Origin of the sequence: Vibrio sp. CB1-14 (assembly GCF_040412085.2) — a bacterium.
GTDB classification, from domain to species: Bacteria; Pseudomonadota; Gammaproteobacteria; order Enterobacterales; family Vibrionaceae; genus Vibrio; species Vibrio chaetopteri.
This window is the reverse complement of sequence record NZ_CP115921.1, coordinates 346,029-403,268: the sequence shown is the minus strand read 5'-3', so window position 1 is coordinate 403,268 and position 57,240 is coordinate 346,029. Positions and strand designations below refer to the sequence as shown.

General features: G+C 46.1%; 54 protein-coding genes, 1 tRNA gene and 1 pseudogene (1 of these 56 cut by a window edge). 28 read left to right on the top strand and 28 right to left on the bottom strand.

Features of this window, described 5'->3' with window-relative positions; genetic code table 11:
* Both PG915_RS17985 and PG915_RS17980 read right to left on the bottom strand, forming a co-directional pair.
* On the bottom strand, positions 1-1,556 hold the 5' portion of the coding sequence (locus tag PG915_RS17985) for a choice-of-anchor I family protein (RefSeq protein ID WP_353499790.1). The gene continues 241 nt to the left of window position 1, outside the view; 1,556 of the gene's 1,797 nt are visible here — the first part of the coding sequence; the start codon lies at positions 1,554-1,556; its stop codon lies beyond the left edge, outside the window.
* Positions 1,557-1,706: 150 nt separating this feature from the next.
* Positions 1,707-3,518 (bottom strand): PLP-dependent transferase, encoded by a 1,812-nt coding sequence (locus PG915_RS17980; RefSeq protein WP_353499789.1) that lies wholly within the window; start codon positions 3,516-3,518, stop codon positions 1,707-1,709.
* Between the two features lie 132 nt (positions 3,519-3,650).
* On the opposite strand from PG915_RS17980, the gene PG915_RS17975 reads away from it, so the two are divergent.
* Both PG915_RS17975 and PG915_RS17970 read left to right on the top strand, forming a co-directional pair.
* The gene (locus tag PG915_RS17975) at positions 3,651-4,106 is read left to right on the top strand and encodes an Lrp/AsnC family transcriptional regulator (protein WP_353499788.1); all 456 of its coding nucleotides are present in this window, start codon (positions 3,651-3,653) and stop codon (positions 4,104-4,106) included.
* 109 nt (positions 4,107-4,215) lie between these two features.
* Entirely contained in the window at positions 4,216-4,740 is a 525-nt protein-coding gene (locus PG915_RS17970; protein WP_353499786.1) for a cytochrome b, read from the top strand.
* Between the two features lie 186 nt (positions 4,741-4,926).
* Here PG915_RS17970 and manA read toward each other — a convergent pair whose 3' ends face one another.
* The 3 genes from manA to mngA all read right to left on the bottom strand — a co-directional run bounded on the left by manA (position 4,927) and on the right by mngA (position 10,870).
* Positions 4,927-6,114 (bottom strand): mannose-6-phosphate isomerase, class I, encoded by a 1,188-nt coding sequence (gene manA / locus PG915_RS17965; protein ID WP_353499785.1) that lies wholly within the window; start codon positions 6,112-6,114, stop codon positions 4,927-4,929.
* A 57-nt stretch (positions 6,115-6,171) separates the two neighbouring features.
* Complete coding sequence (gene mngB / locus PG915_RS17960) at positions 6,172-8,811, bottom strand: mannosylglycerate hydrolase (RefSeq protein ID WP_353499784.1); 2,640 nt, start codon at positions 8,809-8,811, stop codon at positions 6,172-6,174.
* A gap of 124 nt (positions 8,812-8,935) precedes the next feature.
* Positions 8,936-10,870, bottom strand: coding sequence for a PTS 2-O-a-mannosyl-D-glycerate transporter subunit IIABC (gene mngA, locus PG915_RS17955; protein ID WP_353499783.1), 1,935 nt, complete (start codon positions 10,868-10,870; stop codon positions 8,936-8,938).
* A gap of 253 nt (positions 10,871-11,123) precedes the next feature.
* Here mngA and PG915_RS17950 point away from each other — a divergent pair, with 253 nt between their 5' ends.
* Both PG915_RS17950 and PG915_RS17945 read left to right on the top strand, forming a co-directional pair.
* The gene (locus PG915_RS17950) at positions 11,124-11,837 is read left to right on the top strand and encodes a GntR family transcriptional regulator (RefSeq protein WP_353500156.1); all 714 of its coding nucleotides are present in this window, start codon (positions 11,124-11,126) and stop codon (positions 11,835-11,837) included.
* Between the two features lie 203 nt (positions 11,838-12,040).
* On the top strand, positions 12,041-12,610 hold the full coding sequence (locus PG915_RS17945) for a DUF2959 domain-containing protein (protein WP_418643028.1): 570 nt from the start codon (positions 12,041-12,043) through the stop codon (positions 12,608-12,610).
* 43 nt (positions 12,611-12,653) lie between these two features.
* On the opposite strand, the gene PG915_RS17940 is transcribed toward PG915_RS17945, so the two are convergent.
* Positions 12,654-13,082, bottom strand: coding sequence for a MarR family winged helix-turn-helix transcriptional regulator (locus tag PG915_RS17940; protein ID WP_353500155.1), 429 nt, complete (start codon positions 13,080-13,082; stop codon positions 12,654-12,656).
* A gap of 79 nt (positions 13,083-13,161) precedes the next feature.
* Positions 13,162-13,791 (bottom strand): cytochrome b/b6 domain-containing protein, encoded by a 630-nt coding sequence (locus PG915_RS17935; protein WP_353500154.1) that lies wholly within the window; start codon positions 13,789-13,791, stop codon positions 13,162-13,164.
* A 73-nt stretch (positions 13,792-13,864) separates the two neighbouring features.
* Here PG915_RS17935 and PG915_RS17930 point away from each other — a divergent pair, with 73 nt between their 5' ends.
* The 4 genes from PG915_RS17930 to PG915_RS17915 all read left to right on the top strand — a co-directional run bounded on the left by PG915_RS17930 (position 13,865) and on the right by PG915_RS17915 (position 17,646).
* Positions 13,865-14,329, top strand: coding sequence for a c-type cytochrome (locus PG915_RS17930; protein WP_353499781.1), 465 nt, complete (start codon positions 13,865-13,867; stop codon positions 14,327-14,329).
* 119 nt (positions 14,330-14,448) lie between these two features.
* Positions 14,449-15,783, top strand: a complete 1,335-nt coding sequence (locus PG915_RS17925; protein ID WP_353499780.1) for an aspartate aminotransferase family protein — start codon at positions 14,449-14,451, stop codon at positions 15,781-15,783.
* Position 15,784: 1 nt separating this feature from the next.
* Complete coding sequence (locus tag PG915_RS17920) at positions 15,785-16,627, top strand: 3-keto-5-aminohexanoate cleavage protein (protein WP_353499779.1); 843 nt, start codon at positions 15,785-15,787, stop codon at positions 16,625-16,627.
* A gap of 62 nt (positions 16,628-16,689) precedes the next feature.
* Positions 16,690-17,646, top strand: coding sequence for a TAXI family TRAP transporter solute-binding subunit (locus PG915_RS17915; protein ID WP_420884633.1), 957 nt, complete (start codon positions 16,690-16,692; stop codon positions 17,644-17,646).
* Between the two features lie 241 nt (positions 17,647-17,887).
* Here the strand turns inward: PG915_RS17915 and PG915_RS17910 are convergent, their stop codons facing one another.
* Complete coding sequence (locus tag PG915_RS17910) at positions 17,888-18,355, bottom strand: DM13 domain-containing protein (RefSeq protein ID WP_353499777.1); 468 nt, start codon at positions 18,353-18,355, stop codon at positions 17,888-17,890.
* 175 nt (positions 18,356-18,530) lie between these two features.
* On the opposite strand from PG915_RS17910, the gene PG915_RS17905 reads away from it, so the two are divergent.
* Together PG915_RS17905 and PG915_RS17900 are read left to right on the top strand one after the other, a co-directional pair.
* On the top strand, positions 18,531-20,567 hold the full coding sequence (locus PG915_RS17905; RefSeq protein ID WP_353499776.1) for a hypothetical protein: 2,037 nt from the start codon (positions 18,531-18,533) through the stop codon (positions 20,565-20,567).
* Between the two features lie 304 nt (positions 20,568-20,871).
* Positions 20,872-21,813 carry a LysR family transcriptional regulator gene (locus PG915_RS17900; RefSeq protein WP_353499775.1) on the top strand — a complete coding sequence of 314 codons (942 nt, stop codon included), beginning with the start codon at positions 20,872-20,874 and terminating at the stop codon, positions 21,811-21,813.
* 24 nt (positions 21,814-21,837) lie between these two features.
* Here PG915_RS17900 and PG915_RS17895 read toward each other — a convergent pair whose 3' ends face one another.
* The 4 genes from PG915_RS17895 to PG915_RS17880 form a co-directional block, all read right to left on the bottom strand.
* Complete coding sequence (locus PG915_RS17895) at positions 21,838-22,836, bottom strand: zinc-dependent alcohol dehydrogenase family protein (protein WP_353499774.1); 999 nt, start codon at positions 22,834-22,836, stop codon at positions 21,838-21,840.
* Between the two features lie 91 nt (positions 22,837-22,927).
* A complete protein-coding gene (locus PG915_RS17890; protein ID WP_353499773.1) occupies positions 22,928-23,707 on the bottom strand; it encodes a glycine betaine ABC transporter substrate-binding protein in 780 nt (259 codons plus the stop codon).
* Positions 23,708-23,758: 51 nt separating this feature from the next.
* Positions 23,759-24,844, bottom strand: a complete 1,086-nt coding sequence (locus tag PG915_RS17885) for an L-dopachrome tautomerase-related protein (protein WP_353499772.1) — start codon at positions 24,842-24,844, stop codon at positions 23,759-23,761.
* A 91-nt stretch (positions 24,845-24,935) separates the two neighbouring features.
* Complete coding sequence (locus PG915_RS17880; protein ID WP_353499771.1) at positions 24,936-25,226, bottom strand: putative quinol monooxygenase; 291 nt, start codon at positions 25,224-25,226, stop codon at positions 24,936-24,938.
* 280 nt (positions 25,227-25,506) lie between these two features.
* Here PG915_RS17880 and PG915_RS17875 point away from each other — a divergent pair, with 280 nt between their 5' ends.
* Both PG915_RS17875 and PG915_RS17870 read left to right on the top strand, forming a co-directional pair.
* Complete coding sequence (locus tag PG915_RS17875; protein WP_353499770.1) at positions 25,507-25,707, top strand: hypothetical protein; 201 nt, start codon at positions 25,507-25,509, stop codon at positions 25,705-25,707.
* Between the two features lie 45 nt (positions 25,708-25,752).
* Entirely contained in the window at positions 25,753-26,406 is a 654-nt protein-coding gene (locus PG915_RS17870; protein WP_420884632.1) for an endonuclease III domain-containing protein, read from the top strand.
* Between the two features lie 176 nt (positions 26,407-26,582).
* Here PG915_RS17870 and PG915_RS17865 read toward each other — a convergent pair whose 3' ends face one another.
* On the bottom strand, positions 26,583-26,864 hold the full coding sequence (locus PG915_RS17865; RefSeq protein ID WP_353499768.1) for a hypothetical protein: 282 nt from the start codon (positions 26,862-26,864) through the stop codon (positions 26,583-26,585).
* Positions 26,865-27,173: 309 nt separating this feature from the next.
* Here PG915_RS17865 and PG915_RS17860 point away from each other — a divergent pair, with 309 nt between their 5' ends.
* Positions 27,174-27,572, top strand: coding sequence for a hypothetical protein (locus tag PG915_RS17860; RefSeq protein WP_353499767.1), 399 nt, complete (start codon positions 27,174-27,176; stop codon positions 27,570-27,572).
* Positions 27,573-27,769: 197 nt separating this feature from the next.
* On the opposite strand, the gene PG915_RS17855 is transcribed toward PG915_RS17860, so the two are convergent.
* Positions 27,770-28,615: a LysR family transcriptional regulator gene (locus PG915_RS17855; RefSeq protein WP_353499766.1), complete on the bottom strand. Its 846-nt coding sequence runs from the start codon at positions 28,613-28,615 to the stop codon at positions 27,770-27,772.
* Positions 28,616-28,840: 225 nt separating this feature from the next.
* Between PG915_RS17855 and PG915_RS17850 the strand changes: the two genes are divergently transcribed.
* From PG915_RS17850 to PG915_RS17830, 5 genes are all read left to right on the top strand, one after another.
* Entirely contained in the window at positions 28,841-29,356 is a 516-nt protein-coding gene (locus tag PG915_RS17850) for an outer membrane beta-barrel protein (RefSeq protein ID WP_353499765.1), read from the top strand.
* A 92-nt stretch (positions 29,357-29,448) separates the two neighbouring features.
* The gene (gene gntH / locus PG915_RS17845; RefSeq protein WP_353499764.1) at positions 29,449-31,071 is read left to right on the top strand and encodes a guanitoxin biosynthesis MBL fold metallo-hydrolase GntH; all 1,623 of its coding nucleotides are present in this window, start codon (positions 29,449-29,451) and stop codon (positions 31,069-31,071) included.
* A 63-nt stretch (positions 31,072-31,134) separates the two neighbouring features.
* Positions 31,135-31,512, top strand: a complete 378-nt coding sequence (locus tag PG915_RS17840) for a hypothetical protein (RefSeq protein ID WP_353499763.1) — start codon at positions 31,135-31,137, stop codon at positions 31,510-31,512.
* Positions 31,509-31,958 (top strand): hypothetical protein, encoded by a 450-nt coding sequence (locus tag PG915_RS17835; protein WP_353499762.1) that lies wholly within the window; start codon positions 31,509-31,511, stop codon positions 31,956-31,958. The genes PG915_RS17840 and PG915_RS17835 overlap by 4 nt, the downstream gene beginning before the upstream one ends.
* A gap of 459 nt (positions 31,959-32,417) precedes the next feature.
* Entirely contained in the window at positions 32,418-33,302 is an 885-nt protein-coding gene (locus tag PG915_RS17830; protein WP_353499761.1) for a DMT family transporter, read from the top strand.
* A 57-nt stretch (positions 33,303-33,359) separates the two neighbouring features.
* On the opposite strand, the gene PG915_RS17825 is transcribed toward PG915_RS17830, so the two are convergent.
* Positions 33,360-36,419: an efflux RND transporter permease subunit gene (locus tag PG915_RS17825; RefSeq protein ID WP_353499760.1), complete on the bottom strand. Its 3,060-nt coding sequence runs from the start codon at positions 36,417-36,419 to the stop codon at positions 33,360-33,362.
* 252 nt (positions 36,420-36,671) lie between these two features.
* Here PG915_RS17825 and PG915_RS17820 point away from each other — a divergent pair, with 252 nt between their 5' ends.
* On the top strand, positions 36,672-36,992 hold the full coding sequence (locus PG915_RS17820; protein WP_353499759.1) for a hypothetical protein: 321 nt from the start codon (positions 36,672-36,674) through the stop codon (positions 36,990-36,992).
* A gap of 181 nt (positions 36,993-37,173) precedes the next feature.
* Positions 37,174-37,992 carry a hypothetical protein gene (locus PG915_RS17815; protein ID WP_353499758.1) on the top strand — a complete coding sequence of 273 codons (819 nt, stop codon included), beginning with the start codon at positions 37,174-37,176 and terminating at the stop codon, positions 37,990-37,992.
* Between the two features lie 104 nt (positions 37,993-38,096).
* Here PG915_RS17815 and PG915_RS17810 read toward each other — a convergent pair whose 3' ends face one another.
* On the bottom strand, positions 38,097-38,777 hold the full coding sequence (locus tag PG915_RS17810) for a hypothetical protein (RefSeq protein WP_353499757.1): 681 nt from the start codon (positions 38,775-38,777) through the stop codon (positions 38,097-38,099).
* 257 nt (positions 38,778-39,034) lie between these two features.
* A pseudogene (locus PG915_RS17805) lies at positions 39,035-40,194 on the bottom strand (IS3 family transposase).
* A gap of 241 nt (positions 40,195-40,435) precedes the next feature.
* On the opposite strand from PG915_RS17805, the gene PG915_RS17800 reads away from it, so the two are divergent.
* Positions 40,436-40,729 carry a hypothetical protein gene (locus tag PG915_RS17800; RefSeq protein WP_353499756.1) on the top strand — a complete coding sequence of 98 codons (294 nt, stop codon included), beginning with the start codon at positions 40,436-40,438 and terminating at the stop codon, positions 40,727-40,729.
* A 117-nt stretch (positions 40,730-40,846) separates the two neighbouring features.
* On the opposite strand, the gene PG915_RS17795 is transcribed toward PG915_RS17800, so the two are convergent.
* Both PG915_RS17795 and PG915_RS17790 read right to left on the bottom strand, forming a co-directional pair.
* Positions 40,847-41,878: an HlyD family secretion protein gene (locus PG915_RS17795; RefSeq protein ID WP_353499755.1), complete on the bottom strand. Its 1,032-nt coding sequence runs from the start codon at positions 41,876-41,878 to the stop codon at positions 40,847-40,849.
* Entirely contained in the window at positions 41,878-42,336 is a 459-nt protein-coding gene (locus PG915_RS17790; protein ID WP_353499754.1) for a magnesium transporter, read from the bottom strand. Before PG915_RS17790 ends, PG915_RS17795 begins: the two co-directional genes overlap by 1 nt.
* 420 nt (positions 42,337-42,756) lie before the next feature.
* Between PG915_RS17790 and PG915_RS17785 the strand changes: the two genes are divergently transcribed.
* Together PG915_RS17785 and PG915_RS17780 are read left to right on the top strand one after the other, a co-directional pair.
* Positions 42,757-42,840: transfer RNA gene (locus tag PG915_RS17785), tRNA-Leu, on the top strand.
* A gap of 63 nt (positions 42,841-42,903) precedes the next feature.
* Entirely contained in the window at positions 42,904-43,503 is a 600-nt protein-coding gene (locus PG915_RS17780) for a DUF2913 family protein (RefSeq protein WP_353499753.1), read from the top strand.
* 132 nt (positions 43,504-43,635) lie between these two features.
* On the opposite strand, the gene PG915_RS17775 is transcribed toward PG915_RS17780, so the two are convergent.
* Positions 43,636-44,061: a universal stress protein gene (locus tag PG915_RS17775; protein ID WP_353499752.1), complete on the bottom strand. Its 426-nt coding sequence runs from the start codon at positions 44,059-44,061 to the stop codon at positions 43,636-43,638.
* Between the two features lie 328 nt (positions 44,062-44,389).
* Here PG915_RS17775 and PG915_RS17770 point away from each other — a divergent pair, with 328 nt between their 5' ends.
* Positions 44,390-45,049, top strand: coding sequence for a nitroreductase family protein (locus PG915_RS17770; RefSeq protein ID WP_353499751.1), 660 nt, complete (start codon positions 44,390-44,392; stop codon positions 45,047-45,049).
* A 46-nt stretch (positions 45,050-45,095) separates the two neighbouring features.
* On the opposite strand, the gene PG915_RS17765 is transcribed toward PG915_RS17770, so the two are convergent.
* From PG915_RS17765 to yghU, 4 genes are all read right to left on the bottom strand, one after another.
* Complete coding sequence (locus PG915_RS17765) at positions 45,096-45,686, bottom strand: LysE family translocator (protein ID WP_353499750.1); 591 nt, start codon at positions 45,684-45,686, stop codon at positions 45,096-45,098.
* Between the two features lies 1 nt (position 45,687).
* Positions 45,688-46,461 carry a class I SAM-dependent methyltransferase gene (locus PG915_RS17760; protein ID WP_353499749.1) on the bottom strand — a complete coding sequence of 258 codons (774 nt, stop codon included), beginning with the start codon at positions 46,459-46,461 and terminating at the stop codon, positions 45,688-45,690.
* A gap of 86 nt (positions 46,462-46,547) precedes the next feature.
* Complete coding sequence (locus tag PG915_RS17755) at positions 46,548-47,375, bottom strand: AraC family transcriptional regulator (RefSeq protein ID WP_353499748.1); 828 nt, start codon at positions 47,373-47,375, stop codon at positions 46,548-46,550.
* 151 nt (positions 47,376-47,526) lie between these two features.
* The gene (gene yghU, locus PG915_RS17750; RefSeq protein ID WP_353499747.1) at positions 47,527-48,387 is read right to left on the bottom strand and encodes a glutathione-dependent disulfide-bond oxidoreductase; all 861 of its coding nucleotides are present in this window, start codon (positions 48,385-48,387) and stop codon (positions 47,527-47,529) included.
* 515 nt (positions 48,388-48,902) lie between these two features.
* On the opposite strand from yghU, the gene PG915_RS17745 reads away from it, so the two are divergent.
* Positions 48,903-49,370 carry a hypothetical protein gene (locus tag PG915_RS17745; protein WP_353499746.1) on the top strand — a complete coding sequence of 156 codons (468 nt, stop codon included), beginning with the start codon at positions 48,903-48,905 and terminating at the stop codon, positions 49,368-49,370.
* Between the two features lie 110 nt (positions 49,371-49,480).
* Here PG915_RS17745 and glgC read toward each other — a convergent pair whose 3' ends face one another.
* Positions 49,481-50,788 carry a glucose-1-phosphate adenylyltransferase gene (glgC, locus tag PG915_RS17740; protein ID WP_353499745.1) on the bottom strand — a complete coding sequence of 436 codons (1,308 nt, stop codon included), beginning with the start codon at positions 50,786-50,788 and terminating at the stop codon, positions 49,481-49,483.
* 586 nt (positions 50,789-51,374) lie between these two features.
* On the opposite strand from glgC, the gene PG915_RS17735 reads away from it, so the two are divergent.
* Both PG915_RS17735 and PG915_RS17730 read left to right on the top strand, forming a co-directional pair.
* Positions 51,375-52,298 (top strand): DnaJ C-terminal domain-containing protein, encoded by a 924-nt coding sequence (locus PG915_RS17735; RefSeq protein ID WP_353499744.1) that lies wholly within the window; start codon positions 51,375-51,377, stop codon positions 52,296-52,298.
* Positions 52,299-52,478: 180 nt separating this feature from the next.
* Positions 52,479-53,021, top strand: a complete 543-nt coding sequence (locus PG915_RS17730; protein ID WP_353500153.1) for a glutathione peroxidase — start codon at positions 52,479-52,481, stop codon at positions 53,019-53,021.
* Positions 53,022-53,079: 58 nt separating this feature from the next.
* Here the strand turns inward: PG915_RS17730 and PG915_RS17725 are convergent, their stop codons facing one another.
* Complete coding sequence (locus tag PG915_RS17725; protein ID WP_353499742.1) at positions 53,080-54,210, bottom strand: HlyD family secretion protein; 1,131 nt, start codon at positions 54,208-54,210, stop codon at positions 53,080-53,082.
* 3 nt (positions 54,211-54,213) lie between these two features.
* Positions 54,214-54,597 (bottom strand): DUF3302 domain-containing protein, encoded by a 384-nt coding sequence (locus PG915_RS17720; RefSeq protein ID WP_353499741.1) that lies wholly within the window; start codon positions 54,595-54,597, stop codon positions 54,214-54,216.
* 110 nt (positions 54,598-54,707) lie between these two features.
* Here PG915_RS17720 and PG915_RS17715 point away from each other — a divergent pair, with 110 nt between their 5' ends.
* On the top strand, positions 54,708-55,598 hold the full coding sequence (locus tag PG915_RS17715) for a DMT family transporter (RefSeq protein WP_353499740.1): 891 nt from the start codon (positions 54,708-54,710) through the stop codon (positions 55,596-55,598).
* A 34-nt stretch (positions 55,599-55,632) separates the two neighbouring features.
* Here PG915_RS17715 and PG915_RS17710 read toward each other — a convergent pair whose 3' ends face one another.
* Entirely contained in the window at positions 55,633-57,099 is a 1,467-nt protein-coding gene (locus tag PG915_RS17710; protein ID WP_353500152.1) for a lactate dehydrogenase, read from the bottom strand.
* Positions 57,100-57,240 lie beyond the last annotated feature (141 nt).

Below are 57,240 nucleotides of genomic sequence, written 5' to 3'. Positions count from 1 at the left end.
ATAATACCGCCTTGTCGCTCTAGCCCAATAAAGGCGTAATGACGGCCATTGATAGAGGAGACTTCAATGGCTTCTGGCTCAACACCTTTGTCATCACTACGATCATCGGCTGATGTGTTGTTGTCGTTAGTACTGTTGAAGTTGGCTTTGTCGCTCATCAGTGCAATATTTGCGAACTCATCACCGCTGTCGTAAACAGCTTCTCCTTGGTCATTCCAAATCGTGAAAGAACGAGCGCCAAAGGCTTGTACCTTTTCGTCAGCCTGCAGTGGACTCTTTGGATTGATGACTTTAAGACGTGCAAGCTGTTTGTTGTCTTTGAGCGCCTCGGCAAGAGGGTGGTCGTCAGCAACCTTGAGCTTTTTACCGCGCACTTCATCCGCATAAGCGATACAGAAGTCCTGGTTGGCCGCGTAATCCGTTGCTGATTGGTCTTCTTCGCCATCCCATTTATAGCCTAGTTGGTCACACTGCTCCTGAGTGGTATCAAACCCATATTCACGGCCGTCGCCTTCGTTTGCTGTCACTATGTAGGTTTTACCGTCTACTTGGTAACTGGTAATGCTGTCGGGCATATAAAGCCCTTCTAGCATTGGGTAGCTTTGTAAGTTGCCAACAATCTTGTCTTTGTTCGATGCATCTAGCTGAGCGGTTTCCCAGGATTTGCCACCAAGTCCGTAGATGCCGACTACGCGTTTTTGTTCAACGTCGATGGCAGCCAGCGCATTGTTTTCTTGAAGTGCGACATACACTTGACCGTTGTCTGCAAAGGTTAAGTATTCTGGTTCCAGATCTTGCGCAACGCTGGCTTTCGGATGTGAGATTCGAACCTTGTCATTCAGTTCAGCATGTCTAGACTCAGCTTGATTGAAGTCTCTAAAGTCAATTTGCGTCACCTCGGCATTGAGTGGGCCTTTGCTTAAATCGACAAGCGTTACTGAGCCTTCTGGATCGATGGAGTAGTCTGAATTTGGTTCACCCTCGTTGGCCGATGCGATGTATCGTCCATCTTTGGAAAAGCTCACCATATCCGGCAGTGGGCCTGCTGGGTAAGTAGTAATGAGCTCTAAAGTATCTGAACGGTACAATGCGATAAGACCCGCTTTCTGTTTATTCGCGTTTTCAATGGCGACTGCGACCAATCCTTGATGCACAGAGACGCTGTTTGCTGCACCAATGGCAATACCTGACAGTGCTGCAGCCGAGTTAAGATCAATTTGTCCGGACAGAGTTGGTGCGCTCGCTTCGTCAAGTGACATGACGTCAACCGTTTTGCCTTGAGCATTGACGACATAAAGCTTGTCAGTGCAGCTATCGTAACTGACGATTTCAGCGGCAGAGCTAGCAAACGGCGCATCAGCGACAGAAGTTCCTACAAGAGTAAGACCGCTGACCGTCATCTCACTGGGCTGTGGCGCGGTTTGAGCTAGACATTGAATATTAAATTCTGTCACAGCCGAGAATGGCTGATTTGTGGATGTTGGTGTGCTTGAGGCGCAGCCCAGTAAACTGGCAGAAGCAATAGCCAGGGCAGATAGAGCGAGTGTGTGTTTCATGTTTCCTCCTTGAAAGTAGACTCGCCGACTTTAGAGAAGTGGTATGACGTTTTTATGTCGATAATGTAACTATCTGATTAAATAATATAATTGACAATAAAACAAAGCGAGAGCCAATGCTCTCGCTTATCTCATCTCTGACAGTCGGAACTATCGCCTTAGTGTATTGAAGCTGGGTTGATTGCGAATGATTTTGTCATGAACCTGCGTGTAGGTTTGCAGGTAGATGTCGTCTATCTGCTCAGCACTTGGAAAACTTTGTGAAAACTCGGGATGCTTATTATCAATAGATAGGCTTGCCGCCTCTATGATGTGGGCGATAAACATGCGCGGGTCTTCTAGGCCAATAGAAAGCCTCATGGTGGTAGGCTTTATCCCCGCCTCTGATAGCGCTGAATCACTAAGCTCTGAGTGCGTGGTGAGCGCCGGGCATAGAGCAACGGTATTGGTTTGCCCAAGGCTGACTTGCATACCAATTGCAGGCTCTAGCATGTCAAAGAACTGCTTAAACACCTCTCGATTGATAGGCGCTCGATTTCCATTTCCTTCCATGTCGATGGTAAATAGCGCTGCCGGTAACCCCAAGTACATATTCTTCTGGCAGTGTTGGTAGTTATCGCTATCAGGGAGAGCAGGGCAAGAGACATTGATATCTGGATGGGCATCGAAGATCTTCGCTAGCGTTAGCGTGTTAATGGTTTTTTGTACCACACGCATCTCATAGGTTTTCATGCCGTTTAGTACTTCAAACGCTTTGTCCGCATCGAGGAACGCGCCCTTAATATAGTAAACGTTCCAAAACAGTGAGTTATTCCACTCAATAGTCACTTCATCGCCATTGGGTTTAGTGAATGGAACACTCTCACCTTTAGGGATAAACATGGTTTCGTTGCGACCGATTACTACACCGGCAGTCGTTGTCCCTGAGCCAGCTAGCTCCTTGGTATACGAGTGAATGACGTAGTCGGGGCGCTCCATAACATCGTCACGTTTAAGAACAGGGTGTAGCATCGGCGTACCAACGGTTGAGTCGACAATCACATCCCAGCCGCGAGTGTGTGAGGCATGGCTAATGGCCGCAACGTCCAGCACGTATCCGTGGGGGTTACAAGGCGATTCTAGGTAGACGTAGATGCGTTTGCCGTTTGCTATTCGGTCTGCGTATTTCTCAGTCACTTCATCTAAGCGTTTGGCGAAGTCGTCACCAGAATAACCATCGACCCACTCAACTGCGACATTGAGATTCGACGGCTTAGCGAACCAATCTTCAAGCAATTGATATGAGCCGCCATAGATGTTTCGTGATGCCAGAACAATATCTTCATAGCCCAGCAAATGACTAAGTAATCCATCAATCGCTGCCATTCCGGAGTTGAAGTTCCAAGCAAGGTATTGGTTTGCTCTACCACCGGCTTCTAAGTCGACCATATGATTTGCAAGAGCAATTGACGTTGGGTTGAGCAGCCTTGAATAGATATCGTGCAACGGCTCTTTGCCGTTAAATGCATCTTCAATCCACTCCGTACATGCGAAAAGATAGGTCGCAGTGCGAGTGATAACTGGGCTTGCAGAGAAGATCGCCGCCACATTGTCAAAAATAGGGTATGCCCCTTTGGATGCGAAGTTGCCATTGTTGGTGGCGATTGATTGATAAGTGGCGCGCATCGGGTTTTGCAAGTTATCGAGGATCTTCGCGATTTGGAACGACAAAAATCGTTTGGTATTAAACCACGCGATGCGATCGCTTTTATCGAGATCAGATAGGCCTTCGACGGTGATTGCCCAAAGATCATGGGTCTTGGTGTTCGCTTTGTATAAGGTTGTTGCAAGCTCGACCAGCGACATTCCGTACTCACTGTTTGGATCGATTCCAAAGTGCTGGGCTTGCTCTATTGCCAATGCCTCTGCTTGTTCGTGTTTGGTTGTTTTTCTTAGAGGGCTCAGTTGAGTTGAGGTATTCATATTTCCATCCTTTATTTTACCTCTTAAAAGTTTAGTGTTATAAAAATGTTAATAATTGCGATGTGCCAACTAATCACGGGTTGTGACGCAATAATATTGCGTGAATATGGTCAAATTTGAAGGAATCCGCCAATGGATGAGATTGATAAGAAGATACTGAAAGAGCTTCAAAGCAACGCTCGATTAAGCAATCAAGAGCTTGCCGATCGCATCGCTCTTTCACCGTCTCCCTGCCTTCGCAGAGTAAGGGCATTGGAGAAACAGGGCATTATTCGTGGCTATCACGCGAGTGTCGATCAAGAGGCATGTGGTTTGCCAGTTAACGTCTTTGTGTTGGTTAAGCTAGAAAAGCCTACTGAGGATAATATGCATGACTTTGAGCAGCACATTGAAGCAATGGACGAGGTTCTAGAGTGCTTTTTGATGACAGGTAATCACGACTATCTACTGCATGTAGTAAGTGGGTCACTGAAAACCTATGAGCAGTTTATTCGTCGCCAACTTACTCCGCTTCCCAATATTGCTTCTATTGAATCAAGCTTTGCATTCGGGCAAGTAAAACGAAAGACCAAGCTTCCGATAAACTAGGTATCGGATCGTCGAACCGGACACTTTTACACAGCTTTACATTCCTAACTATCGCCTAACAATTGTAAATTCCTGATAATGTCCTTAGCTTTTTTAAGGAAAAATAATCATGTCAAAAAAATTATCAAAACCGACAATTGCTCTTCACTGGTTAACGGGACTGACTTTTATCGGGATCTTTGTACTTGGCAAAGTCTTTGAATCGATGGAACGTAGTCCAGAAAAATTCGAACTCCTCGGAATTCATAAATCGCTGGGTGTGATTTTACTTGTGATAGCCACGACGCGCCTGATTTGGCGATTCAAAGAGGGGCCTATCGAAAGCGCTGCACCTATGCCAAGGTTGCAGGAAATCGCCGCGAAATCTATCCATCACTTACTTCTGCTAGGCACATTGCTGATGCCGACCTCTGGCATCATGATGAGCATTGGTGGCGGACGAGGGATCGATGTGTTTGGCTGGGTTCTTTATAGCAAGGGCGATAAGATCGAATGGCTTGGCTCGCTGGGCAGCAATCTACATGGTATTGGTGCGACAATCTTGATGGTTGCTGTAGCATTGCATGTGCTTGGCGCTATTAAACACCAAGTCGTAGACAAAGACGGTACGTTAAGCCGAATGCTAGGTCGTTAATAAATCTATTGGCCTTCCGACTTTAGAGCGGAGAGAAACATCAGAAAAGACCCCGCCTAGCAGCGGGGTTGGTCAAAGCGGTTGTTACGATTTACGTAAAAAGACCATAAGTTACCAATAGTGAGCCTGTGAAGTCTCAATTAAACAGGCTCTAGGTGTTTTGATTGCGTTCACAGTAACCGGGGGTTAGTTAAACGCACGAGCAAGAACACCATTCCCTTGATATTGGTAATGAGCAGAATCATTGCTTATAAATACCGATTCGCCAGATTTTAATACAACTTGGTTGTCTGATGACGATACGATCACTTCGCCTTCTACACAAAACAGTATCTCTGCACTGCGCAAGTATTGATGTTGGATTTCGTGGTTAGACTGAATAATGTCAAACCCAAAATCGTCCACTGGGATAGGGTAGCTTAACCTGCCTGCCTTGTTTACAGGATTAAGCCTGATATCTTCTGGTTTGATAGACTGGAACCTAACGTTGTCGATAAGCTCCGGTACGTCGATGTACTTAGGCGTTAAGCCTGCACGCAGAACATTGTCTGAACTCGCCATAATTTCTAAACCAGTTCCCTCTACATAAGCATGAGGGGTTTCGGCATGCAAAAACATTGCTTCACCGGGCGCGAGTTCAACGGTGTTGAGCATCAGCGGTGCAAACAGACCAATGTCATCGGCATAGTGTTGATAGAAACTCTGGCTATAAGACAAAGCCTCCCTAACCATGACGCTTTTGGCAGGCCTCTCGTAAGCGGCGTAAAGCTCTTGCAGCGCTTGCTGCTTACTTTCTCCTTCAAGAGACATGATTTCTGTAAAAAAGCGCTTGAGACCGCCACTCGTTTGGTCGTTTGCTAGAGCTGTCACTTGAGGCTTAAGCGCTTCAATCCCAACTGCTGCGAACAAGCCTACGATGTCTTCGATTGGTCGAAAGCCATTCATTGCCTTGTAGAAAGTGAGCGCATAAACCAGTTCCGGTTTGTGGTTCGGATCTTTGTAATTACGGTTCGCGGCATCAAGCGGGATACCTTGGGTATTCTCGCGTTCGAAGCCTAGCTCGGACTTGCGCTTGTTCGGGTGCACTTGAATCGATAATGGCGTTTCTGCAGAAAGCACTTTAAACAAGTACGGAAGCTCTCCAAATCGATGGGTTGTATAGTCACCGAGGGCTTTTTGTTTGTCACTGGCAATATAGTCTGCGAGGGAAGAACCTGAGTCTTCAAGCACTGAACTACCATTGGCATGGGCGCCCATCCAGATTTCAGCCTGTGGTTCATTATTTGGGTTTTCAATGCCAAACAGCTCAGTGATGGAGGTTCTACTTCCCCACGCATAGTGCTTGATGTCATTGCTAAGTTTTACTAGAGACATGTGTTTTTCTACCAATCAGCGATGGACAGCTCCCTCAAGTGAGGGAGCTGGTGGATGTTAGAACTTGATTTGGAAGCTTCGAGCTTGGCAAGGCTTCAATTCACCGAACGATTGCATCGCTACATTCGTTTCGCGCACACGTTCATCTAGACTCACCTCTCTCCATGACGTTACTGGCTGAGTAAAGTCAATGTGGTCTTCGATGCTGCCAATCTCTGCTGGGTTGTAAACACGTAGAATCAGAGCATCGTCATCCTCAGATTTCTTGAGGACACTCAGAACCGCGCCTTTCTTGCCCTTGTTTAGTAGCGAATACGTCAGCGGTTTATCTTGCTCACCTACGTTAAGCTTCATCGCGTTATATGGGATCTTGTTGTAACACTGGATTGGCGTCACATTGTCACGAGCCTCGGCCATGAGGTTGGCATCTATGTGATTGCCCGCAAAACCAAATAGTGCGAACTCACATACAATCTTGCCGCGAGTTTGTGAGTCTGGTGTTGGGATCTTAATACCAGACGGTCGGCCAGGGCGAAGCAGCAGATTCTCTTTACCAAGTACGCCTACGCCGCGGAATAAAGTGAGTGCGAAGGTATCGCGTTCTTGATTGCCTTGGCTTGAAATTACTTCGAACTCACGCAGACCATTGGTCATAAGTGCCATGCCGCCCGTTTGGTTTTCTACCGCTGCAAAATTCATAAGTTGGTACACTGGCACCGGTGCTTCTTTCCAGCCTTCTTGCTCCCACACTTCCATTGCAGGGTCGTTAGTTGGACGAGTAATCAAACCAAATTGGTTGTCCGCTACCACGACCTCAGAAACAAACGGTGTCGGTACTAGCACGCGAACACGGTGATCGTCAGCTTGGTTGTCCATTTCTATGCGAACTTCGATGCGGCGTGAACCTTGTTTGAGCAACACTTGGCAGTTGATATCGACGAAGCCGTTTTGCCCTGAACGCGCCTCGCGTTCTTCAAGGTTTGCTGGGACGTTCATGCGTGTTTTGATTGTAGCAACAGACTGGAAACCTTCGTGTTTGATGTTGGTTTCCACATCAAACTCATCGGAATACAGTAGCCACTCTTTACGAGATGGTGAGTAGTCGTACTCATCACCATCGTCTGAGCCCTCTTCCACGCGCAGCACTTGGTCGAAAGTCATTTGCGTTTCTTTGTCCAGCACGGTTAGGGTGCCGTTGGCGTTCACTGAGATTTGGTAGAATTCATTCTCAAGATATTCTGAAGTCGACTTCACAGATTTTTGTGTGCCGTGTTGGCTACCTTGGATATGCAGCGTGGTAAAGCCCATCGCAGGCACTGTGTATTTAATCTGGATATCGTACTCAATGAATGGGTCGTAATTACCGTAGTGAACGATTTGACGGTCAATCTTACCTGGGTCAATGACACGCTGGTCTTGAATGAAGTACTCAACTGGGTTGCCTTCATCATCAAATAGGTTGAATTTATCAGCGCGGATAGTAATGGTGGTATTGATCACCTCTTCACGCTCATAAGGCGACAGGTTAAAGAACGCCAGTTTGTCACAGCCTTCGCGCGCTGGCATATGGTCAACGATCTTACGCTTGTAGAATGTGATCAAGTTGGTCGCCATATCGTCGGCAAGAATGTAGCGGTTCAGGATTTCAGCATGAACCTTGTCTGAGCAGCAGCAACCGATAGAGTCGTGGGCATGGTTCTTCATGCTCTCTTTCCACATTTTCTCGATAAGACCGTGGTGGTACTCAAAACCCAGTGTCCAAGCGATGGCCGCGAGCGGCTCTAGGGTATTAACGATCTTATTTTCTACCTCAGCGTGGATCAGTTTGATGTCCATACGAGTCGAAGAAATGGTGCGGTGAACACGCATGTATTTACCGTCGTTAAACTCACCTTTAATAGTGTCTAGGCTGTCACGCTCTTCACGGACACGGTCAAAGACCTCTTCAAAGCGGCTCATGACGAACTCACGATCTGGGTAGATCTCGCGTAGCTTGTCCATCACCTCAAAGATGTCTTTTTGGATTGGCATCTGGTCGTGACCGTTTGGCAATAGGATGTCTTTGGTCACAGAAGGTTTTTCAAGCACCGGGAAGTATTTATCCAGACGTGCACGCAGACCTTCTTCGTCTTGTGGCAGGTATTTACCAATCGCGTAGCCAAGAGGCAGCACCTGAGCCATGACTTCAGAGCCGTCGTTTGATTGCCACAAGAATTCTGTTTTGTCGGTACCGTGACGCTCAGAGCAGCCGCGCCAGAACATGGCTGTGTCGATATCAAAACCGTTGTAGATCATTGGTAGCTGTGAGCTCATTGAGAATGAGTCTGGCAGGTAGCCGATCTTCATAGGTTCGCCCAGCGCAAGGCAGTCACGCATTCCGTAAAGCATGTTGCGAACAATGGACTCGCCAGAGACTTGCATGGTGTCAGTTTGTGAGTACCAAGGACCAACAATCAGTTTGCCAGCCTCAACCAGTGCTTTTACTCGCTGTTTGTTCTCTGGTTTGATAGCAAAGTAATCTTCAAGAACCGCAGTCTGACCATCCAGTACGTAGTATTTGTACTCTGGGTCATTTTCCAGACGCTGCATGATTTCTTCCATATTGTTCACAAGCAGAATGCGAGATTCTTCTGTTGTGAAATACCATTCACGATCCCAGTGCATGTGAGGAGTGATATGAACGCGAGATGTAGTCATTGTGTTAACCTTTGGACTGCTTTGCAGTGAGTTTAAATTCTTTAATATCAAGGGATTGTTTATTAGTGCTGATTAAGGGCACAGAAATTTCCGTGCCCCTCAGCTTATTGATTAATAATATTGATTAGTTTTGCGTCGCTACCTGGGCTGCAAATTTACCCTTTTTTACGGCATGCGCTCTCCACGCAAGCAAGGTGACGGTTGAGATTGCTGTGCCGACTAGGGCTGCGCCAAACCAGATGGCTGCCGCCATGAAGCTACCGATACCTGCGTCGTGCAGTAGGAAGATTGAGAAGATGCCAGCACCCGGAGTCGATAGACCAATACCCGCAGCGCCAATCATTGCGCCCGTTACGATTGAACCTAGTAGGAACGAACCGATAACGCGGATAGGGTCTTCAATCGCCATTGGAATCGCACCTTCAGTGATACCCGCTAAGCCAAGCAACCAAGTTGATTTACCTGTCTCAATCTCAAAGTCTTTAAACAGTCGTGGAGCAAGCATGGTTGAAGCCGTTACTGTGAACGCCGATACCATTTTCACTGAGCCGAAGATTGCGTATGGACCATAAACACCGTTTGCCATTGCTCCCAGACAGAAGGCGTAAGCCGCTTTGTTTACTGGGCCGCCAAGGTCGAACGATACGAAGCAACCGATCACAGCACCGAGCAGAAGAGCGTTGGTACCAGACATACCGTTTAGCCAGTCTGTTAGACCTTGGTTTAGCCATGCTACTGGCTTACCAATAACGAACAGCATCAAAGAGCCCGCGACTAAGGTACCGATAACTGGGTAAAGGTAGAAGGTTAGGAAGCCGTTGAAAGCAGGGCTTAGGCGAACATTTTCTTTCACCCAGCGCATTAGGTAACCGGCGATCAAACCACCCACAACACCACCGAGGAAGCCCGAGCCGATAAGGTTTGCGGCAATACCGGCAGCAAAACCTGGACCTAATGCTGGTTTATCAGCAAGTGAATAAGCGGTATAAGCGGCAAGTACAGGAACCATTAAGGTACCTAGCAGACCACCACCAAGTTTGCGGTACATCCACAGCCAAGAACCATCGGTTGCGTAAAGCTCTTGCAAGTCAAAAATTTGTGCAATAAGAACGGCGACTGCTAGAACGGTGCCGCCAGCAACGATAAGCGGAACGGCATAAGAGATACCTGAAAGCAGCGCTTGTTTTAGCTCCGTTTTCAGCGGAAGTTTTTTCGGTTTATCGTCAGTCGCAATGGTGCGATCTGCGCCCGTACCATTTTTGCCAGCCTCGATGGCTTCGTTGAGAATTCGCTCTGAGTGTTTGATTGGCTCTGCGACAGGCACTTCAACACGTGGAATACCGTTAAAACGTTCGACTTCTTTGATTGCAACTTCTGCTGCAAACACGACGGCTGTGGCGTTATTTAATTGCTCGGCAGTCAAACGATCTTCGATACCGTTTGCACCTTGCTTCTCTACGTAAACCTTATATCCAAGCTTGTGGCCTGTTTTTTCAAGGTATTCAGCTGCCATATAAGTGTGAGCGATGCCAGCGGGGCAAGCAGTAACACAAACAATGGTTGGTGCATTTGTATCTAAGTTGTCTTGTTCTTGGTGTGTTTCTTCTTGGTTTGACAACAAAGTTAGAATTTGTTCTGAAGTTGTAGCATTAAGAACGGCTTGACGGACATCGTCGTCAACGAGCGTTGTCGTTAGCTCGGTAAGCAGGTGCATGTGCGTAGAGCCTGCTTCTGCATTGGGGATCGCAATCAGAAAGATGAGGTTAACGTCTTCTTCTTCGTCGATATCTTGCCATTTAAGATCGCTTGATAGTGTCGCAACCGCAAAGGCTGCTTCTTTTACGGCATCCGTTTTACCATGTGGTACCGCTAAGCCTTCGCCAAGTGCTGTTGGTCCTTGCGTCTCGCGTTCAAATACCGCTTTTAGGTATTCTTCTTTATTGTGAAGTTTGCCTTGTTGATATAGTTGTTCGGCAAGAGCTTCTATCGCTGCATCGCGACTTTCAAAAGTCGTTTGTAGGTTAATCAGCGATGGGTTGGTCAGAGATGTTAGGTTCATAACTTTTGTCCCATTGTTACATTCATCTATTGTTGTCCCGTCAACAATGGCTAAATAATACCTCTTTAATACAAATGATCCATGATGGAGATCTCATTTATTGATAAATATGTATTGTTGTTGTATTTAAATTTGGTCTTTTTGTAGTAACAATTGCTTGTCATTGCTCTATCAATTCGTATCATATGACTAAATATAGTTCTTGATGGGCTTAGATGCCCTATCGAACATCGTTATGTCAGTAGAGGTTTGTATGGCGAGATTGCCGATGTATCGAAGAATCGCTGATGCGATTCGGGAAAAGATCAGTTTAGGGGAGTATAAAGTGGGCGAAGCATTGCCAACTGAAGCTCAGCTCCGTGAAGAGTTCTCGGTAAGTCGTGTTACGGTGCGACAGGCAATTAAGTTACTAGTAGAAAACCAAGAGCTTGAGAGTATTCAAGGTAGCGGTACTTATGTGAAAGAGAATCGTGTTAATTACGATATCTACCAACAGACTAGCTTTGCAGAGAAGTGGGCGCACCTTAATGGTGTTACTCACAGCGACGTGCTGGCATTTGAGATCCAAGCGGCCTCTATAACGATGGCTGAACATCTAGAGATTCAAGAAGGTGAGCGGGTTTTCTATATCAAGCGTGTGCGCTTTCTTGATGATAACCCCATCACCGTGGAAGAGACTTGGATGCCGATCAGCATGTTCCCGGATCTCACCTATCAGGTGATGCAAGGCTCTAAGTATGAGTTTATCGAGAAGCAGAAAGGTCTCGTAATTGACCGCAGTGAGCAGGAGATCATTCCTGTACTGCCTCCTGAAGAAGTCGCGGAACTATTACACATAGACCCAGCTCAGCCTATCATCGAGAAACGGACCCGCGGATTATTGAGAGGGGACATTGTATTCGAATATAGCCGAAACTATTTTAAATCAAGCGAATACAAGTTTACCTTGGTGGCCAAGCGACATTGATAAGAGAGTTACCTGTATTAGGAATGTCACTTTTTTAAGCGACTACCGACAAGTCTACTATCTAAACTTGTCACCTCTGCGATTCGCCATTTATAGTTAATCTATCAAGCATACCGAAAGGAATGAAAACAATGCGTTGGATGTTAATTGGAGCCTTGTCAGTAGGTGGTTTAGTGGGTTGCCAATCAACTTATTACTCTGCAATGGAGCAAGTTGGTTATCACAAGCGCGATATTATGGTGACGCGTGTTGAGGATGCCAAAGAGTCTCAACAGGAAGCGCAAGAGGAGTTTACTAGCGCGCTGGAGGCAGTATCCGCTCTGAGTGGGTTTGATGGCGGTGATTTAGAAAAAGTCTACAACGACATCAACGACAAATACGAAGACAGCGAAAAGGCCGCGGAAGAGGTGCGCGACCGTATTTCGGCAGTAGAGGATGTCTCTGAAGCGTTGTTTGAAGAGTGGCAAGCTGAACTTGAGCAATACACAAGTGCTAAGCTCCGTCGCTCGAGTGAGCAGAAGCTAAAAGATACTCGAGCCTCGTATCAAACCATGTTGAAAGCAATGAAGCGAGCAGAGCAGAAGATGACGCCTGTACTCAATACTCTGCGCGACAACACGCTCTACCTCAAACACAATCTTAATGCGAGTGCGATTGGCTCATTACAAGGAGAGTTGATCAGTCTAGAGAATGACATTCAAGTAGCGATCAATCAGATGAATGCCGCGATTGAGGAGTCGGATAAGTTTATTGGCAAGCTTAATAACCAATAGATAGTATCAAACAGGTCGTGTTGTTTGATACCTTGGCTGGTGGCTAGATCTTACCGACTAACTTTTGTAATAGCTGAACCATAGTTGCCTGCTCTTGCTTTGTGAGAGGATTTAGAAGCTGTTGATTCACTTCGAGAGGCAAGTGGATCACCTCTTTCTTAAGCGCACGTCCTTCTTCGGTTAGGTAGATTTTAAATGAACGTCGACTGTCGGGATCCGGTTGACGTTCCACAAGACCTAGGGTCTCTAACTTGTCGATAGTGCGTGTTGTCGTCGAGCTTTCGACTTTGGACATCTGAGCGATCTCTCGTTGATTAATCCCTTCTTTTTCCCATAAACACATCAACGTTGGCCACAATGCTAATGTTAGTCCTTTTTCCTTGAGGCGCTGATCAAACTCTTTAGATGCGTGATTGGCGACTACGTTGAGCAGCCAGCCGAAACTGGATTCGCGTTCAAATTCATTGTTCATCATATTTCCGTTGTGCAAATCTTTTAATAAAAACCCGGCAATGAAAGCTCAGCTGTCACCGTGATTGGTAACCAATGAGTCATATCATTGATGGGGCAACTATTGCGATGGTAACTAAAATGGCGCCAATTAGCACTAAAAATGCGCGGCGCTGGCTTACGAGCGTTGGAGCAGCTCTCTGGTGTGTCATCCATTGCTTGCCAGTTATCATTGCAAGGAGTAGTGGCTTACCTATGAACTTGTATCCAACGATCGCCGCTACATGTGCAGCGATCAGCCAAGGTAGCAACTGCGCCAATAAAAGATGAACTTGCTCTCCAGCATCATAAAAGGTGTCTGGGATTGCGACGCCATATTGCTCTAACCCGTCAAATAGTCCGGCTAGTAACATCCCGCTTAAACACTGCATAATAAGAAGGCCTAGCATAGTCACTACCATAAGGGCACCTAATGGATTGTGCCCCGCAGTGGCAGGCTGTATACCTGTTAGGTAGTCAACTATCTGTTTCGGCTTTTTAACAAATTGTTTGAAGCGGCTGGTTTCACTGCCAACAATGCCCCAGCACATACGCCAAACCAGCAGAGTAAATAACACCATACCAAGCTGAAGATGTGGCCCTGTACCTTGAAGCCCAGTGTCCATTAACGCCACAAACAGTAACGCCTGTGCCCAGTGATAAATGCGAGTCGCGGCATCCCAGACTTTAATGTTTCTCATAAAATCTACTCGTTATCGAAAAAGTGAGATTAATTCAAGTTAACTCCAAAAATAAGGTGTATGTATGTTGCTAGTGAAAAAGGTTTGCTCTAAAGCTGCAGTATGTGGATTGGTGTTTGTGTCATTGGCTATGGTGCAAAACGCTCAAGCGATGAGCCATGCCGAGTCTATCGCTACACGTCAATCGGCGTTTGAGCGTATTGAGAGTCAGACCGAACGGGTTGCTGATCAAGTGAGCAAGTCACAAGTAGATTGGCAGGCACTTCAAGTGGCCAGTGAACAGCTTCTAGAAGACAGTTTGCTATTGTCTGCGGCCTTCCCTGTGGGTAGCCAACAAGGGAGTAAGGCGAAAGAGTCGGTTTGGAAGAAACCTGCGAAGTTTCAGCAGTTGCTTACCGACATGCAGCAAGGCTATCAACAGGTCGTGGACGGCGTTCAATCTCAATCTGTGGAGTCGGTAGAAGCTGGACTTGATGCCGCTAACTCTACTTGTCGCAGTTGTCACCGCAGTTACCGCTCGCGTTGGTGATCGATCTTGATGTGTTAGTTGTTTTGAATGAGCGAACAATTTTTAAACAATAAATTTGTAAATCCCGACAGCTGTTACAACTATTAGGAAATAGGCTGGTGTTTTTGAGGGATTAATCAATGAGCAGTGTATTCCACCGCAGTTGTCACGGCCAACTGCCAACAGTGAGTCATGGTGAAGGTGTCTATCTATTCGATACTCATGGTAAAGCGTACCTTGATGGCTGTGGCGGAGCGGCAGTATCGAATTTGGGGCACAATCACCCCCAAGTGAAACAAGCTATCCGCGATCAGCTTGATGCCGTGCCTTATGCGCATACTGGCTTTTTTACCACACAAAGCAGTGAGCTATTAGCAAAGCGTCTTGTGGACTTAGCTCCGGAGCCGTTAAAGCAGGTTTATTTTGTAAGTGGTGGTTCGGAGGCGGTGGAAGCCGCGCTTAAAATGGCTCGTCAGTATTTTGTTGAGAGAGGAAAACCTCAGAAAACAGAGTTCATTGCTCGGCGGCAAAGTTATCATGGCAACACACTAGGCGCGCTGGCGGTGGGGGGAAACGAATGGCGTCGTGAGCCGTTTCGTCCTTTGCTCACTACGAGTCACCATATCGCGCCTTGTTATGCATATCGCGAGCAAATGGCGTATGAGTCCGAAACGGATTACAGCATGTGGGCGGCCAACGAACTGGAACAACAAATCCTGGCACTCGGTGCGGACAATGTGATGGCGTTTGTCGCAGAGCCAGTTGTGGGGGCGACCGCTGGCGCTGTCCCGGCGACAAAGGACTATTTTAAACGGATTAGAGAGATCTGTGACCAGTACGAAGTCCTACTGATCTTGGATGAAGTGATGTGTGGTGTAGGAAGAACGGGGACTTTCTATGCTTTTGAACAAGAAGGTGTTGTACCCGATATGGTGACCATAGCGAAAGGGCTTGGAGCAGGTTATCAATCAATTGGTGCCGTGGTCGTGCAGGATAAGGTCTATCAGACCATCGCCAATGGGTCTGGCTTTTTTCAGCATGGGCACACGTTTATGGGGCATCCCATTGCATGCGCGGCGGCGCTTGCCACAGTGAATACGATTATCGACGATGATCTCCTCTCTGCTGTCACCAATCAGGGGATAGGGTTATCTAATAAGCTAGATAGCACACTCGGTGATTTGCCGTTTGTCGGCGATATTCGTGGGCGAGGTTTGTTTATTGGCATTGAGCTCGTGGCGGATAAAGTCACTAAAGCACCACTGCCCACGTCAACACAAGCGCATAAGTGGGTAAAATCCATTGCTATGGATCAAGGGTTAATGTGCTACCCCATGTCGGGCACTATCGATGGCAAACAAGGGCATCATATCTTACTCGCACCCCCGTTCATCATAGCTGACGCTGAGCTCGACGAGTTGGTCGTTAAACTGACTAGTTCACTTGAGCTGGCCGCTGCAAAGTGGGGGGCATAGCATGACTGCCCAACCATTTTCTGAGTCGGCGATCATCGTGGCACCCAACGGGGCTCGTAAAACCCAACGCGATCATCCTAATCTTCCCTTGGAGCTGCCAAGTATTATTGATGAAGCCATCGCGTGTCGAGATGCTGGAGCGGCGATGGTGCATTTGCATGCCCGCGACAAACAAGGTCGGCACTCGCTTGAGCTTGACGATAATCTCCCTCTCTACCGAGGGCTAAAGGAGCGGGTGGGTGACACGCTTCTAGTGCAACTGACCACGGAGGCTGTCGGTCTGTATCTTCCAGAGCAGCAGAAGGCCTTAATTAAAGCAATCAAACCGGAAGCCGCGTCTTTTGCGCTTCGAGAGCTGATTCCTGATGAGCAGCACTTAACATCGGCGAGTAGCTTCTTTCATTGGGTCGCAGACCAAGGCATCATCTCGCAATATATCCTCTATGACGAACAAGACTTACAGCACTATTTGCGATGGTTATCGCGCGGATTGTTGCCCAATTACCACCATCATTTGTTATTAGTATTAGGGCGCTATCGCGACGGGCAGTTGGCGCATCCGCAGGATCTCGCTCCTATGTTGAGATCACAATTATTTGAACTGGATCACCGTTGGGCGGTGTGTGCCTTTGGTCATTTTGAACATAACTGTTTGACGGCTGCTATGCTTATGGGGGCTGACGTACGAGTAGGGTTTGAAAATAATCATTATGACAATCAGGGTGCTATCGCGGAAAGCAATGCTGTTTTAGTGACTCAACTTGTCGATACGGCGACAGCACTCAACATCAAACCAATGACAACAGAAGAATTAAAAAACCATCTCACTTCGGCCGGTTGTTAAGGAGTACACCGGTCAGGATACCTACGACAGGAAAAGGAATAATTATGACCAAAATAAAGACCATGTTAACTGTATCTGCTGTTTGTATGGCAATGGGCGGCGCTACCCTCGCGCACGCCAAAGACCAATTTGTGACAATTGGTACTGGTGGTGTAACAGGCGTCTATTATCCTACTGGAGGGGCGATTTGCCGATTGGTAAATAAAGACCGTAAAGATCATTCGATCCGTTGTTCTGTGGAAAGCACTGGCGGTTCTATCTACAACATCAACACCATTAGAGCCGGTGAATTGGATTTAGGTATCGCTCAGTCAGACTGGCAATATCATGCCTACAATGGTACTAGCAAATTTGCTGACGCTGGCGCTTACAAAGACCTCCGTGCGGTATTCTCTATTCACCCAGAACCGTTTACCGTGGTCGCGCGTGCCGATTCTGGAATTGAGAAGTTTGAAGACTTAAAAGGCAAGCGAGTGAACATTGGTAACCCAGGCTCTGGCCAACGCGGTACGATGGAAGTACTTATGGACGGCTATGGCTGGGGTAAGGATGTATTTAAATTGACCTCTGAGCTGAAAGCCTCTGAGCAATCTAAAGCGCTTTGTGACAATAAAATCGATGCAATGATCTATACCGTTGGTCACCCTAGTGGCGCTATCAAAGAAGCAACAACTTCTTGTGACAGTAAGCTAGTAACCGTTGACGGCTCTGTGGTTGACAAGCTAGTGGCAGACAACAGTTTCTATCGCGTTGCAACAGTACCAGGCGGTATGTACAAAGGTAATCCTGAAGACACGATGACCTTTGGTGTCGGTGCGACATTTGTTTCATCTACCGCAGTACCAGAAGATGTGGTGTATAACATCGTTAAGTCTGTGTTTGAAAACTTTGATGATTTCAAGCGCCTGCACCCAGCATTCGCCAACTTGAAGAAAGAAGAGATGATCAAAGATGGCCTATCGGCGCCATTACATCCAGGTGCTGAGAAATACTACAAAGAAGTGGGTCTACTTAAATAGTCAAATGGCCTTATAAAAGTTCAAACCCAACGCTTATGCGTTGGGTTTGTTGCTTTGGGGGAAAGCAAAAAAAGAGGCAATACAAAACGGTATTGCCTCGAGTTACACACATAACACAAGTTCTAGGTGCTTAAGGCCAAATCATAATGCGCCTAGTTGCGTTTGGTTTTGTCAGTAAACAGTGAGCGAAATGTCAACGTCATTGGCAGTTGGAACCGCTCTCACAGTTATTTTTGGGACATCATTTTAGCTTGGCTGAGGTAATGAACTCGCCAAAACTTTCACACCACACAATAGCCGTATTGTATTGAGTTAAATCGGTTTGTTCTGGAAGTGTCAGCAAAAAACGATCGAAGGTTTTTACATCTCCCACTTGAAGCATGGCTGCTTTGTTGGCGACAAACTCTGCCTCTGTTTCAATGAAAGTAGGTGAGAGGTACAGTTTGTAATCGGCTCCCGGAGCGAGTTCGCCGATAAACATTGCACTCTCACCGGAAAAGCTGATTTTACCTTCGCCCCAATGTAGAAAGTCACTGTCTTCTCGTTCTTTGCTAAATTCTCCCTGATATATAATGGCTGAGGTTTGCGACTCAATTGCCTCAATCGATGGTGAGTCTGGCTGAGTGAGAATAGGTAGAACATAGATTCCCAACATAAAACCAGCAAACAATGCTGCTAAGTGAGTAAAAAGTAATAAGACACGTTTCACAAAGATTCCCTTCTAATCTAAAAACGGATAATACCTAGAGGTAACTCTAGTACAGCGGTGAACTGATTGATAGCCATCAATACAGAGGTTACTTAGCGGTCTCTCGTCACTTCTGCGATGGTATTTCCTGTGATAGTTAGCAGGCTATCCTATACTTGTTGCTAGGAGGATTGCTATGAAAATCAGATTGTTAATCAGTGGTATCGTCACAGGATTGGCCAGTTCCTTGATTGGGCACCAGGTCGAAGCTGCGCCATCCATGGGTTTGGTTTTACCTGGTGGTTGGCAAGCTTGGGGTAGTCGCGCAAAAGAGATCCAACAATGGGAATCACAGAATAGCGATATTGTATTTGGCAGCTTGGGTACGCCAGAGCTAAACAAGCAGACTACGGCTCTTGGCTACATGTACAGCCAGAAACTGGATTGCTTTGCTGGTGAACAAGAAGCGTGGCTTCATCGACAACTGTGGCAGCAAGGCGTTAACCCAGAGCACCTTTATCTGCATGCTTCTCAAGAGACGCACTTAGCCTATGAAAATCTATCTGAAAAGGCGCAGCAATTTCTCGACGGAAAGCCACTTCATATGATGGTGAAAAAGGGCACGGTGCTCAAGACTGCACGATTGCCGCTAAAGCTGTCTATAAATGAAGAGCTCATTGTCGTCACCTCCCTGCCTTTTATGGCTATCAATGTACCCTCTAGCGATACACTATCGATTAGCCTTGCTAGGCCAGAGCAAAATAGTGCGCCGATAAGTGAGTGGCAGCCTTTGAGTATTGGTGAGCCGACTGTTACAGGTTCTTTGTCACGTATTACCATCGAGCAGCAGATGCTAGCAGTTGCTCCTTGGCTTGGCGAATATCATTTCAATACCGGCCATCGTGCACTCGATTTAGATATGCCCGTGTATATGGTGCGGTTGAGTTGGTCAAAGCCGCAGAGTATAGATGCGTTGTCTGTTGACTATGGTTTGCGTCAGGAAGCGAAACACGTGGAGATACCGGGTTGGGATTGGCGTAATGATACCAATGGCGATGGGTATTTGGATGATAACGAGTATCGTCAAAGAGTAAATCTAGAAGCGCAAGCGCGATACGCTTCACAAGCTCGCCTTATCCCCGTAGGCAATATGTGGCTCGGGACCTGCTGGCAGCGCACTAACTTTTCTCACCCGTCAGCTAATCAGGCACATATGGATTGGTATAAGTATGATTGGCAGCGGCAGGGACTGAGCGGCGCCTACAACGATGATATGGCAAAGCTGCTTGGTAGTAATCAATATCAAGTGCTTAAAGGAGGTGCTATCACCGAGTTGCCAGGCAAGGTCGGCACTGATGAGGCTGCCTTGAATTATGCTGGGCAAATGGCGAGCTTCCTCTCACAGCTCAAAGACCATATACCTAACACGCAGCTGGCAGCGAATATCTCTGAGTTAAACTTGTGGCGCTACCCACAATGGACGCCCGAACTCAGAGGTGTCTTCGATGTTTGGCTTAGAGAGCATTACCTGTATGCGGCAATGGGAACGGATGCACTTCGCGAGCGTTGGGAGCACTTTGCTCTCTCTGCTATGGGAGACGAGAGTCTTGTCATGACCACGACCCGTTTTGGCCGCAGCGAGCTAGATACCCAAAATGAGCTGGCATGGCAGCAAGACATTGCCACGGGACTGGCACTCTATTACTTGTTCCATATACCCAAACAAACCCACTATCACAGCTGGAATCAAACTTTTTATTACAGCAGCAATCCAACCGATAACAATAACTGGTACCAAAGTGGCGCGGTTAAAAATCAGGTTTATCGTCCGACCGAAATGCTCAGCTACGATTTAGGTGAGCCTATTAACGAGACCGACTCCTCATTTGATTGGTTAACGCAAGATAGAGTTGAAGCTAAGCAAGTTGAGCAACTCCTTCAATCCAAACCATCAGGGTGGTTTTGGCTTGACAGGGGGAATTGGCTCTGGCGTTCAAAATACAAAGCTATTGGCCGTCGGTTTGAACATGGATTGGTGGTCTATTTCGCTGGTGAATCACGCGCAGAAACTAAGGTGTGGAGTGATGAGCCGATCTGGAATGGCGAAAGGCAAACCATTGCATTGCCAGCTCATTATCAACGCGTGAATTGGGATGGCAGCTTAGCTCCCAAGAGTGATCAAATTGAACTTCGTCCATATGAGGGAGCGGTGCTGATATTATCGGGTGAGTAACGCTTGAGTAGGGTAGTCTAGGGCATTAGGTTTTTAAAAGAAGTGGTTATGAAAGGAGTCCGTTAAGCCTCATTTTCGAGTGGTGACGTGTTGAGCTCATCGTTAGAAGGGAGTAGTTCACAGACTTGAGCTTGTACAAAGTTCGAAACTTTTTCAAACTGACTTTTAACCGGTGTTGTTGTTCTTGGTTTTGATAACTAACGTGTTGAATTAGGGTGAGCTTCCAGTTTTAGAATCACGACTATTCTTGAAGAACCTAGGTTAGAAACTATATTGAAAGGACAAATTTAAATGGAAGTGCACCATGCTCCTGAACGATCTTCTGGTAGTAGTGAAAGTAGCAGAGCTTCGTGGTATCACTGCGGCCGCTAACAGCCTTGATATGCAAATGGCCACCGCGAGTGCAGCCATCAAAAGGGTCGAAAAATATCTTGGTGCGGAGCTGTTTATTCGCTCAACTCGACAGCTTCGCCTATCTCCGGCAGGGGAGCGTTACCTACCACAATGTGAACAAGCGTTGCGGCTGCTCGATTCAGCTCATCTGAGTATTAAAGAGGATACCGATGCTCTATTTGGGGAGGTTCGCATCGCCATGTCGTCGGATCTTGGGCGCAACGTAGTGCTGCCTTGGTTAGATGAGTTTCTAAATGACCATCCTCGAGTTCAGCTGCGCTGCAATATCAGTGATAGCAATATTGATTTCTATCGCGACTCTGTGGATGTCGCTCTTCGATATGGTACTCCAAACGATTCTAACTTGTATGGTTTTAAAATCTGTGATGTGCCGAGAGTTATTTGTGCGGCTCCAAGTTACATTGAGAAGAATGGACTTCCAAATCATCCTGAAGACTTGCATCGCCACAATGGCCTGTTCTATCAACTTCAAGAAACTATTCAAGATGAGTGGGTTTTCAGCAAAGAGCATGATGCCCTAAAGGTTAAGCTGACGGGAAATCGGGCGTCGAATGATGGTGATCTCGTGCGTAAGTGGTGCGTTTCGGGGCATGGCTTCTCGATCAAGTCATGTTTAGACATGGCCGACGATCTACTAAACAATAGAGTCGTCAACCTTATGCCTGATTATACCCCTACCGGAACAGACCTTTGGCTCGTATGCCCAAGCCGTCAGTGTATTACGCCGACAGTGCGGGTGTTGCGAGATTACTTTCGTCAGCGGACACACAGTACGCTATCCGCCCTCATTGAGCGTGGCATATTAACCTCAAAGGCATTGCACAAATTGTAATCCCACCTCTCCCTTCGAGTGGTGTCAGGTAACCTTTATTACCACTTTACCCATGTGTTTACCCGATGCTTGATAATCGTAGGCGAACACAGCCGACTCAAATGTAAAGGTCGTATCTATAATAGGGTGGATGTTGTGTGCACTTAGTGCTTTGTGCAAGTTCGTCTGCATGGCTTTGCTACCCACATAAATCCCAAAAACCCTTAGGCTTTTGCCCATGATAGGGAGAGGGTTAACTTTTGCATCCAGCCCTGACAGCACGCCAATCAGGCTAATAACTCCGCCAACTTTGACTGCGGTCATCGACTTTTCCAACGTTCCGGCGCCCCCTACCTCAAGTACCATATCGACACCTTTGCCACCTGTGAGGCTATGTACTTCCTGCTCCCAGTCAGGTGTTTCTCGATAGTTGATGGTGTGTGTCGCGCCCAACGACCGAGCCTGCTCTAGTTTTTCATTAGAACTTGACGTGACAATGGTGCTGATCCCATGAGCTGCGGCCAACTGCAGTGCGAAAATTGACACACCGCCAGTGCCCTGGAGCAGTACTGTCTGGCATTTTTGTAATGGCTGCGCATGTTCAAACATGGCATGCCAAGCGGTCAGTGCGGCACAGGGCAGCGTTGCCGCTTCTTCATAATTAAGGTGATCGGGAAAAATGATAAAACTGTCTTCATGTCCCACAGTTTCATGAGCTAGCATGCCATCTGTGGTGCCGCCTCCGCGAGCGACCTGCTGGATTTCTTGGTTGATAGACCCGTCTATCCAATTAGGAAAGAACAAACCAACCACACGATCGCCAACCTTGAGGTTTTTGACCTCGTCTCCTATTTCGACCACTTCACCTGAACCATCTGAGAACGGGACAACCTCTTCATTGGCGTAACGCAGATTTAAAATATCGCGATAATTGAGGGAGACAGCTCTTACTTTGATCCTTACCTCATTGGCTTTGAGCGCTGCAGTTGTCATTGAGCTAGCTTTAAGCTTATTCTCACCCGGCTGAATCGTATATTTCTTCATAACTGGCTTCCCTTGGGCAATGTCACGCCATAATCAGCGGTCTCGGGATCGGCGACCGCCTAAATACCATTATTTGTTCAAAGCTGAGTAATCACGACTGTGAATTCAACCAGTCCTGTGTTACCTCATCTAGGTCCTTTCCCTCTCGGCACACTTGATAGTCGAGGGCGGCAATGATGTCATTTGAAAACCTGAGTTTATCGAGAACCTCCAATTGCTCAGGTGTGAACAGAGCGGCTCTATCTTGTCGCAGTAAAAGAACAGCGCGATCCACTACGCCGAGCAAGCCCTTAGGGTCAGCTATTTCTCTAATCGTGTACTTATAGTGCAGAAACTGTGGCTTCCAGAGTGGCACGACTATCCATTCCTTGTTTGCCACGGCTCGCTCGTAGGTTCCGAAACAATCCTCTTCAGAGCCCGTATGGAAGCGATAGCCAGCCTCTTGCAATCCATACTCTTCGAGCATTTTTTTAGAAAAACGACTGATGCCAGCCCCTGGATTAATGCCTTGAATGTCGTGCTTCATTTTAGAAATTACATCGTCTTTTAGAAGGTCACTGACTTGTGAAACTGACGACTCAGGTACGTAATCAGGTACTCCCCACAGCGCATATGGCTCGTAATGGAGGCCTAGTTCTAATAGCGGCACCACCGTTTCTACCTCTTCTTTACATGCGCCGTGACTTGATGGCAACCAAGCGGAGGAAAGCATGTCCACTTTGCCGGCCTTTAACTGCGCAAAGTTGTCTTGGTGTGGGGCATAATGACGGGTAACTTCAAACCCCATGTCATTCAAAGTATGAGTGACTAACGAGGCGGCCACATGGTGAAACGATAGATCGGTAACCCCGATGGCAATACTCGGTTTCATAGCGATTCTCCTGATTTGCAGTAACTTAGGTCATGTAAACTAAACTGGGTCTTAATCGAGCTTGATGCGCAGAACGTGGTAGGGTTTGGATGAGCCTTCTTTGCCTTGGTTTAGTGCTGGGTTGAGATTCAACGAATTTTGGGTGAGATAGAGATATTGCCCTTGTATTGAAAAGCCGTCAGCCCAAGAAAGGAGCTTGTCGTCTTGAGCAAAGATTTGATATTGACCATTGCGTACTACACCTATGGCATTCTTTTCAACATCACCAACGTAGATATCGCCTCCAGCGCTGATAATCATGCCGTCACTTGGACGCTTCTCACTGTAGAACTCTATTGTTGAGGCGAGTGACTGCTCCGACATTGTTTTATCGGCCAATGCCTTTGCAGGGATACGATAAATGACACTGCCATTCACCGTACCAAAATAAACCCACTCAAAATCACTATCGATAGTGATAGGGTTCAGCCCCAAATAAAGGGCATCAATGGTGCCGTCTTCGCGTTTCGCCGCCATGAGGTTTCCGTCGATGTCAACATTGTGTTTCGGCGCTAATAATGCGGGGTTTGACGTGAGAACACGTCGTGATTGCCCTGTCTCTAGGTCGACAATCACGAACGCAGGCGCTGGTTCACCCGCCAAGTTGCCCAGTGTCGTGTCGGCGACATACATTAGGTTTCTTTTAGTGTCCAAAGCAAAATCTTGCAAGAATGAGTTAGCGACGACGACGTCTTTGCTGATCTCAATACGTTTATATAAACGGTCGCTGACACTATCCCATGCTACGACTTGGGGGGCAGATGTAGCGCTGCCCATATCGAGTATCCAAACAACGCCATTAGGTGTGCTATCGATGCCTATCACAGACGCAAAGCCGACCTCACCTTGTTCGGGACCATCTGACCAATCTTGACTAGGAAACGCCGCTGCTGTGCCATCTTGGAGTAGCTCGACAACGCGAAGCTCCGGAGCGTCTAACGGTTGCATAGATAGAAAAGTACGACCCTGTTCGGTGACGGTAATGTTACCCGGTCGGGTTCCATTCATTTCAGCTACGACTTCAATATCAGCAGCGAGGGCTGAGTTGAGAAGCGAGACACTGGCAAGTGCTAGGAGGATATGGGTAGCTCTGCTCATAATTTGTTCCTGTAATATTAGCAGCCTCGCGGCATAGCTCACACGAGAGCAAGTCACTCAAGGGCAAGGCTGGGATGTGAAACCACACGATTTATCCAATGTGAGTCATCTCGTTGATAGTGAAGGACTCTACTGCCCCCTCTGTCGCTTTGAGGTAATCCGATAGGTGTTTGTTGCCCATGTGTATCTGCCAGAGCTCGCGTGACTCCCAGTTTTCATAGAATACAAAATGAGCTGCGTTTTCATTGTCTTGGTGTAGGTCGTAATTGATGCAGCCTTGCTCGGCACGCGTGATATCAATGAGTTTGAGTAGCTCTGCTTTTACAAGGTCAACTTGGGCGGCATTTGCCAAAATGTTTGCAACGATGGTTAACTTGGTCATTTGAAACACCTCTTGTTCAATGTGGCGGGGAGATTGATGCCCCAATTGAAGTTAGACTCAGCTAGTTCACTTTGCCAATAGCCAGGTTTGAGATAGTCTCAATCAAGAATTGAGAATGCTGGGTCTTGGTGCGCGATTGCAGGGAAGGCGAGATGAAACTTGCACTAACGAAGAGTAAAACGAATGCTTTTGCTACTAGTGTGGTGATGTTTAGTTTCGCCAAATGCATATTCTGCACTATTGTTGATGGTGAGGAATGTAGAGTAAGGAGCGTTAAACCATGGTCACAAATAAACAGCGGGTAATAGAGTTGCTTGTAGCTACGAAGTACGGTGTTTCTGCCTCTGAAATGCCCACTCTTATTGATGTTCCAAAAGACGAAGCTTTGGGTATTATTAACGAGCTCATCTCAGAAGGTGAGAATATTCATTCTCTGGGCGATGGCAGAGTTTGTACTTTATTCTATTGGTGTCATCGATGAAACGGTTACGCCTCACACTCGCGAAAAGTGATGTCTGTGACAGTGATGTCTTCCGATGAAGCGCTTCGTATACGTAGGCTTTTCTCAAAGCTGGAGCAACATTATGGTTGGTTTGACTGGTGGCAAGCTCAAGAACCCTATGAGGTAATGCTTGGTGCAGTTTTAGTGCAAAACACTAACTGGCAAAATGCCCAGAAGGCGTTGGACAACCTAGCGCCATACCTATCGCCAGAATGCATTGCAGCGATGGAATTAGAGAGTCTGGCTGAAAAGATACGGCCAAGCGGTTATTACAATCAGAAATCCCAAAAAATCAAAGCCGTTTCAGAGTGGTTTAGTCGATACCACTATGACATTGCATCAGTGAGAGAATGTTCTCTGGAGCAATTGCGACCAGAGCTTCTGTCTATCAAAGGGGTCGGCGGGGAGACCGCGGATGTGATTTTGACCTATGCCGTCAAGAAGCCATCCTTTGTCATTGATGCCTATGCTCGGCGAATCTTATCTCGTTATGGGCACGCTGTGCCAAGCTCTTATGAAGCCTTCAGGGCTCAAATGCAACACGTATTTCCTCCAGATACCAAGCGCTACGCCTACTATCATGGTCTTATGGTGGAACATGGTAAAGAGTTTTGTAGGCCCAAGCCGAATTGTGCTGTCTGTCCTTTGGGGAATAATTGTAAAAAGATTGGAATTTAGTTTCTGCCGCCATTAAATATCGACGAAGAATAAGTTGAACAGATACAGAAACAGTCCTAGGCGGCATAAGGCCGAGAGGTTCTGTCTTTTACCATGACCCGCCCTTTATCTTGAATAGATAGGGTTCGCAGAAGCGGTAGCAGGCATTGAACCCTGCTACCTTTTCAAATTTGTGACTAGCTTTGATTCTCTAATGTTAGTTTTCGCGTAGCAAGATAGCGAATATGAATCAAATCAGCAGGTGTTATGTCAGCGAGATGGCAGATCATCGAGGGTGTCATGCCGTACGCGACAAGATTCTCCCAGCTTTGATAAGCGCGTTCTATATATTCCAACTCCTGTCGATTAGCGGCGGCGACTCCCTGTCTAACATTTCGCATCTGTGTACCGATCCAGATTGGCGACGCGTGAGCATTGTCTTGATGAAAGTGCTCATAAGGGTTCAGTGTCGTCATCATTTTCTCTTGTTTAGGATTCGCTGAGCAGAATAACTACCTAATCACTTTAGATATAGGCAGCCATATTGGTTTTTATCATTAATCATATTTATGCTTCCTGGCTAACGTCGAGTCGTTTTTTATCGCCATGGCGCTAAATGGTAAGTACCAAAATTATCCAGCCCTACAATACGCTCCATCACTTGGTCGTAGACACTATTGAGAGGCCATCGCTGTTAGTAAAAAACTTTTCGCAGCAAATGACATAAGTGTCCGACTTTCATAAACGAGGATTGAACCGCTTGGGATGGCTTGATTGAGGCAACGACTTTGAAAAACACATTCATCACGAAATTAGCATTGCCAACCACTGGTATTCTGGCACTTACAACAACCGCACAAGCGTTTGAGTTGGGTGCAGATACAAGACGCGGTGTGACCTTTCAGTTCGATAAAGTGATAGTCGGTGTAAAAGACAACTATGTGAATGGTGGTTTCGCTTTTCTAGAAAAGCCAATCTCTGCGGAACATAACATCAGCTGGTTTGTTGAAGGTGGTGTCGGTTATAACTGGAACAGCGAACGTGTTGATGTGCATGCCCCTGTTGGTCTGCGCTGGGAGCCAGTAAAAAACCTAGATGTCGATCTATTTGCAACACCGGAAGTTAAATTTAACGATGGTGCGGATGTCGGAGTAGGTGTGGACTTAGGTGTATCTTGGAAGTTCTAAACCTGATGGCTCTATAGCAGATAGCTCTATTGCAGATAGCAAAGAGGCAATACATAAAAGTATTGCCTCTAGATGTTTGTAGTCAAAGTAATGTTTGTTTAACCGTTACTTAATCGATGACTTATCGTCAAGTATGTTGCTCACCAAAGTCCCCACTTGCCTAGCTAACAATTAGGCCAAAGCGATGGTGTCAAATTCTATTGATACTGGTTGTTTTGAATCACCGATTTCAGTATTTCTCGTGCCGCCTTGTGGTCTTCATCGTTTACAAAACGCCGGTGGTAGATCATGCGGTGCTGTACGTTGCGTATTTCCAGTGGAATCGGGAATATTTTCAGGTTTAACATTGGAGCCAAATGTTTGGCGAGCGACAGCGTTGATGCACCTAGTAGATTCGTTGTGGCTGCGAGAGCAAGCATACTGGAAACCGATCCTGTTTCTGCTTTGATGACTCTTGGTGGGCTGGGCTTTTGCGACAAATAATCCATCATATTGGCGTTGTTACGACGAATTTTCAGGGCGATATGTTGGGCTCGATAGTAGTCTTCGTAAGAGAGCGAGTCACCGATATCTGGATGATCTTTTCTGCACACACAAACTGCTGGTTCTTCAATAATGTCTTCCACAACGTGTGCTTGGCTGGTGCTTGTGGCGAAATCGATCGCAAGGTGAACCTTTTGTGAGTCTATATCGGCGAGCAATTGTTTTTCACTAAGCGGTGCCTCAACAAAAGAGAGCCCAGGTAAATCACAAACCAGATGCATTAGGCTCTCGCTACAGTAGACTCGAGTGATCTCTTGTCGCTTTTCTATCGTCTCGAGTACCGCGAGCGGCATTTCGATCTTATCGGACAGTGCCACGGCCGCGCCAGTTGGTGCGATCCCCCTTCCTGATCGAACGAACAACGTCTTTCCCACTACACTTTCTAATCTTTTCAAGGCTGCACTCACCGCTGGCTGAGTAAGGTTAAGCTCTTCTGCTGCTAGAGTGATAGAGCGGTGTCGATACACTGCGCTAAAAGTGGATAGAAGGTTTAAGTCCATAACAAACTGGTCTGAAGGATGATATCTCTATCCTAGCAGAGGGTTAGGTGCTGTCAATTAGGTGAGATGGCTTGCTTTGTAAGAGAGCCATACCAATCAGTGCATAAATGAAATTTATGTTTATTGGGTTCTTTGCTTTATTTATATTATTTTCATAAATGCTTAAGCTTATTCTCAACAGCACAGGGAGGTGATTGCTTGTTCAGAGATTAAGAGAATTCAACTATGAAAAACATTCGTATCATTTCCATTATGGCGTTGTCCGCGCTGGTCTTCACTGGTGCTGCCAACGCTCACACGACAGATTCTGACTTAAAGTTTAGAGGCGGTTTGGGTTATACCGCCCTTGAAGGTAACCACTCGGCAGTCAATGCCACAGTGGGGTTGGAGCTTAATCAATACTTAGGGATTAACTTCGATCTCTACAAAGGCACTGATAGCAGCATCGATTATACCGGTGGCGGTTTTGCTTTGGAGCTTGGCTACAACGTTGCTTTACCAAACAGTTTTGAGCTTCGCCCTTTTGTAGAGGGTGGCATGACGACAGGTGTCATGAACAATGAAATCGAGGGCATGAACAGAGATGGTCATCTTGGTTTTAGCTCAAATATTGGTCTTCGAGTTCAGCACGAAGAAGTGCCTGTTTATGCCGAGTTTAAAACCGACATTCACACTTCACACACCGACGCCCGTTTCTTACCTGAAAATACGTTCCTAGTCGGTTTTCGACTGCCCTTATAGCGTCTATTTTAACCAAATCTAGCGAGCGTGCTCGCCCCTTAATACTAACTTTTTAATCACCAACCCTACATTGTGGGTGTGGAGAGATCACTATGCGAAAAATTCACCAATTAAGCGTTATGACTGGCGCGATCCTCATGTCGAGTGCGGTACTCGCGCAGAATCCGTTTGAGCACTATCAATCAGAAAACTCAGCCAGTTTTTCAGGCTACAAACACTACAACTACGAACAAAATGTCAGTACGGACGAGCTGATGAAGCAAGGCGGTAAGATTTACTCCTCTCCTGAGGAAATCCACGCCATCTTACAAGGTGGTCTCAAGACCGACATTCAAACGGGAGAAGAGCTTTGGAAAGAAGGTCTGATGTTTGACGGTATTGAGCCGATGGATCATATGGTTACCGCTGCTAACTGGTTCCCAAGAACGGAAGAGGTTCAGCACAATGAAATGCGAGTGACCTTCATGGGTACTTCTCCCATGATTCGACCAGGGCAGGCCAATACGTCAATCTATGTAGAGCTTGGCAATGGCGATAATTTTGTGTTTGACCTGGGTGAAGCGTCCATTGCCAACTACATTGGCGCCGGTGTCGCTTTGAACGAACTCGATAAGGTGTTCATCACTCACTTACATGTCGACCATTTTGGCTCACTACCTTACTTGTATCAGTTTGGTGGTTGGAACGGTCGCTGGGAAAAGCCGCTGACGATTTATGGTCCTTCTGGTCGTAACCCAGAAGATGGTACGCGCCATATGGTTGAAGGCATGCTGCAGATGCTTTCGTGGCACCAAGATGCCTTCGATGTGTTTCCATCTGGTAACGATATAGAGGTGGTGGAATACGACTTCAAAGATGATGGCGGTGTGATTTACGACGTTGATGGCGTAAAAGTGTCTCACTGGCGTCGTTCACACGCTAAAGATGGCGCATCTGCGTACAGGCTGGATTGGACGATCAATGAAGAAGAATCGTTATGTTTTGTATGGACAGGCGATGGCCGACCAACTGAGCTTGATATTGAATATGGCAAAGGCTGTGATTTGTTTGTCACCGAAGTACAAACCGAGTTAGTAGGGCTTGCTTCTATCGTACAGGGGGTGCCTGCCTTCTTGACGCGCTACACCATCGATACGCACCACACCTCTGGCTACGCGGCAGGTTGGCTTGCAAATCAGGTACAGCCAAGGCTGTTCATGACGACACACATGGAATTTGACCCTTATTACAACAACGAGACGGTAGCCCAGGTTCGTGAACATTGGAAAGGGCCATACCATTTCGGAGCTCCAGACATGATCGTCGCCAACATTACTCCGGACAAAGCGTGGGTGCGAGAGGGGATTATTCCAGATTTTCCGAATAACCGAGCACCTCAATTCAACTTAAACGACGGCGAAGTGTTCCGAGTACCAGTGCCTAAAAATTCGAGAGCCGATATTCAAGAGCAAGAGATTCGAGACCTAGAAATCGATGAGTCATTGTATTACCCAGAGGGGTATCACCCTGAACTGCTTAAAGAATGGCCATTGGATCGTGATTTGATCGTACCGACCGAAGTGTTGCCAGAGAGCATGAAACGCGGCATGGGTGAGAAGCAAAGAATGGTGGATGAAATGCGTAAAGCCCATGGCCTAGAGCCTCGTTCAGTCCATAGAAAGTCGTCTTCAGATCCATATCGTGATACTCGCGAAGACAACACCAAAGAACAATAACCCTTACTAGCGGGTATTACATACGATGCCCGCGCTCCAACCGCTTTTTATCGAGACCACATTATGTTTAGACGATTGACCACTTTCACATTAATAACTATGAGCCTGACAGGAACAGCAGTATATGCAGCACAACATGATCATGACACGCTCTTTAGCCGCGACAATGCCGTTATGGCCGCTGCCGCTGTAGAGACAGTAAATACCTACTGCGTTGAGCTTGGTTCGATGACCTCCGAATACTCAACTAAAAATGCCACCATGATTCGAGAAACTATCGAAGGGTTATCAAGTGAAGTATTACACGAGGCCTATACCTTCAGCGAAGACGATGAAATATATCTACAAGGTGTCGCTCTTGGCAAAAAATTGATTCAGGAAGCTGAACATAAAGGGCACGTGAACCAAATGTGCGTTCAACCAGAGGAGACAACGTTATGAAAAAAATCGTACTTAGCTTGGTAGCAATGATTCCAACTTTGGCTCTTGCTTGTGGTGCTCACGTCCATAACACGTTACCGCACTATGAAAACTACACGGAGTCACTAGTTGCAATGTCGGTTTGTAAAGTGAATGAGCATATATCGGAAGAACAATCAGCGGTGTGGTTTAAAAAATTGGCGTGGGTAGCAAACGGCAAGGACGAGGAGTTGTTTGAACACTACGCTCACTTTGCCGCGGATCATGTAAAGGAGATTGCGAATGATTCTGAAATGCTACCCAAGTGGACGAGTGACTATTGTAAAGAGCAGTTTTTTGATGTGATGGCGATGGATCAGGTTGTCCTAGAAGATCTTTATGACGAGCAGGAATTGGCCGATCGAGATTTCAATCGCCATATTAAGTCGTCAGGTAGCGAGAACTCGTTAGAAAAGCCTCAAGCATAGTGTTTTTACCGAATGGCCTATTCACGATTGAGCGGTGATTAAGGAGTGAAAGCCGCTTTCCTCATTGCTCCTCATTTTTGCTTTCATCTATTTCAGCGATGTCTCCTTTCATGGTAATAGTGGATTCGCGAGCAACGACTTGCTCACCACTGAAGCGACAGGCCTCTATAACGAATTGACTAATAACGTAATGAATCGAGTCGGTGTAAAGCTCGATGACAATGCGACGGAGAAAAAAGCGGGCTGCCTTAACATCTTAATGCCAAATAGTATTCCTGGACTAAGTCGCGAGGTACGAATAATCGCACCTTCCGATTTCTAACTTAATGCAAGCCAGTTTAGCATTACGCGAAACTGGCTACTTTCGGAATCGCAATCTGGATTAGACCTAAGTGGGAGTTGTGGTTTCAATATCCATGGCGCAAAGTAAGGGAAAATTATTGATACAAAGATAGACAGATGGATTTAGCGAGTTTTCTAAGGTTGATTCTTCTTGCCTCAATATGGGGCGGCTCCTTTTTATTTATGCGCATAGCGGCCAACGTAATGGGGCCAGCGGTACTGATTGAAGCGAGAGTATTTTTTGCGGCCATTGCTCTGTTGGTCGTTAGTATTTATCTAAAGAAGAAACTAGAGTTCAGCAAGCATACTCGACACTTTTTTATCATTGGACTGTTCAATACTGCGCTGCCATTTCTATTGTTTGCTTATGCCGCGCAAACGTTGAATGCCTCCACATTGTCGATTCTCAATTCAACCGCTGCCATTTGGGGGGCGGTGATAGGTGTTTTCTGGACCAAAACACCGCTAACAAAGCGTGGGGCGCTTGGATTATTGATAGGTATTATTGGTGTTGCTGTGTTAGTTGGTTGGGATGCGGTACGGATAGGTGAAGAGGCGACGTTACCGATTATTGCAGGGGTGATGGCTGCGTGTTGTTATGGCATTGCGACCAATTACGCAAAGAATGCGCCTTCCGTACCGGCATTTAATAATGCGCATGGCAGCATGTGGGCAGCCTGTTTGATCGTGTTGCCGTTGATACCTTTTGTACCGATGAGAGAGTCGCCGACTCAAGAGGTCTGGCTAGCGGTAGTATTGCTGGGCGTTGTCTGTACTGGGGCGGCATATTTGCTCTATTTTCGTTTGGTTACCGATATTGGGCCGTCTTCCGCGTTGTCGGTCACCTTTCTAATTCCGATGTTTGGAATACTATGGGGCAATTTGTTTTTGGGAGAACCTATCGGCATAAACACTGTAGTCGGAACGATATTGGTTATTAGTGGCACGATGCTTGTGACGGGATTCTCTTTATCATCATTTAGGAAAGTCCGAGCCCGGTAAGGTTGGAATGAGGTCGACTTGCCACCTAATTTAGACAGTGGCAAGTCTTTGGGGTGTTTATACTTGGGCTGTGGTAGCAGGTTTGAAAAGTTCTCGAGTTTGTTGAATTACCACAAAAAATACACTTGCCATAATACACCCAATAAAAGTAGCGGTGACTATGCCACCAAATGACGCCCAACCAAGAGCTTTTTGGCCGCCAGAGCCGACAGCGTTCGCCAGCATTAAGGGTATCAATCCAACCCCGAACGAGAACGCGGTCATAAACACTGCGCGAGCACGCAAGCGGAGTGCTTGAACCGCCGCTTGCTTAATCGTTAGTTCACCGTCATCGCGCAGCGTTTTAGCGAACTCGACAATAAGAATCGCGTTTCGAACCGTCATACCTATCAGCAAGATGGCCGATAGCTGGGTAAGAATGTTGATGTTGCCACCAATATGAATCACGCCTTCAACGATACCGATAACCGCTGTTGGAACGGTCAACATAATCGCGAGAGGGATCAGCCAAGACTCATACTGCGCGACTAACACTAAGAAGGTGACTAGCAGAGCAAGCCCCATGACTAGGGCAACCGTATTGCCCGCATTGACTTCTTCTTTTGCTGCGCCGGTGAACTCAACACGATAACCAAACTCTTCAGCAAGCTCTTGTATCGCCTGGATAGCTTGACCCGTAGCGACGGTTGGAATGACGTCGATGAATACCCCTTGCTCAGCGTTATAACGAGTAATGAAATTAGGGACTTTGATTTGTTCTACATCGAAGAGCTTGTCGTAGGTGATACGTTTGCCATTTGGTTTAGACAGCCCTGTTTGTTTCAGTGCCTTCGGGTCCAATCGATAATTGGGGTCATTTTGCACCATCACCTTGTAGTTTCGTCCACCCATATTGAATGTGTTGATGTACATACCGCCAAAGTGGGTTTGCATGCCTTCGACCACATCCGAGAACGTAACACCATATTTTAGCAAGTCGTCACGCTTGATATTGAGTTTCATGGAAGGTTTTGTCACTTCGAACTGAGCCATCGCTAGGCCAATTCGCTTATCTTCCATTAAGCGTGTGTTAAAGTCCATTGTGAGCTTGTAAAGTTCACTGGGTGTTAATTCCGGTGCAAGCAAAACGAAGTTTACGCCATCGACCATACCTAGCTCAGGAATGACAGGTGGTTTAAAAGCAAAGGCTTGGATCTCGGTATTTTCAGCTAAAACGGCATTCACTTGGTCTGTGATAGCGACGTCTGTAGCCGTTCGGCTTTGCATATCATCAAGCGACACTAACATCATGAAACTGCTCATTTCTGCCGTTCCAGTTAACAGATTAAATCCAGATGCCTCAACACTGGTGGAAACGCCAGGTAGCGCATTGAGCTGCTTGGTCAGATTGGCTAGATATTGGTCGGTTTGTGTCAATGCCGTGCCTTGTGGGAAGCTTCCAACCACAAAGATAGCGCTAGTATCTTCTTCTGGTAGGAGACCGGTTGGTAAGCTCGCGCCTCGCTCTACCGATAGATAGAGGCCACCAACTAGCAGCGCGATGGTCAGTATTGGTAAGCGAGTTGCGGTCCATGCTAGACCGGTAAACGCTCGGATTTTCTGTGTAATAACCCATTCAACGGACTTTGCGATGGCATTTTTCTTCGGCGGCTTCATAAACAGTGCACAAAGCGCGGGAGTCAATGTCAGCGCCACTAAGGTTGAAACTACCACAGAGGCACATAGGACGATGCCAAACTCAGAATAGATAGTGCCGGCCATGCCTGGAATAAATAGTGAAGGAGTAAAAACGGCGAGCAACACGAGCATAGAAGCGACAATCGGAGAGAAGGTGATATCTAATGCTTTAGATATTGCCTGCTTAACCGTCATCTCTGGATGTTCGTGGAGTTGGTGTTCGGCGTTTTCAATAACGATAATAGCGGCATCCACAACAATACCAATCGCCATCACCAGACCAAACATGGAGATGATGTTGATTTGAATACCAAGTCCGCTCATGACCGCAAACGTGCCAATAAGAGAAACTGGAATCGCTGTTACTGTAATCAAGGTCAATCGAAAATTTTGCATAAAAAGGAGCGTGACCAAGGAAACAATGGCAACCGCGAGGACTAAGGTTTCTACAACGCTATAAATGGCGCCATCAATAAAGGTGGTAGCATCGTAGACGGTTTTGATTTGGTAATCGCTAGGCTGTTGTAGAAGGGATTTAATGCCGGAGGCTACATCCATTGCGTTGGCTTCTGGAGTCTTGTAGATGAACAGCACTGCACCGTTAGCGTTTTCACCATAAGCATTGGCGGTATAGATTTCGCTGCCTAGCTCGATTTCTGCGATGTCTCTTAAGAAGATGGTTTTTCCCAGCTCGTCTGAGCGAACGACGATGTTGCCGAACTCTTCCGGGGAGGATAAGCCACCCTCGACGGTAATTGGGAATTCAAACTTATCGTTGACCACGCTGCCTGCGGAGGCAATCTTATTTTGGGTGGCGATAGCATTATTGATTTCATCGACATTGATCGAGTAATGCTTCATTTTGTTCGGGTTGAGCCAAACACGAATCGAGTATTTCTTTTCACCAAGTACATCGACTTTTGACACGCCGTTGATACGCTGAATTCTCTCTTTTAGCGGGCCGCCTGCAAACGCGCTGATCTCGATAGCCGATGCGTCGCCAGACGGGTCAGTAATTGAGATGCCGAGCATTAAGCCATTAGAGAGCTTCTCCACTTTAACGCCATTTCGCATCACATCGCCGGGTAGCTCCGGAAGGGCAAGATTGATGCGATTTTGTACCAAGTTAACGGCTTTGTCTGAATCAGTACCACTTTCAAAAACGACTTCCAGTGTATAGGTGCCGTCTGCACCGCTGGTGGACTTCATATACTCCATTCCAGCGACTCCATTTACCTGTTTTTCAATTTCAGGAGCGACAGATTTCGCCATAACATCAGCACTAGCACCGTCCATAAACGTGGTGACTTCTACGGTCACCGGCGCAACATCGGGGTACCTTCCTATTGGGGAGTTGGCGGCAGCGATAGCTCCAATAAGAGAGATTAAAAGCGCAATAACAATTGCAAACTTAGGCCGTTCTATGAACATTTTAAACATGTTAGCTACCCATTGGTGAATAATTGTTCCGAGTTTACGCCTGGGTATTTTTAATCACAATTGATCGGCTGACTGTTCTATCAGCAAACTAAATAGCAAATATTTGAGGTTCGAATAGCAAGGTTTGACATCGTGTCTGAGGAGCTAATTTAGTGACTATGTATTTGCTGATGAAATAGGAGCTATTTTTCCCGTGAGTTTTATTGTCGCTACAGTGGCACTCCTTTCTAAAATTAATTGGATGAAACTCGAATGAAAAAACTGTTAGTAACGACCATGATGCTTGTCGGCGTGACCCCTGCACTTGCTTATCACCCATGTGATCCTGGCAATGCGGTTACTGATGCGGTAGAGGGAGCTGTCGTTGGTGGTGTGGTTGGTGCGATGGCTGGTGATGCCAAAACAGGAGCGATGATTGGTGGTGCAGCTGGCATCGTTGATGGCGCATACGACGAAGCAGAATGTGATGCGTTAGTGGATGAGGCGATTGTTGACGAGGTGAACGTTGCGGATTATGAAGACCGAGTCGTCGACGAAGTCATAATTGACAGCGCGCTAGACGAAGGATGGTAGTGATCAGGTCGAGGTTTTCGTCAATTCTTTTGTCGGTATAACTGACCATAACTCCCTGAACTCTATTGATAATATAAAGGTCAATAGAGCTAGCGTAATAAATGCTATAACCTTGGGTTAATTGTTCTATCCCCTCTCGACCCTTAGTCTGCTCGCGTCATTTATTTCTAGGATTAGTTTCATGCGCGCGAGCATTACCCTTTTAAGCGCAGCTGTGGCTGCGTGCTTCTCTTTTTCTTCTTATGCTGCTAACGACTCGGATACACAGGTTCAGGACATGTCAGACCCTCTGGCGGTTTACACCCAAGCCGGTGCTGGTGCTTCTGATAAAGGTCTGAACTTTAAAGTAGGCCGTACCTATGACACGGGTAACCCAGAGACCATGGCGATGAATATCATCGAGGTTAAAGGCGTGGTTGGTGAGTACTTAGGCTGGTCAGGTTCAAGCCATCGTGATAATTCCATTGATAGTGTTCGTTTTCGTAACTTCAGTGTAAACACGACGAATGGCCGAGGCTCTCAGGTTGATTTGAACTACAACGTGGAGCAGGAGAGCTTAAACGCCTCCTACAGCTTCATTCAAGCGCTACCAAAGCTGGGTAACCTAAATCTCTATCCGCTAGCCGGTCTAGGCGTCAATGTGAGAAATGGCGAGTTTCAAGGCTGTGAAAATATGCCAAATGTTGATTGCCCAGTTGAGAAGCAAAACATTGGCTATACCATTCCAGGCACGTATGCAGTTGTAGGTGCTTACACCAAGTATGCGATTACCGATAAGCTGTGGCTTAACTATAACCCAATGTGGTTGACGACCATTTCAGGCTCAAAATCGTATGTTGAGAATGCGTATGGACCGGGTATGGACTCTATCTTTACCAACGAGTTTGCGGTGTCTTACCAGTTTACGCCGCGCTTTAACGTGCGCTACTTTGCTAATTGGACGCAGGAGCAAAATTACTTTGATGGTGACCAAAGAGTGGAATTTAACTACCAGTTCTAATTGTGTGGTATAAGAGTTTCATTGAGCAGGGACGCTCTAATCAAGAAAGGAGAGAAGATATTCATTCCCTCGAATACCTTTGATTTATTGGGAATTAGTGGAGATTAGAACGGGAAGACAATGCCTACTTTGCCATAGGTGTTACGCTTGTCATCACCGTGTTTACCTTCGTTACCAATCTCAACGTATGGGATCATGTTGTCGATAGCAGTAAATGTCGCACGCAGTTCAACGTTGTAGGTCATGTCTTTGCTTTGGTCGCCAGAAATTACTTTCTTTTCGTGTTGCTTCTGGCCTACCACTTTAGCGTTTAGATACATGCGTTCTGTCAGTTGCTTTCCAGCAGCTAGGTCAAAGCGAGTGATGTCGCCGCGAGCAGTGCCATTGTTTGAGTTAAGGTCGATATCTTTACGCAAGCGGAATGATGTATCAAACATATCAGCAACGTTACCGCCTACTGTTACACCAAACTTGTTTTGATCATTAGCTGGTTGTTGGCGACTTTTCTTATCAACAAACTCGTACTCACCTTTTAACCAAAAGCTTTCGAATTCGTGCATGTAGTTAACGTTGTACTCGTTCTCAAAGTTTGCTTTGCGTTTAGCTGAAAGACCAAATCCTTCATAACCGATGAATGCTTTGATTCCAGAACCGTTAGAGGTTACGTATTCTGTTTTGCCATCAACAAATTTAGCATCGAGTTCAATACCACCAGTTACACCTTCTGCCATTGCACCTGCAGAGAATGCAGATGTGATTGCGAGAATGATTGCTGTTTTTTTCATTTCGTTATTACCTATATTATTGTTTTGCCCCTGTAATTGGAGCGGCACAAAGGTACCTAAAAAATGAAATGTGACTAAATTAGGAAGTATTCGGTATTTTGATTGGTTGATTGGTTGATTGGTTGTTGGAAGAGCAACCCTCCCTGCCTCCCCTTATTAAGGGGAGGAGCTACTGGCTCACTACGCATCGCTATTTAACTTAAGCGATGTGACGATAGGAGCGAGCCTGTATTTCTCCCCTTTTATAAGTGTAGTGGTCAACAAATTCCGGACACTAACTTAAGCCGATTTTCGGCAGTAACTGGCGATAGCCCATCATTTGCTTGATGAGGCCGTTGCCTATTGTAGTAATCCATCAAGTAATAGCTGATATCCTTCTTTGCCTGAGTTTGGGTCAGGTATCCAGTAGCTGGTATCCATTCGGTTTTTAAGCTTCTAAATAGCCTCTCCATAGGAGCATTATCCCAGCAGTTACCTCGACGACTCATGCTCTGAGTTATGCGATATCGCCAAAGCCTTTGACGGTATTTAAGGCTACTGTATTGGCTTCCTTGGTCTGAGTGGAACATCACGTTGCTAGGCCGTCCTCGTTGTTCCCAAGCCATATCCAAAGCTTTGCAAGTCAACTCTGCGTTGGGTTTGTCTGATAGCGCCCAACCCACTACTCTGCGACTAAATAAGTCGAGTACAACAGCCAGATAACTCCACTTTGAACCGGATCAGATGTAAGTAATATCGCCACACCAAACGTCATTTGGAGTGGAAACTGAGAACTCACGCTTCAATCGATTGGGGATATCTGGTCGCTCTAGCTTAGCTTGCTTATAGCGATGCGAGCCTGGTTGTTTGCTCATCAGCCCGGCTTCTTGCATAAGCTTGCGTACTTTGAAGCGTCCGACATCGAAGCCTTCAGACTGCAGCATAGAAGCAAGAGTCCGACTTCCGGCAGAGCCACGACTCATGTTAAAGAGCTGCTTAACTCGGCTGACTAACCGAATACGATTGGCATCCGGCTTTCGTTGTTTAAACTCGTAGTAGCAGGAAGAAGCTACATCGAACAGCTCACAAAGAACTTTGACCGGTTCATGCTCCCTCAACTGGTCAATTAGCGAGAACGTTCGAGTTCGTCCGACATTAAGAGAGCTGTGGCCTTTTTTAGTATGGATTTTTCTCTTTCCAAGCGATTAATCCTAGCTTCTAACTCTTGGATCTTCTGCTGTTCTGGCGTTAGAGCTTTAACCGCTGGCGTTTCTCCGCCGCGCTCAATCTTTAGTTGATCTACCCAGCGTCGTAAGGCTGTATCGCCGATATCTAAGGATCGTGCCGCCTCAGATATTGAGTAACCTTGATCAAGAACCAAGCTTGCGGCATCTACTTTGAACTCAGGAGAAAATGTACGTCGTTGTCGTTTTGTCATTGAACACCTCATTTACGGTGGAGACTTTACCACCTAATTTGGTGTCCGGGATCATTAAACCACTACAAAGGGGGAGTTAGAGGGGGTAAATGCGCAAGGCTAATAGATTTACGATAGATTCAAAGTATCACTCTAAACCTCTCTCACCTAAACTTAAAAATGAAACACGCAATAAAACATCGCTTTAGGAGCTAAGCGACACCATACCCTTAAGCGTTATATCAAAACATGGAGAATACCGATGAAGCCAACCGTAACACTATCTACTCTCATTCTATTGACCGCTTGCAGTGCACCGATAGATCAAGTGTCAGGTGTTGCGAGTGATGATCTGTGTAGTGCATTGCAAAAGGGGAGTGTGGCGGAAAACAGCACCATGATTAATGGTGAGGAAGTGACGATGGATAGTGTCTATGGAGAGCTGACAAAAAGAGAACTTAATCCTTATGAAAAAGGGTGCTTTGGTAGTCAGAAAAAAGCCATAGAGTATCAAAAGCGGCAAGAAAAAATTGTCGCAGAGGCGTTAAATTACTAGATTCAATGCAAAAAGCACCTCAACAATGTTGAGGTGCGGTAGACCCAATTTTCCATTCCAAGTTCCAATCAGAGTTCCAATAACGTTCGGGTCTCAAAGGGCTAATGCCAAACTCTGTTATAGCGCGTTCAAGTAGGCCTTTAGCGCCTTCAGTCGAACAGTTGCACCACCGATGATGTCCATAAAACCGAGTTTAGGTGACGGCTTGTTGGCAGATATCCAGCCAGAGCCAGTTGCACCAAGTGGTACGTTGTAGCCTTCTGGTTCGTTAAACTCGATGATGACTGTACGACCATGGCTGCTCGTGTTATTGCCAACGTGCTGTCTTACATGCTGCGTGGAACCTTGTGCAGAGACGGTGGCTTCACCAGTATTGCTCGTAATGCTGTGCACTCGGCCTCGAAACACTTCGCCAGGGTGAGAGTTAACAAAAAACTCTGCAAATTGCCCTTGCTCAATATAGCGATAGGTTTGATCGCTAACGCGCATTTCAACAAACTTTCGGTTGGTATCGAACAGATGCAAGTTGCCAGTTCTAGAGCCTTCAGCAATGTTTATAACGCCTACAATTCCGTCGAATGGTGCACGAACCTGATTTCGGTCGTTCAGCCACTGCTTCTGACTGATTTGCGCGCTGATGCCATCCATATCCGATTTGGCAGCCATGAGATCCGCATGACCTTGCTGAATTTGGGTATGCAGTTCATCGCGCTCTTGCTCGGAGCTAAACTCGTCGAGATTGATTAAGCGGCGATGGTTTTTTTCATCGATAGCAATCTGCTCTTCAATGCTGGTAATTCGATGTTCCGCTGCCACTAAACTCGATTGTAAACTTTTTAGTTCATGATCCGTATCTTCCGATTCCAAGGTGTACAGCAAATCGCCTTTTTTCACTTCTTGGTTGTGGGTGACGTAGATCTTTTTCACCTGTTGGCCAAATAACGGGCTCAACACCGCATGCGGCGCTTTGACTGTGGTGCTATCGGTCAAATCTGCCGGTGACCAAAAGCGGTGCGCGGTAAACAGCATGAATGCGAGGAACACACCAAACCCGACACTAATAACCGCATTACGCAGTGTCCATTTAATAACGCCAAGTTTGACCAGCAGCCAAATAATCAGCACATAAGGAAGCATGATTTCTTTCATTACGCGTCCTCCGACTTTTTATTACCATGGATGCCACTGTGAATTACTTTACTCACAGCGCTTGCGACTGCATCCCAGTTGGTAAAGGCAATAATAATGGCCAGTACCCACCAAAGTTTGTCGATGAACAGGCCACATAAAGACAGAGCGAATACTAGATTAGCATGTGCGCTTTGCATGTATTGACTGCGGTGTACCGCAACTTCGTGCAATTGCCACAGCAGATAGAGCACATAGGTAATGATGGACAGGGTGATAACAAAAATCACGCCCATAAAGAATTCAGAATTCAACAGACCAAGAATGCTAGGCAAGTCTTGTGAGAAATAGTCGGCAGGCAGTGATTTACCATGAACCGTAGAGAGCTGAGCAAACATATAACTCAGAGAGAGAAAACCGCCGATGATGACAGCGGACTTAGTACTAAAATGTAACGCTCTTTTTATTAGTCTGAACATGTTTGTTCCCTGATTCAGGCTATCCGTAGCGATTTGGGTGATTGGGATTTGGATAAAGAGAGTGTAACCAAGGGTTTCCTTTGGATACATAACGCAAAATTGAGTTCAAATATAAACGCCAGTTATGTGTTAGCCGATGGCAACGTCAATGATTGGCTTTGGGCGAATCTGCACTATGTTTGTGGGGAAATAGGTTTGTAGAAAAATAGGTTTATAGAAAATGGGCTTACAGGAAACTATGCTGATGGGAATAGACCAGTGGATGTCAAATATTCAAACTGATGAATTATTCACCGAACAAACTGATTTTACTGCATTTATCCAAGCAAACGCTATACAAGCAGAAAATCGTCAGTTAATATTTCAACATCCGCTAATTAAGTGGACGTCAATGGATACGGCAAGCAACGTATCATCGATGCCGAGATGGTGAAATTGGTAGACACGCTAGCATGAGGTGCTAGTGCCTTTGGTGTGAGGGTTCGAGTCCCTCTCTCGGCACCATTACTCCTTTCCTTATATTACCTACAGACTACGATGCAGAACAAAGGATCCAGTTCAAAGCAAATGAGTACGTCTAACTCGGAATCAATCCAGCTTTTGACCGAGGTGTCTCTGCACGCCCTGTTATTTCTAGAGTTTCACAAACTTGATCGCAAATCACAGGTCTTTGATCGTGAGAAAAAGAATGAACTCTTGGTTCGCTGGCTGAAACCGAAACTTAAAAGTAACAAGTACAAATCGATACGTAAGCAACTGAAAACAATGAGCTTACAAGCTAAGAAATCTCAAGTCGATTTAGAAGACGTACTGCTAACAGGTATAGAAGCCAAACCAGAAGCTTTGCAGCCTCACCTTGATAGCTATCTGCTATTGATACGTGAACTGGAGAAAAAGCTGGGTACGACAGCGCTATTATCAACGCCGGAAAAGGTCGATTTAAGCCACGATGAAAATGGCTGCTTGCTTTGTGTACTGTCTAACGATCTTAATGCCCACTTCGGCAGCAAGAATCAAATGATTGCGGATGTTTCGATTCTGTTTCGCGGTACTATTCGTGAGAAACATCTATTCCTCGGAGCCATTTACGCCAACGAAATCTTTGCTTACCAGATCCAATACGAAGACGATAGCTTTGTTCGCATAATGCTGACTTTAAATAAATAACAGCTCCAACGTCACCGCCGTCAAAGCAATGTCTATTTATGGAAGCAGAGCATACTTAATGCAAGCCCAAACACTGGAGTGCTCAATCTTTAGCACCGAGCAACAAGCTTTGGGCTTGAATGGTGTTGTGTTTCAATCTTCCATAGGAACAACAAGCACGTCCACTGGAGAGCTATTAATGACTTGGCGAGATGCGGATATCAGCTTGCTCCAGAAGTCGTGGTGGTGACCACAGATAAGAAGATCAAAGTCATTTTCTGCAATAGCAACTTTTACTTTGTCGCCAAGATCGCCAGTTCCAACGATGAAATGCTTCAAAGTGCACTTAGCATACTCGGCGAAGCCGTGTAATTGCTCTGTCGCTTCGACAGTCAAGGGTCTTTGTTCGGGAGCGGTGACTAAATCAACCAGCTCGTGATAAATTTCACCATGTGTACCATCGATATGGATGAATGACACATCTGCGTCCAACAGTTCTGCTAGAAAAACGGCTCTATCAATCAACACTTTGCTCTCGTCGGAAAGCTCCAGTGCGACAAGGATATGTTTATATTTCATGACCATACTCTCTTGCTGCTAAACCTACTTAAAGCATAGCGTTTCGTGGCGTATTTTTTTGTCGATGGGATCGCGGTTCGGCGATAAATTAATCAAAGGCACAATGAGTTCCCCTTTTCTTGGTTCATTGTGGGTGGTTTTGTCCATAATGTCTGGATGATTTGTCTATTTTTCTGATGGAGCTTTGGCTTTAATCTACCCTCATCGCCAATGTTGGCACTCGGTTAAGCACCGCCGCATTGACTCTTATGTCACTGTCGGAAAGAGTGCGAACTAGCTAAGTCGTTTAAGAAATAGTCATTACAGAATATAGAGTGGAGAGTGCAAAGTGACTCATCAAATTATCAAAGATCTGAATACTCGTTATACCGCGAAAAAATACGATGCAACAAAACGTATTTCTGCAGAAGACATGGACGTGATCAAAGAGGCTATTCGTCTATCTGCGTCTTCAATCAACTCGCAGCCGTGGAAGTTTATTGTGATCGAAAGTGATGAAGCGAAGCAGCGTTTCCACGACACTTTTGCGAATATGCACCAGTTCAACCAACCACATGCGAAAGAAGCGTCTCACACGATTCTGTTTGCACATAACCCGCACTTTACTAAAGACGACTACAAAAAAGTGGTTGATGTTGAGGTGACATCGGGTCATTTGCCAGCAGATATGTACGATCAAATGTTGAACGGTGCGTTTGGCTTTGCAGAGCTAAACACGGATGAAAGTGGCTTCAACGGTCAGTGGACAAAAGCACAAACCTACATTGCGCTTGGCAACGTACTTCACACGCTTGCTCGTATGGGTATTGCATCGACTCCAATGGAAGGTGTGGATCCAGAAATGATTGGTGAGCTCTTTAAAGATGAACTAGGCGGTTATGTGTGTGATTTTGCACTTGCACTTGGCTACCACAAAGACGGTGAAGACTATAACTACGGTCTACCTAAGTCTCGTCTAGCTCAAGAAGATATTATTACGGTTCTATAAGCGCAATCGATGCAATTGAAAAACGGCCACTAATTTGGCCGTTTTTTTATACTTGAAGCATCAATCCGCTCAACCCAAGTGCAATAAACAACAGCCCTGTTAGTCGATTTATTGTCACGACATATCGTTTAAGAAACCGAGCTACTTTTTCCGTTGCGAGCGACAGTAACAGGTGTATTGACAGCGTAATCACCACGAGCTCTAGAGTTAGCAGCGCGGCTTGCAAGGCAAAGTACTGCTCGCTTTTCACGAAAAGTGGAAACAGCGCACCAAAGAAGACAATGGTTTTTGGATTTAGCAACGAGATCAGCACGCCACTCTTATACCCATAGGAGCGTGATTCAATCAGCGCCTGGCTTGTTGAATAGTAAATCGCACGGCAGCCTAGGTAGATAATGTAGCTGCTACATAATCCGGTCATGACTTGGTAGGCAAGAGCGTTCGTATGAACTAGGGTCAACAGCCAAGAGTTAGACAGTATTGATGCCAGCAATAGCCCGGTAGAAATACCGAGTATAACCGGAATCGTCCGTTGCATATTCTGGTTTAAACTGTTGCTCAATACCGCCAGCATCCCCGGTCCCGGAGATGAGGCTGAAGCTATGCAAATGGTGATAAACGCTAGCTGACTTTCCATCTTATTCCTTAATGGCCGTCATCACTGTCATTGGCCAATTGAGTGCCCACCCCGTTGGTGTGCGGCGAATGCCAAGTAGTCGCTCTGCATCATCCAAACTGTGTTTGTGAGAATACTCAGGCTTATTGGAATGAAGGAGTGACAGGAAGACACCGATATCTTCTTTTCGCTCAAAATGCCACTGTAGTGCAAGATCAGTGAACTTAGGCTCGCTCCACCCAGTAAGTTTGCACAAACTTTTGGCGTAAGGTTTGCTCAAAAAGCTGACTTCGTGGCCCGTAGTGCATGAAATAGCCACATGCTCATCAAAATAGTCTGATAGCTTAGTGCCACTGAAAATGTCACAAATCACCAGTCGTGCGCCGGGCTTAGCAAACTGCGCCAAGTTGCTCAAGACGGCCTCTTTACTCTTTACATGGTGGAAAGCGCCGCGTGACCATATAGCATCGAGCTGAACCCCTTCAGAAAGAGAAATATCTTCTGCAGGCCTTTGCATGATGGTGATATTTTCATCTGCTCGTTCGTAAATGGGTCTTAATTGGTCTGGAGAAGGGTCGACAACAAATAGTCGTCCTTCAGGACCAATAGCGGTAGAAATATCGAATGAGAAAAAGCCACTTCCCGCTCCAATTTCTAGTATTGACTCACCGTATTGAGGGGAAAGAAAGTCATACATCATTAACGTGTCTTCTTTCCAACACTCAGGAAATTGATTCAAAGCCAATTTGTACGAACGAGATCGTTCTGTCGAGAACTCGACTTGATGTAACTCCATTTTGTTTTTTACTCCAACTAACCTAGCTACTGACGTTGTTATTTTATTTGTTTATTCAGTCGCTACTCTAATGAGTCTGGGGTCAGTTATCTTGTAAAAAATTGTTGTTGGTAGGTCTTTGGGTTGATCCCCATGGCGCTGACGAAGGTTTTGTGAAAGTGACTTTGGTCATGGAAACCACAGGCTACTGCGACATCAATGGGCTTGTGTCCTGCCTTTAATAAGGATTTAGAATAGCTGACTCTTTGTTGGACTTGAAATTGGTGAGGAGTAACGCCTAAATGTCGTTTAAACTCATGGATCAAATGATATTTACTTACACCGGTTAAATGCGCCAGCTCATCGAGTGAAACCTTATTGGTGCAATTGTCAGCAAGATAATCACGGGCAATAATGATGTTGGATTTGGCATCCAAACCATTAGTATTCGCGAGTCTAGATGAGCCGTATTGCAAGATGATTTTTACTAGTAACAGCTCTAAGTGACTCTCGACTTCAAGTTGCTCTCCACCACTATGAATAGTAGAAAGCAGTAGGTGCATTTGCCGTTTTAACCGGTCATCAGAGATGATGCTTTCACGAAATGATGGCAACCCATCTTTCGAGTACATCTCTTTATAGATATCGCGCACTTGCTGTTCACTTGGGTAGATACCGCGATATCGCCACCCTTGCTCACAACCTTTGCTGCCGGTATGGATCTCGTCTGGACTGATAACACAAATATCGCCACTGATGGCATTGTGAGTAGCACCTTTATGAAAGAATTGCTGAACACCTGCATCAACAAGCGTAATCACAAACTCACCATGTGCGTGTTTGCCAAATGTGGTATCGATAAACTGTGCGTTGATGACATCCATTCCATTGAATGCCTCAAAGCTTGCCAGATGACAGAATTCTTCTTTAGACATTTATATCAACGTTCCTTGTCACACTCCTTGTAAAAAATAGCGGTGTGCCGATATTCAACACCGCTATTTCTGTGGAGCCTATCACACAAAATGAGGGCTTTCTCTAAGGGTAGGCTCCTTTTGTGCACCTTGTTGCAATGTCAGTATTATTTTATTTAGGCTGTTTGGCGAGGACTTCGTCAATATCGGATGCACTGTGGCGCTCGGCTAACGTTTCCCATTTTTCTCCCCACACACGGTTAACAATACGGCCTCGCTTCACCGCTGGACGTTCTGCAATATCTTTTGCCCAGCGTATTAGGTTAGGGTAACTTTCAACATCTAGGAACTGGGCAGCGTCGTACTGATTGTTGATTACTAAGTTGCCATACCATGGCCAGGTAGCAATATCTGCAATCGTGTACTCGTCTCCCGCAAGGAACTGATTCTCAGCTAGGCGCGCATCAAGAAGGTGAAGTTGGCGTTTAGTTTCCATTGTGAAGCGATTGATTGGGTATTCGAATTTTTCTGGTGCATAAGCATAGAAGTGGCCGAAACCGCCTCCCAAATAAGGCGCTGAACCTTGCAGCCAGAATAACCAGTTCATCGCTTCCACGCGCTTGTTAGCTGTTTTAGGTAACAGCGCATCAAATTTTTCAGCGAGATAAAGCAGAATATTCCCCGACTCAAAAACGCGAACTGGCTCGTCGCCAGTGCGATCCAGTAAAGCTGGAATTTTTGAGTTTGGGTTCACGGCTACAAAGCCAGAGCCAAATTGGTCGCCATCACCGATTTTGATGGTGTAAGCGTCGTATTCCGCCTCTGTCTTACCAAGTGCAAGTAGTTCTTCAAGCATGATAGTGACTTTTTGACCGTTGGGTGTTGCTAACGAATAGAGCTGTAGCGCATGCTCGCCAGAGGGAAGCGGCTGTTCGTGTCTTGCTCCTGAATCAGGTCGGTTGATACTAGCCCACTGACCACCACTTTCGCTATCGTGCGTCCAAACTTTAGGTGGAACATATTGATTCGTCATGCCTTTGCTCTCCATCATATTATTGCAAAACACGCCATCGTGCTGATTGAAAATCCTAGCTGGATTAGTGCAAGTCTTCAATATTATTGAGTAAAACTTAAATTATATCTTATGACTATGTGACATTTGAGGGAGGTTGAAGAGTGGCGTGCAGAAGGCGTAAAAAAAGCGGGCATTGTCGCCCGCCAAAACGTTATTCAATAAATTAAATTCCGTAATACAATCCGAAGAGGCATTTCCTCTTCAAAGGGTTAATCGCATCAAGAGAGAGAACGCTTGGTTCGGCTGTGACGGCCATCGCCAAGCTATACTATCGACGCGGTAAGTCTATTATGACGATATGAGCGTAATTTTCTATAACTGAAAAAATCAGTCATTTGTAGTACATAAATGGCAAATAGTGTCAAAAATATGGCCAAGTCACATTATTGGTGTAACAAAACATTATTGTTTATCTAAGCACTTACCGGCTGTTATATTGGGCGCACCATTTACTTCTCTGGAGCTGACACATTATGAGCCCGCTACCCAGTGATGGATATATTTGCTATTTGGTGACGGAACACCTCAAGAAGATCCTCTCGGAATCAACCAACATTAAACTGTCGCTGTTCAATTTTTTTGTCCTTCAGTATGTCGACAAATGTTCAGAGCAAGACTCGACCGAATGCACTCAATATATGATTAGCCAAGCTTTTCTTGCTGATACCTCTAAAGTGAACAAAGCGGTACGTGAACTAGAGTCTGCGGAACTTCTGACAGCTACCAAGATCAAGCAGAGTGGTCGAATCAAAAAGATACTTGCTGTCACCCCGCCGGGTAAAAAGTTGATAGAGATACATCGAGCGAAAACCGATGCGATTGCCGAGCAGTATCTGACGGCGGTTCGTGGCCGCGTCAATGCCGATGAGTTGTTTGAAGCTCACAACACCACTATGGCGGCATTTTATGATGCGCTCAAGCTCTATAAGAGTGCTTGTTGAGTAAAAAAGAAGCAAGTACTGCTACTGGTACTTGCTTCTAATGGTTGTTGTCTGATTCCCTAGTTACCAGCTAACTAGCTGAGGGAAGGAGCCACTCAGAGTCGGTGTTTTTACGAAATAATCGCTTCAGGGTTTTCTTGGTGAGAAGCGGTATTGCTTGTTTCAAACATCTCAGAGCAAACCAACACCACACCACTTTCGGTGACGGTGTAACGTTTTTGGTCTTCTTCAAGATCATAGCCGATCACAGTACCATCAGGGACGACACACCCTTCTGCAACAATCACTTTCTTTAGCTTACAGCTACTGCCAACTACGGCTCGCGGCAACAAGATGCTGTCTTTCACTTCCGCAAAGTCTTCGACGCGAACGTCCGAGGAAACCAAGCTATGGTCAACCTGACCACCGGAGATGATAGCACCTGCGCAAAGGACTGAGTCAACAGCGAAACCTCGGCGTTGTGGGTCATTGAATAAGAACTTCACCCCAGGTCGTTGCACTTGGTTGGTCATGATAGGCCAGCTGGTATCGTAAAGATCAAGTTCTGGTGTCGGTGCAAGCAAGTCCATTGTTGCAGCGTAGTACTCGTCTACATGACCCACATCGCGCCAATAGCCGTTGGCACCAGGATGACCACGCTCGGTGAACACGTAACCTTTGACCTTCTTGCGGCCAATAAGGCTAGGGATAATGTTGTGTCCAAAGTCGTGTTTATAGTTTGGATCATCTAAGGCTTGTCTAAGCTCGGCATCCAACACGTCTACATTAAAGATATAAATACCCATTGAGATGAGCGCCTTATCTTTATTGTTTGGCATTGGAGTTGGGTTGGCTGGTTTTTCTACAAAGTTGATGATGTCACCATCTTCATTAAGACCCATTACGCCGAATTCTGACGCCTGCTCAATTGGTTTCTGGATACAGGCAACAGTGACATCCGCACCGCTTTCAACATGGAAGTTGATCATGCGCGAGTAGTCCATTTTGTAGATGTGGTCACCGCCCAAGATCAACACACGTTCAGTGTGGTCGACACGTTTGATGAGGTCGAGGTTTTGGTACAACGCATCGGCCGTACCGCGATACCAGTTTTCCCCAACACGTTGCTGAGCAGGGATAATGTAGACCCCTTCACCTAGCGCAGAATAAGACGACTGCCAGCCAGATTGGATGTGGCTTATTAGATCGTGCGCCATATATTGGGTAAGCACGCCAACTCGACGAATACCCGAGTTGATGCAGTTGGAGAGTGTAAAATCGATGATTTTGAACTTCCCGCCAAAGGATACCGCAGGTTTTGCGATATTTGAGGTGAGTTCTTTTAGTCTAGTGCCTTTCCCACCCGCTAAAATCATCGCGGTGGTATTACGCAAACGCGCATTACTAGAAATGTGGGAATATTGGTTTTCCTTCGGCATTGTATAACTCCTTATATAACAGCACAAAAGACGTTTTGGGGGAGTGTGATGTGTGGCAAACCTTCTATGGATAAGCTCTCTATGACCAATACACTCAAAGACGTCGTTAAATCATTTACTATCAGAACAGAACTTTACTATGCAATCTAGCCCATAAAACCTAAAGTTTGATCAAAAGAGATAATCTTGATGTTCAATCACACTCCATTGGGGATGAGATGTAATTGAGAACTAGGTTATCTAGAAAATGGGGTAGGATTCAAACGCCAGTTCCGTTCTGCGTTGAATAAGTGAACTAGTAAAACTAAACACATTGTGTGACATCACGGTGACAGATTTAGCCTCGATGTGGGGCTGTTTGAAACAGCGCTGTGCATGATAGTGGTTTATGCATGGTCATGCATCTGGCTTTATTGCTGACTGAGAATCTTGGTTGTTTGAATATTGGTTGGCTCTGCGGTGAGTAAGAGATTTAAGAAAAAGTTGAGTTATGGGCATAAATACATAAACTTATCGGAATTCAGGGCGTCGCGGAAACTCGAACGCCCTTTTTATGTTTGAGTAAGAGAGTGAGTGAGGTTTTAGCATGTCGAAAAGAGATTATTACAGCGTGCTAGGTGTCTCGAAAGGAGCCTCAGAAAAGGACATCAAAAAGGCCTACAAGCGCTTGGCGATGAAATACCATCCTGATAAAAATCCTGGAGACACTGCAGCAGAAGCGAGCTTTAAAGAAGTAAAAGAAGCTTACGAGGTGCTAACGGATACTAATAAACGTCGTCAGTATGACCAGTTTGGGCATGCGGCGTTTGAAGGTGGCGGTTTTGGTGGTCACGGCGGTCACAGCGGTGGTGGTGGCTTTGATGATATTTTCGGTGATGCATTTAGACAGCGTGGCGGCGGATTCGGCGGTGGCGGATTTGGCGGCGGTGGCTTTGGTGGTTTTGAGGACATTTTCTCTCAAGCTCGTGGCGGACGTGGCCGCCCCAGAGCAGAAAAAGGTCAAGATCAGGAATACACGTTAACCGTTGATTTTGTCGATGCGATTCAAGGTGCCGAAAAGGTAGTTGAACTGCCAATCAACGGTGAGAGCAAAAAGATCAATGTAAAAGTTCCGGTTGGCATTAAAGACGGAGAGAAGATCCGCTTCTCTGGAAAAGGTCGCCCAGGTATCAATGGTGGCCCAGCTGGTGATTTGCTATTGACCATCGCGACTCGTTCTCATGCTTTTCTTGAGCGTGATGGCAATGACCTTATCTGTTTGACCAAAGTTTCTATGGTCACGGCAGCTTTGGGCGGTGAAGTGGAAGTCAATGTGTTGGATAGCCGCTTTAAACTCAAAATTCCTGCTGGAACGCAATCAGGTCGAAAATTCAAAATGACCGGCCGTGGCGTGACGAGTCGTAAAGGTGAAACGGGTGACCTATTGGTAAAAATTCAGGTAGACACTCCGACGAATCTTACTGATAAGCAACGTGAACTGCTTGAGCAGTTCAAAGCAACGCTTGCATAACGAAAATGTTTCGCAGGATTCAAAACAGCCACGATACCGTGGCTGTTTTGCTTTCTATGCGATAATACCTAGTCTACGACTAGAGACCAAACAGGCTTCTAAATAGCGCCCTTTTGGGGTTTGAACTATTCTTAAGTTTACCCGTAAGAAAATGTTCGCAATAAGGAGGTGGCAATGAGCATGGTTTTTAAAGCACTTATACTCGGACTGTTATTTGGCCTTTTCGCCAAGGAAACACTGGCGAGTAGTTGTCCAACCCTCCTAGATTCTACTCAGCGAAAACTAAACTCGGCCGATACAGTGAGCCTATGTGACGAATATCAAGGCAAAGTGTTGTTGGTAGTGAATACGGCCAGCCAATGTGGTTTTACCGGCCAATTCGAACAGTTAGAAAACCTGCATAATCAGTTTAAAGATCAGGGGTTTAGTGTCGTTGGTTTTCCTTCCAACGACTTCAATCAAGATAGAGGTAGCGAAGAGAATACCGCCAAAGTATGTTATCTCGATTATGGCGTGACGTTTCCAATGATGGCGCGTAGCTCAGTAAAAGGTACTGACGTCAATCCAGTTTTCTCTGAAATCGCCAAGCAAAGCGGTATTACTCCGAAATGGAATTTTTATAAATACCTAGTAGGGCGAGATGGCAATGTCGTCGGTGTGTTTTCGACAGGCACTTCTCCAACGGATGACAAAATCACCACTATGATCAAACAATACTTATGACGACTAATTCGATAGAAAAACGGCAACCGATTCGGTTGCCGTTTTTGATGGTGCTAACTTAGTGATCCAGGTAGAGGTAGTTTTGCCAGCTCTTCATTCGGATCAGTACCTTACGCATGATAGATACGTGGGTGAAACTATCAGAATACACCGCAATTTCTGCGTTAGAGCCTGTTGGTAGTACGTACTCACTCATATCATCTTCAATCACTAGCTTAACCATAGCGCGACCAGAAGTATTGAATGTTTGAGTGGTTCTTAACGTACCGCTTGCTTGAATTTGGCCTTCAGGGATGGTGGGCAGAACCTCGACAACTTTTCCTTTAAAGACTTTGCCCGGCAGTGCTCTAAACAGAAACTCCGCTTCAAAACCTGATTTAAGACGTTGCAGTGAGTTTTGTCTGAAAGCGCCCACATAAAAGTCTTGCTCAGTGTGAACAAAGGTCATAAGTGGTGCCAGTGGCAGCGGTACCGCCATCATACCCGGTCTAAGAGCTAGTTGAGTTACGTAGCCATCGGTCGGAGCAACAACGGTGGTTTCTCGCAGATTAAACTCGGCTTGAATCAGTTGAGCTTTCAGCTGAGCAACCATGGTGTTCTCACCGAAAATTTGCGATTCAAATGCAAGTCGAGCGCTCTCTTCTTGTGCTTGTGCCGCTTCAAGTGCAGCTTGGTTCGCTTTGAAGGTTTGTAGGCGAGTATCGACTTGTTGCTCAGTGAATGCACCTTTTTTGAAGCCTTGTTGATATCGATTGTACTCTCTTTCAGCTTTATCACGTTCGGCAAGCGCTTTAATGGTCTCTGATTGAGACGCTTTATAGTTGCTTTCTAGCTGCAGTACATCCTGCTCGGCATCGGCTAGGGCGGCTTTAGCTCGAATCACTTCTGCTTCAAAAGGGATAGGGTCGATACGAAACAGTACGTCGCCTTTGTTAAGTTTTTGGTTAGCTTCGACGTCAACCTCGACGACTTTACCGCGTACGCTCGAAACAATAGGCGTAGTGGAATAGAACTGGCCGCCAATTTGGCTAAACGGGTGGTTGTAGTTCATTAATAAAATCAATGTCCCAACTAGAACCACGCCACCTAACACGGCAGTCGGTACTGTCCATTTGTTGAGAGGGATCTTGAAGATCTTAAAGATAGCGATACATAGTGCGGCGTAGGTTAATACCAATAATAGATCCATAGGTTACTTCTCCTCTGCCTGGACTTGAGTGGCCGCCGCTTTCTCTTGAGCCTGCTTACCCTTGAGGTAGCTTACTTCATTCTTGAGTTCATCGACTTGGTCAATGAGCTTTTCTAAACGGTGATGCAAATCGTGCTGCTCTTCTTCGAGTTTATGGAAGCCCCAGCCACGCTCATTGCGCCATAGGGTTGCCCAGATCCACAAAAATGGCCAAATGGCGTGTAGCGTAAATAAGCTTACCCATCCTGCAACATGTATGGCATCCTGATGAGGATGATCTCGCTCTTTAGCGATCTCATAGGGGATGTCGTGAATGACGATGATTCCGTAAAACAGAATCAGGGCAACGAATACCAGTAGCCCTAAAGCAAAATAATCCAAAAACATAATGCATCCTTGGTGAAGAGTATTGAATCGCGTAATCAATTTACGCTGGTTAAGTATTTGTTGTAATTATGTATTATGCAATAGCAAACTGATAAATATTAGAGGGTTGAGTGCAATTTATTGGTGAATTTGCAGCCATTGGTGCTGCAATTGTGTGGGCAGTCGCCACATGGATATACAGTCAGTTCAGTCATCATTTCTCTGCGATGCAGCTAAATATCATTAAGGGTATTTTGGCATCGGTAATGATGCTACTGGTGATGCCTTTCGTTCCAATGCCGGATGTGCAATTAGAGGCGAGCTATGTCTGGATACTCGGCATATCTGGCATCATAGGCATCGCGATTGGTGACAGTGCCTACTTTGCTTCACTGAAACGGATTGGTGCCAGCAAAACGCTATTGCTTGAATCATTAGCACCGCCGCTATCAGGTGTTCTCGCATTGGTGGCGCTTGGCACGGCGTTGGGGTTTCAGAGTTGGTTAGGCGTTATTATTACCACCATTGCGGTGACCACAGTCGTGTTTCAACCTGCCGATGAGCACAATCAAAAGGCGAGTTTGTCAGGCATTGGATTTGGATTGCTGGCCAGCGTGTGCCAGGCAAGTGGTGTTGTCATTTCCCATTTTGCGTTGGTGCAAGGAGACTTACCACCGTTATTGGGCGCTTTGATTCGTCTCACTATTGGTGTCGCAGCGGTGGTGCTATTGATTGGTTTTGTTGAGAAAAAACCGTACCGAAAGATGGTTGAGCAGAGCAAAGGTATGAATCAGAAAAACTGGTGCTGGTTACTGGCGGCGATTTTTGTGGGTACCTTCCTTGCCCTCTGGCTACAACAGGTTGCGCTTAAACATGCTAATCCCGCTATCGCACAAACTTTGATTGCCACCAGTCCATTGTTCATTCTGATTATCTATGCCATCCGTGGTGAGCCAATTTCACGTCGCAGTGTTGTCGGTACTCTATTTGCGCTCGCTGGGATTTCGCTGTTCTTTTTGTAGCGCTTGGTAGTAATACTTGCTTGTATCGAATTGCTCACTCAAGTAAGCAGCGAAGGGTCATCGGTGCCTCGGTGACCCCTAATCTTTGAGCGGCTGTTTGACCTTGCTTGTCTTGATAACACAGGTTGTGCCAAGCACGGAAAATATCTAGCAGTGGGTGGATCCCCGCAGGTCTTAACTTTCGTCTTGGTTCATTCACAAAGCTTTCAAACAGCAAGTGGAAACGGTCTTGATAAAAGGTGACTTGCTTGGTTGAGGCGGTTTGTAGCCAATAAGAGACATTCGGGTTATTGCCCGCTAGGTAACACACTCCTTTGCTTGCCCCTGAAGGTTGATGAGTGACCGCCCAGCGATCGCGCCACCATCCCATCAGTACCACGTCAATAAGCTCGGATGACTGTGCATCTTGCCAATGTTCATCTTGTTCTACGTACATTAGCTCCACGTTACCGTGTTGGATTTCACCCAGAAAAACAGTAAGCGCGGCAGAGCGCAGTACGGGATCTTGTGGCATGTATACCGTCACACGCTTGCTGTTTTCTCCAGACTCGCAGCTTAGTGATTCTAGAATCGATAAGTAGTGAGCATAAGACGTGTAGGGGGCTCTAATCAACGAGCCTACGGCAGGGTAATGAAACTTGGCAAAGTTACCTAGAGGATCTTCGACGTTACTGCGCGCAAGGATGTTTTGATAGGTAATATCAATTTGTCCTTTTAAATCGGTCGCGGTGGTATTGATCTCATGATTGGTCTCCGCACTGTAGTTTTTCGGGAGTACTTGCGTACCCGCTACGTAGGCATCGTGATCTTCTAGCGTATTTTCAGCATCGGCTGAGCTGTAGTTAGTATGTTGGCACAACACATAACCCGAATCGGCATCGCAGGTTGCAAACCAAAATACGCCGTTGTGGCTTTGTGGCTGCAATGGTCGATAGTGTGAGGCTAAATGAAAAGTATCAGTGTGTTTTATCCAACGACCATCAATATCCGCTAATTTACGACGGCAGCGACTGGCAATTTGATCGATATGATCGTAGAAGGTTTTTGGATTGATTTTCAGCTTTCGACAGATCTCGCGCACCGAGTATCCGGTAAACAGAAGCCCAAGTAACGATTCTTGGAAGCTTAGTTTCTTATTACTGCCCGACCATTTATCGACAAAGGTACCTTGGCAAGATTTACAGCGATACCGCTGGCGATCGCCACTAAACCCAAAAGAGTGATAACGATCTTTGTGAGTATGTACCGATAGGCCAAAGTGTTCGCATTGCGGATCTTTACACGAAGGGAGCCCTTCGTGATGATGCTGCTTCAATCGAGTCAGTTCATTGAGGACTTCTCGATTGTTAAGTAGGGGGGGAAACGCGCCACATTCGCGGCATACCATCGCTGGCCGTTTGGGGTTACGGTGCTGCAGGATATAGAGGTTTGCATCACTTTGTCCAAAATTGTCACACGCCAATGTTTTACAAAAATTGAGCTGTAACCCGTCCGCGGCCATCGGCAGTTTGCCTTCTGACACGTTCACCCCCTATGGTTTGGTGACATCAAGCCTTGAATATTGTTATAGGGCTCGATGAAGTGTTTAATTCGTTAGAAAACTATTCAGCTAGAAAGCGATTCAGTTAGAAAAAAGCCAGCT

Excerpts from the sequence above, each read along its gene's own strand:
- PG915_RS17980 (WP_353499789.1), bottom strand. The coding sequence starts at position 3,518 with ATGAATACCTCAACTCAACTGAGCCCTCTAAGAAAAACAACCAAACAC.
- PG915_RS17975 (WP_353499788.1), top strand. The coding sequence starts at position 3,651 with ATGGATGAGATTGATAAGAAGATACTGAAAGAGCTTCAAAGCAACGCT.
- PG915_RS17970 (WP_353499786.1), top strand. The coding sequence starts at position 4,216 with ATGTCAAAAAAATTATCAAAACCGACAATTGCTCTTCACTGGTTAACG.
- manA (WP_353499785.1), bottom strand. The coding sequence starts at position 6,114 with ATGTCTCTAGTAAAACTTAGCAATGACATCAAGCACTATGCGTGGGGA.
- mngB (WP_353499784.1), bottom strand. The coding sequence starts at position 8,811 with ATGACTACATCTCGCGTTCATATCACTCCTCACATGCACTGGGATCGT.
- mngA (WP_353499783.1), bottom strand. The coding sequence starts at position 10,870 with ATGAACCTAACATCTCTGACCAACCCATCGCTGATTAACCTACAAACG.
- PG915_RS17950 (WP_353500156.1), top strand. The coding sequence starts at position 11,124 with ATGGCGAGATTGCCGATGTATCGAAGAATCGCTGATGCGATTCGGGAA.
- PG915_RS17945 (WP_418643028.1), top strand. The coding sequence starts at position 12,041 with ATGGAGCAAGTTGGTTATCACAAGCGCGATATTATGGTGACGCGTGTT.
- PG915_RS17940 (WP_353500155.1), bottom strand. The coding sequence starts at position 13,082 with ATGAACAATGAATTTGAACGCGAATCCAGTTTCGGCTGGCTGCTCAAC.
- PG915_RS17930 (WP_353499781.1), top strand. The coding sequence starts at position 13,865 with ATGTTGCTAGTGAAAAAGGTTTGCTCTAAAGCTGCAGTATGTGGATTG.
- PG915_RS17925 (WP_353499780.1), top strand. The coding sequence starts at position 14,449 with ATGAGCAGTGTATTCCACCGCAGTTGTCACGGCCAACTGCCAACAGTG.
- PG915_RS17920 (WP_353499779.1), top strand. The coding sequence starts at position 15,785 with ATGACTGCCCAACCATTTTCTGAGTCGGCGATCATCGTGGCACCCAAC.
- PG915_RS17915 (WP_420884633.1), top strand. The coding sequence starts at position 16,690 with ATGTTAACTGTATCTGCTGTTTGTATGGCAATGGGCGGCGCTACCCTC.
- PG915_RS17905 (WP_353499776.1), top strand. The coding sequence starts at position 18,531 with ATGAAAATCAGATTGTTAATCAGTGGTATCGTCACAGGATTGGCCAGT.
- PG915_RS17900 (WP_353499775.1), top strand. The coding sequence starts at position 20,872 with ATGCTCCTGAACGATCTTCTGGTAGTAGTGAAAGTAGCAGAGCTTCGT.
- PG915_RS17895 (WP_353499774.1), bottom strand. The coding sequence starts at position 22,836 with ATGAAGAAATATACGATTCAGCCGGGTGAGAATAAGCTTAAAGCTAGC.
- PG915_RS17890 (WP_353499773.1), bottom strand. The coding sequence starts at position 23,707 with ATGAAACCGAGTATTGCCATCGGGGTTACCGATCTATCGTTTCACCAT.
- PG915_RS17885 (WP_353499772.1), bottom strand. The coding sequence starts at position 24,844 with ATGAGCAGAGCTACCCATATCCTCCTAGCACTTGCCAGTGTCTCGCTT.
- PG915_RS17880 (WP_353499771.1), bottom strand. The coding sequence starts at position 25,226 with ATGACCAAGTTAACCATCGTTGCAAACATTTTGGCAAATGCCGCCCAA.
- PG915_RS17875 (WP_353499770.1), top strand. The coding sequence starts at position 25,507 with ATGGTCACAAATAAACAGCGGGTAATAGAGTTGCTTGTAGCTACGAAG.
- PG915_RS17870 (WP_420884632.1), top strand. The coding sequence starts at position 25,753 with ATGTCTTCCGATGAAGCGCTTCGTATACGTAGGCTTTTCTCAAAGCTG.
- PG915_RS17865 (WP_353499768.1), bottom strand. The coding sequence starts at position 26,864 with ATGATGACGACACTGAACCCTTATGAGCACTTTCATCAAGACAATGCT.
- PG915_RS17855 (WP_353499766.1), bottom strand. The coding sequence starts at position 28,615 with ATGGACTTAAACCTTCTATCCACTTTTAGCGCAGTGTATCGACACCGC.
- PG915_RS17850 (WP_353499765.1), top strand. The coding sequence starts at position 28,841 with ATGAAAAACATTCGTATCATTTCCATTATGGCGTTGTCCGCGCTGGTC.
- gntH (WP_353499764.1), top strand. The coding sequence starts at position 29,449 with ATGCGAAAAATTCACCAATTAAGCGTTATGACTGGCGCGATCCTCATG.
- PG915_RS17840 (WP_353499763.1), top strand. The coding sequence starts at position 31,135 with ATGTTTAGACGATTGACCACTTTCACATTAATAACTATGAGCCTGACA.
- PG915_RS17835 (WP_353499762.1), top strand. The coding sequence starts at position 31,509 with ATGAAAAAAATCGTACTTAGCTTGGTAGCAATGATTCCAACTTTGGCT.
- PG915_RS17830 (WP_353499761.1), top strand. The coding sequence starts at position 32,418 with ATGGATTTAGCGAGTTTTCTAAGGTTGATTCTTCTTGCCTCAATATGG.
- PG915_RS17825 (WP_353499760.1), bottom strand. The coding sequence starts at position 36,419 with ATGTTTAAAATGTTCATAGAACGGCCTAAGTTTGCAATTGTTATTGCG.
- PG915_RS17820 (WP_353499759.1), top strand. The coding sequence starts at position 36,672 with ATGAAAAAACTGTTAGTAACGACCATGATGCTTGTCGGCGTGACCCCT.
- PG915_RS17815 (WP_353499758.1), top strand. The coding sequence starts at position 37,174 with ATGCGCGCGAGCATTACCCTTTTAAGCGCAGCTGTGGCTGCGTGCTTC.
- PG915_RS17810 (WP_353499757.1), bottom strand. The coding sequence starts at position 38,777 with ATGAAAAAAACAGCAATCATTCTCGCAATCACATCTGCATTCTCTGCA.
- PG915_RS17800 (WP_353499756.1), top strand. The coding sequence starts at position 40,436 with ATGAAGCCAACCGTAACACTATCTACTCTCATTCTATTGACCGCTTGC.
- PG915_RS17795 (WP_353499755.1), bottom strand. The coding sequence starts at position 41,878 with ATGAAAGAAATCATGCTTCCTTATGTGCTGATTATTTGGCTGCTGGTC.
- PG915_RS17790 (WP_353499754.1), bottom strand. The coding sequence starts at position 42,336 with ATGTTCAGACTAATAAAAAGAGCGTTACATTTTAGTACTAAGTCCGCT.
- PG915_RS17780 (WP_353499753.1), top strand. The coding sequence starts at position 42,904 with ATGAGTACGTCTAACTCGGAATCAATCCAGCTTTTGACCGAGGTGTCT.
- PG915_RS17775 (WP_353499752.1), bottom strand. The coding sequence starts at position 44,061 with ATGAAATATAAACATATCCTTGTCGCACTGGAGCTTTCCGACGAGAGC.
- PG915_RS17765 (WP_353499750.1), bottom strand. The coding sequence starts at position 45,686 with ATGGAAAGTCAGCTAGCGTTTATCACCATTTGCATAGCTTCAGCCTCA.
- PG915_RS17760 (WP_353499749.1), bottom strand. The coding sequence starts at position 46,461 with ATGGAGTTACATCAAGTCGAGTTCTCGACAGAACGATCTCGTTCGTAC.
- PG915_RS17755 (WP_353499748.1), bottom strand. The coding sequence starts at position 47,375 with ATGTCTAAAGAAGAATTCTGTCATCTGGCAAGCTTTGAGGCATTCAAT.
- yghU (WP_353499747.1), bottom strand. The coding sequence starts at position 48,387 with ATGACGAATCAATATGTTCCACCTAAAGTTTGGACGCACGATAGCGAA.
- PG915_RS17745 (WP_353499746.1), top strand. The coding sequence starts at position 48,903 with ATGAGCCCGCTACCCAGTGATGGATATATTTGCTATTTGGTGACGGAA.
- glgC (WP_353499745.1), bottom strand. The coding sequence starts at position 50,788 with ATGCCGAAGGAAAACCAATATTCCCACATTTCTAGTAATGCGCGTTTG.
- PG915_RS17735 (WP_353499744.1), top strand. The coding sequence starts at position 51,375 with ATGTCGAAAAGAGATTATTACAGCGTGCTAGGTGTCTCGAAAGGAGCC.
- PG915_RS17730 (WP_353500153.1), top strand. The coding sequence starts at position 52,479 with ATGGTTTTTAAAGCACTTATACTCGGACTGTTATTTGGCCTTTTCGCC.
- PG915_RS17725 (WP_353499742.1), bottom strand. The coding sequence starts at position 54,210 with ATGGATCTATTATTGGTATTAACCTACGCCGCACTATGTATCGCTATC.
- PG915_RS17720 (WP_353499741.1), bottom strand. The coding sequence starts at position 54,597 with ATGTTTTTGGATTATTTTGCTTTAGGGCTACTGGTATTCGTTGCCCTG.
- PG915_RS17710 (WP_353500152.1), bottom strand. The coding sequence starts at position 57,099 with ATGGCCGCGGACGGGTTACAGCTCAATTTTTGTAAAACATTGGCGTGT.